The organism is Streptosporangiales bacterium, from assembly GCA_009379955.1.
GTDB lineage: Bacteria > Actinomycetota > Actinomycetes > Streptosporangiales > WHST01 > WHST01.
In genome coordinates this window covers 1-57671 of sequence record WHST01000022.1, presented here as the reverse complement: position 1 = coordinate 57671, position 57671 = coordinate 1, and the positions used below count along the sequence as shown (strand labels likewise).

The 57671-nt window shown below is 71.8% G+C and carries 50 protein-coding genes, 2 tRNA genes and 1 pseudogene (1 of these 53 running past the window's edge); 34 read left to right on the top strand and 19 right to left on the bottom strand.

The window, feature by feature from the left end; all coding sequences use genetic code 11:
- From GEV10_09365 to GEV10_09355, 3 genes are all read right to left on the bottom strand, one after another.
- Positions 1–205, bottom strand: partial view of a hypothetical protein gene (locus GEV10_09365; protein ID MQA78671.1) — the beginning only. Its footprint begins 1103 nt before the window's first position; only the first 205 of its 1308 coding nucleotides appear in the window; its start codon is at positions 203–205; the stop codon falls past the left edge of the window.
- Between the two features lie 14 nt (positions 206–219).
- Entirely contained in the window at positions 220–1428 is a 1209-nt protein-coding gene (locus GEV10_09360) for a hypothetical protein (protein ID MQA78670.1), read from the bottom strand.
- 100 nt (positions 1429–1528) lie between these two features.
- Positions 1529–3175 carry a DUF3459 domain-containing protein gene (locus GEV10_09355; protein MQA78669.1) on the bottom strand — a complete coding sequence of 549 codons (1647 nt, stop codon included), beginning with the start codon at positions 3173–3175 and terminating at the stop codon, positions 1529–1531.
- Positions 3176–3435: 260 nt separating this feature from the next.
- On the opposite strand from GEV10_09355, the gene GEV10_09350 reads away from it, so the two are divergent.
- Positions 3436–4452: a methionine synthase gene (locus GEV10_09350; protein ID MQA78668.1), complete on the top strand. Its 1017-nt coding sequence runs from the start codon at positions 3436–3438 to the stop codon at positions 4450–4452.
- 63 nt (positions 4453–4515) lie between these two features.
- Positions 4516–6654 (top strand): NAD-dependent DNA ligase LigA, encoded by a 2139-nt coding sequence (gene ligA / locus GEV10_09345; GenBank protein MQA78667.1) that lies wholly within the window; start codon positions 4516–4518, stop codon positions 6652–6654.
- A 127-nt stretch (positions 6655–6781) separates the two neighbouring features.
- Here ligA and GEV10_09340 read toward each other — a convergent pair whose 3' ends face one another.
- Complete coding sequence (locus GEV10_09340; GenBank protein ID MQA78666.1) at positions 6782–8005, bottom strand: hypothetical protein; 1224 nt, start codon at positions 8003–8005, stop codon at positions 6782–6784.
- 103 nt (positions 8006–8108) lie between these two features.
- On the opposite strand from GEV10_09340, the gene GEV10_09335 reads away from it, so the two are divergent.
- From GEV10_09335 to gatB, 5 genes are all read left to right on the top strand, one after another.
- Positions 8109–9314 carry a hypothetical protein gene (locus GEV10_09335; GenBank protein ID MQA78665.1) on the top strand — a complete coding sequence of 402 codons (1206 nt, stop codon included), beginning with the start codon at positions 8109–8111 and terminating at the stop codon, positions 9312–9314.
- 60 nt (positions 9315–9374) lie between these two features.
- Positions 9375–11048, top strand: a complete 1674-nt coding sequence (locus GEV10_09330) for an alkaline phosphatase family protein (GenBank protein ID MQA78664.1) — start codon at positions 9375–9377, stop codon at positions 11046–11048.
- Between the two features lie 97 nt (positions 11049–11145).
- Complete coding sequence (gene gatC, locus GEV10_09325; protein MQA78663.1) at positions 11146–11445, top strand: Asp-tRNA(Asn)/Glu-tRNA(Gln) amidotransferase subunit GatC; 300 nt, start codon at positions 11146–11148, stop codon at positions 11443–11445.
- Positions 11442–12935: an Asp-tRNA(Asn)/Glu-tRNA(Gln) amidotransferase subunit GatA gene (gene gatA, locus GEV10_09320; GenBank protein MQA78662.1), complete on the top strand. Its 1494-nt coding sequence runs from the start codon at positions 11442–11444 to the stop codon at positions 12933–12935. The genes gatC and gatA overlap by 4 nt, the downstream gene beginning before the upstream one ends.
- Positions 12932–14437 (top strand): Asp-tRNA(Asn)/Glu-tRNA(Gln) amidotransferase subunit GatB, encoded by a 1506-nt coding sequence (gene gatB, locus GEV10_09315; protein ID MQA78661.1) that lies wholly within the window; start codon positions 12932–12934, stop codon positions 14435–14437. The genes gatA and gatB overlap by 4 nt, the downstream gene beginning before the upstream one ends.
- Before the next feature lie 121 nt (positions 14438–14558).
- Here gatB and GEV10_09310 read toward each other — a convergent pair whose 3' ends face one another.
- Positions 14559–15674, bottom strand: a complete 1116-nt coding sequence (locus GEV10_09310; GenBank protein ID MQA78660.1) for a PQQ-dependent sugar dehydrogenase — start codon at positions 15672–15674, stop codon at positions 14559–14561.
- A 206-nt stretch (positions 15675–15880) separates the two neighbouring features.
- Between GEV10_09310 and GEV10_09305 the strand changes: the two genes are divergently transcribed.
- The 6 genes from GEV10_09305 to GEV10_09280 all read left to right on the top strand — a co-directional run bounded on the left by GEV10_09305 (position 15881) and on the right by GEV10_09280 (position 23973).
- Positions 15881–16786, top strand: a complete 906-nt coding sequence (locus tag GEV10_09305) for a dihydrofolate reductase (GenBank protein MQA78659.1) — start codon at positions 15881–15883, stop codon at positions 16784–16786.
- Between the two features lie 153 nt (positions 16787–16939).
- Complete coding sequence (locus GEV10_09300) at positions 16940–18583, top strand: hypothetical protein (protein ID MQA78658.1); 1644 nt, start codon at positions 16940–16942, stop codon at positions 18581–18583.
- 260 nt (positions 18584–18843) lie between these two features.
- Positions 18844–20589, top strand: coding sequence for an acetolactate synthase large subunit (locus GEV10_09295; protein MQA78657.1), 1746 nt, complete (start codon positions 18844–18846; stop codon positions 20587–20589).
- A complete protein-coding gene (gene ilvN, locus GEV10_09290; protein ID MQA78656.1) occupies positions 20586–21110 on the top strand; it encodes an acetolactate synthase small subunit in 525 nt (174 codons plus the stop codon). The genes GEV10_09295 and ilvN overlap by 4 nt, the downstream gene beginning before the upstream one ends.
- A 60-nt stretch (positions 21111–21170) precedes the next feature.
- Complete coding sequence (gene ilvC, locus GEV10_09285) at positions 21171–22172, top strand: ketol-acid reductoisomerase (GenBank protein ID MQA78655.1); 1002 nt, start codon at positions 21171–21173, stop codon at positions 22170–22172.
- 211 nt (positions 22173–22383) lie between these two features.
- Positions 22384–23973, top strand: a complete 1590-nt coding sequence (locus GEV10_09280; GenBank protein MQA78654.1) for a phosphoglycerate dehydrogenase — start codon at positions 22384–22386, stop codon at positions 23971–23973.
- Between the two features lie 21 nt (positions 23974–23994).
- Here GEV10_09280 and GEV10_09275 read toward each other — a convergent pair whose 3' ends face one another.
- Complete coding sequence (locus tag GEV10_09275) at positions 23995–25200, bottom strand: MFS transporter (GenBank protein MQA78653.1); 1206 nt, start codon at positions 25198–25200, stop codon at positions 23995–23997.
- A gap of 200 nt (positions 25201–25400) precedes the next feature.
- Between GEV10_09275 and GEV10_09270 the strand changes: the two genes are divergently transcribed.
- Positions 25401–26804 carry an MFS transporter gene (locus GEV10_09270; protein MQA78652.1) on the top strand — a complete coding sequence of 468 codons (1404 nt, stop codon included), beginning with the start codon at positions 25401–25403 and terminating at the stop codon, positions 26802–26804.
- Positions 26805–26928: 124 nt separating this feature from the next.
- On the opposite strand, the gene GEV10_09265 is transcribed toward GEV10_09270, so the two are convergent.
- Positions 26929–27759, bottom strand: a complete 831-nt coding sequence (locus GEV10_09265) for an HAD hydrolase family protein (GenBank protein ID MQA78651.1) — start codon at positions 27757–27759, stop codon at positions 26929–26931.
- Positions 27760–28070: 311 nt separating this feature from the next.
- Here GEV10_09265 and GEV10_09260 point away from each other — a divergent pair, with 311 nt between their 5' ends.
- Complete coding sequence (locus GEV10_09260; protein MQA78650.1) at positions 28071–28361, top strand: hypothetical protein; 291 nt, start codon at positions 28071–28073, stop codon at positions 28359–28361.
- 56 nt (positions 28362–28417) lie between these two features.
- On the opposite strand, the gene GEV10_09255 is transcribed toward GEV10_09260, so the two are convergent.
- Together GEV10_09255 and GEV10_09250 are read right to left on the bottom strand one after the other, a co-directional pair.
- Positions 28418–29647: a low temperature requirement protein A gene (locus GEV10_09255; GenBank protein ID MQA78649.1), complete on the bottom strand. Its 1230-nt coding sequence runs from the start codon at positions 29645–29647 to the stop codon at positions 28418–28420.
- Positions 29648–29678: 31 nt separating this feature from the next.
- Entirely contained in the window at positions 29679–30644 is a 966-nt protein-coding gene (locus tag GEV10_09250; GenBank protein MQA78648.1) for a zinc-binding dehydrogenase, read from the bottom strand.
- 85 nt (positions 30645–30729) lie between these two features.
- On the opposite strand from GEV10_09250, the gene GEV10_09245 reads away from it, so the two are divergent.
- The 5 genes from GEV10_09245 (at position 30730) to GEV10_09225 (ending at position 36466) form a co-directional block, all read left to right on the top strand.
- Positions 30730–31371 (top strand): TetR family transcriptional regulator, encoded by a 642-nt coding sequence (locus GEV10_09245; GenBank protein ID MQA78647.1) that lies wholly within the window; start codon positions 30730–30732, stop codon positions 31369–31371.
- Positions 31372–31414: 43 nt separating this feature from the next.
- On the top strand, positions 31415–32473 hold the full coding sequence (locus GEV10_09240) for a 3-isopropylmalate dehydrogenase (protein ID MQA78646.1): 1059 nt from the start codon (positions 31415–31417) through the stop codon (positions 32471–32473).
- Between the two features lie 219 nt (positions 32474–32692).
- Entirely contained in the window at positions 32693–33799 is a 1107-nt protein-coding gene (locus tag GEV10_09235) for a branched-chain amino acid aminotransferase (GenBank protein MQA78645.1), read from the top strand.
- 244 nt (positions 33800–34043) lie between these two features.
- Complete coding sequence (locus tag GEV10_09230; GenBank protein ID MQA78644.1) at positions 34044–35678, top strand: citramalate synthase; 1635 nt, start codon at positions 34044–34046, stop codon at positions 35676–35678.
- Between the two features lie 11 nt (positions 35679–35689).
- On the top strand, positions 35690–36466 hold the full coding sequence (locus GEV10_09225) for a DUF2437 domain-containing protein (GenBank protein ID MQA78643.1): 777 nt from the start codon (positions 35690–35692) through the stop codon (positions 36464–36466).
- 6 nt (positions 36467–36472) lie between these two features.
- On the opposite strand, the gene GEV10_09220 is transcribed toward GEV10_09225, so the two are convergent.
- On the bottom strand, positions 36473–38125 hold the full coding sequence (locus GEV10_09220; GenBank protein ID MQA78642.1) for a glutamate--tRNA ligase: 1653 nt from the start codon (positions 38123–38125) through the stop codon (positions 36473–36475).
- A 155-nt stretch (positions 38126–38280) separates the two neighbouring features.
- On the opposite strand from GEV10_09220, the gene GEV10_09215 reads away from it, so the two are divergent.
- Both GEV10_09215 and GEV10_09210 read left to right on the top strand, forming a co-directional pair.
- Positions 38281–38352: transfer RNA gene (locus tag GEV10_09215), tRNA-Gln, on the top strand.
- 32 nt (positions 38353–38384) lie between these two features.
- Positions 38385–38457, top strand: a tRNA-Glu gene (locus GEV10_09210).
- A gap of 155 nt (positions 38458–38612) precedes the next feature.
- On the opposite strand, the gene GEV10_09205 is transcribed toward GEV10_09210, so the two are convergent.
- The 3 genes from GEV10_09205 to rpmJ are packed head-to-tail and all read right to left on the bottom strand — an operon-like array spanning position 38613 to position 39991.
- On the bottom strand, positions 38613–39212 hold the full coding sequence (locus GEV10_09205; protein MQA78641.1) for a GNAT family N-acetyltransferase: 600 nt from the start codon (positions 39210–39212) through the stop codon (positions 38613–38615).
- Between the two features lie 49 nt (positions 39213–39261).
- The gene (locus tag GEV10_09200) at positions 39262–39846 is read right to left on the bottom strand and encodes a mismatch-specific DNA-glycosylase (protein MQA78640.1); all 585 of its coding nucleotides are present in this window, start codon (positions 39844–39846) and stop codon (positions 39262–39264) included.
- A 22-nt stretch (positions 39847–39868) separates the two neighbouring features.
- Positions 39869–39991: a 50S ribosomal protein L36 gene (gene rpmJ / locus GEV10_09195; GenBank protein MQA78639.1), complete on the bottom strand. Its 123-nt coding sequence runs from the start codon at positions 39989–39991 to the stop codon at positions 39869–39871.
- Between the two features lie 147 nt (positions 39992–40138).
- On the opposite strand from rpmJ, the gene GEV10_09190 reads away from it, so the two are divergent.
- The 3 genes from GEV10_09190 (at position 40139) to GEV10_09180 (ending at position 42888) form a co-directional block, all read left to right on the top strand.
- Complete coding sequence (locus tag GEV10_09190; protein ID MQA78638.1) at positions 40139–41050, top strand: TIGR03619 family F420-dependent LLM class oxidoreductase; 912 nt, start codon at positions 40139–40141, stop codon at positions 41048–41050.
- Positions 41047–41535, top strand: coding sequence for a pyridoxamine 5'-phosphate oxidase family protein (locus GEV10_09185; protein MQA78637.1), 489 nt, complete (start codon positions 41047–41049; stop codon positions 41533–41535). The genes GEV10_09190 and GEV10_09185 overlap by 4 nt, the downstream gene beginning before the upstream one ends.
- Before the next feature lie 120 nt (positions 41536–41655).
- Complete coding sequence (locus tag GEV10_09180; protein ID MQA78636.1) at positions 41656–42888, top strand: PDZ domain-containing protein; 1233 nt, start codon at positions 41656–41658, stop codon at positions 42886–42888.
- Between the two features lie 158 nt (positions 42889–43046).
- On the opposite strand, the gene GEV10_09175 is transcribed toward GEV10_09180, so the two are convergent.
- Positions 43047–43766 carry a helix-turn-helix domain-containing protein gene (locus tag GEV10_09175; protein ID MQA78635.1) on the bottom strand — a complete coding sequence of 240 codons (720 nt, stop codon included), beginning with the start codon at positions 43764–43766 and terminating at the stop codon, positions 43047–43049.
- A 77-nt stretch (positions 43767–43843) separates the two neighbouring features.
- Here GEV10_09175 and leuC point away from each other — a divergent pair, with 77 nt between their 5' ends.
- The 3 genes from leuC to GEV10_09160 all read left to right on the top strand — a co-directional run bounded on the left by leuC (position 43844) and on the right by GEV10_09160 (position 46527).
- Positions 43844–45247, top strand: a complete 1404-nt coding sequence (leuC, locus tag GEV10_09170; GenBank protein MQA78634.1) for a 3-isopropylmalate dehydratase large subunit — start codon at positions 43844–43846, stop codon at positions 45245–45247.
- Positions 45248–45249: 2 nt separating this feature from the next.
- Positions 45250–45837, top strand: coding sequence for a 3-isopropylmalate dehydratase small subunit (leuD, locus tag GEV10_09165; protein MQA78633.1), 588 nt, complete (start codon positions 45250–45252; stop codon positions 45835–45837).
- Positions 45838–46053: 216 nt separating this feature from the next.
- Positions 46054–46527 carry an HU family DNA-binding protein gene (locus GEV10_09160; GenBank protein MQA78632.1) on the top strand — a complete coding sequence of 158 codons (474 nt, stop codon included), beginning with the start codon at positions 46054–46056 and terminating at the stop codon, positions 46525–46527.
- Between the two features lie 90 nt (positions 46528–46617).
- Here GEV10_09160 and cofC read toward each other — a convergent pair.
- Positions 46618–47478, bottom strand: a pseudogene (gene cofC, locus GEV10_09155) (2-phospho-L-lactate guanylyltransferase).
- Positions 47479–47489: 11 nt separating this feature from the next.
- Between cofC and GEV10_09150 the strand changes: the two are divergent.
- Both GEV10_09150 and GEV10_09145 read left to right on the top strand, forming a co-directional pair.
- Entirely contained in the window at positions 47490–48329 is an 840-nt protein-coding gene (locus GEV10_09150) for a 1-acyl-sn-glycerol-3-phosphate acyltransferase (GenBank protein ID MQA78631.1), read from the top strand.
- Positions 48329–49330, top strand: a complete 1002-nt coding sequence (locus tag GEV10_09145) for an NAD(P)H-dependent glycerol-3-phosphate dehydrogenase (GenBank protein MQA78630.1) — start codon at positions 48329–48331, stop codon at positions 49328–49330. Before GEV10_09150 ends, GEV10_09145 begins: the two co-directional genes overlap by 1 nt.
- Before the next feature lie 10 nt (positions 49331–49340).
- Here GEV10_09145 and GEV10_09140 read toward each other — a convergent pair whose 3' ends face one another.
- The gene (locus GEV10_09140) at positions 49341–50468 is read right to left on the bottom strand and encodes a cystathionine gamma-synthase (GenBank protein ID MQA78629.1); all 1128 of its coding nucleotides are present in this window, start codon (positions 50466–50468) and stop codon (positions 49341–49343) included.
- A gap of 96 nt (positions 50469–50564) precedes the next feature.
- On the opposite strand from GEV10_09140, the gene GEV10_09135 reads away from it, so the two are divergent.
- Together GEV10_09135 and GEV10_09130 are read left to right on the top strand one after the other, a co-directional pair.
- The gene (locus tag GEV10_09135; protein MQA78628.1) at positions 50565–52490 is read left to right on the top strand and encodes an AarF/ABC1/UbiB kinase family protein; all 1926 of its coding nucleotides are present in this window, start codon (positions 50565–50567) and stop codon (positions 52488–52490) included.
- Between the two features lie 48 nt (positions 52491–52538).
- Complete coding sequence (locus GEV10_09130; protein ID MQA78627.1) at positions 52539–53660, top strand: D-alanine--D-alanine ligase; 1122 nt, start codon at positions 52539–52541, stop codon at positions 53658–53660.
- Between the two features lie 4 nt (positions 53661–53664).
- Here the strand turns inward: GEV10_09130 and GEV10_09125 are convergent, their stop codons facing one another.
- The gene (locus GEV10_09125; protein ID MQA78626.1) at positions 53665–54660 is read right to left on the bottom strand and encodes a hypothetical protein; all 996 of its coding nucleotides are present in this window, start codon (positions 54658–54660) and stop codon (positions 53665–53667) included.
- A 162-nt stretch (positions 54661–54822) separates the two neighbouring features.
- Between GEV10_09125 and GEV10_09120 the strand changes: the two genes are divergently transcribed.
- Positions 54823–55599 (top strand): enoyl-CoA hydratase, encoded by a 777-nt coding sequence (locus tag GEV10_09120; GenBank protein MQA78625.1) that lies wholly within the window; start codon positions 54823–54825, stop codon positions 55597–55599.
- A gap of 183 nt (positions 55600–55782) precedes the next feature.
- On the opposite strand, the gene GEV10_09115 is transcribed toward GEV10_09120, so the two are convergent.
- Positions 55783–56193 (bottom strand): DUF3515 family protein, encoded by a 411-nt coding sequence (locus GEV10_09115; GenBank protein MQA78624.1) that lies wholly within the window; start codon positions 56191–56193, stop codon positions 55783–55785.
- A gap of 50 nt (positions 56194–56243) precedes the next feature.
- Complete coding sequence (locus tag GEV10_09110; protein MQA78623.1) at positions 56244–56477, bottom strand: Lrp/AsnC family transcriptional regulator; 234 nt, start codon at positions 56475–56477, stop codon at positions 56244–56246.
- A 61-nt stretch (positions 56478–56538) separates the two neighbouring features.
- Between GEV10_09110 and GEV10_09105 the strand changes: the two genes are divergently transcribed.
- On the top strand, positions 56539–57480 hold the full coding sequence (locus GEV10_09105; protein MQA78622.1) for a thiamine-phosphate kinase: 942 nt from the start codon (positions 56539–56541) through the stop codon (positions 57478–57480).
- The last annotated feature ends 191 nt before the right edge of the window (positions 57481–57671 follow it).

The following is a 57671-nucleotide window of genomic DNA, read 5'->3' as shown; positions in this document are numbered from 1 at the left end:
TCATCGCGTCGCGTCTGCTGAAGTCACCGATCTCGGCCATGATGACGGTCCTTTCCGCCAGGCCGCCATCGAGACCCCCCAGGCTTCGTCGTTGTGGCCTGGAACGCTGGATTATGCATCGTCCACAGTACGCCGGAGGCGACCGCGAGTCGCCGTCCTTCACCCTCCGTAGAGGAGGAGGACGACGCCTCGCAGTCAGAGGCATCTAGGGCGTGTCGATCAGCAGGCCGCGACGTCACCGCCCGCGACCCACGCCTTCGACAGGTACATGCCGGCGTTCACGCGGTACCAGGTGGTCGTGGTGCCCTGTGAGCCGGTCACGGAGTCGCCCTGCACCTGGCACTGGAGCGGCACCCGGGCCGCGTCGCCCGCCATGCCGACGACGCCGCCACCCGTGCCCGCGGCGTTGCGGACATTCAGGTAGCCGCCGTCGAGCTCGACGGTGCCGTACGCGCCGTCGCCGGTCCACTGGTAGACGACGTCGACCCAGCCGTTGTCGGTCATCCCCAGGCCGTCCCAGAACGTGCCGTCGGCGAGGTCGATGCCGGCCGGGTTGGCGACGTCGCGGCCGAACTCGTCCCTGCCGCCGTTGTAGCCGTCCTCGTACGCCGCCTGCGCCTCCGGCCTGCCCTGCGGCAGGTCCTGCCACATCTCACGGGTGGCGGACGGGCTCCAGTAGTCGTCCTTGGTGTTCCACGGCCCGACGTCCCAGACGGGCTCCCAGACGCACCGGCCGTTGGCGCAGACCTGGACGGAGTAGTCGCCGTTGCCCGCGGCGGACAGGCCGCGGCGCGACGGGAGCGCGACGAAGTGGTCGCGCTCGACGATCACGTGACCGTTCGCCGTCGTGCCGCCGACGAGTCCCTCGCGCGTGGCGTACACCCGCGAGGCGACGGGCGCGGCGGCGCGTGCGACGGCCTGCTTCGTCGCCTGCGCCGCGGCGACGGCGACGTCGCCGACGCTCGGGCTGGCCTCGGCGTCCGCCGCCTGGAGCACGACCCGGAGCTGGACCGTACGGCTCGACACCGACAGGTTCGTCGCCCTGCCGGGCGCCGCGGCGGTCCACTGCGTCCATGCGCCGTCGCGCGCACGGGCGCGGACGTCGACCGCGGCGGACGACCCGGTCGGCTCCCTCGCCGCGTAGTCGACCGAGACGGCGGACGCGTCGTGGGGCAGGGTGACGGGCTCGAGCAGGGCGTAGCCGGTGCGGCGCGCGACGTCCGCGGCGCTCCTCGACGCGCCGGCATCGCCGAGCTCCAGCCGGTCGTCCGGCGTGCGGACGTTCGTCGAACCGTCCTGCGGGGTGAGCGCGGGGCTCACCGATCTCTTCGCGGTGTCCGCCGAGACCGGACCGGTCGCGGCGAACCCGCACAGCACGAGCGCGGCCAGGGCACCGGCGGCCGCTCGCTGATGGCGGGTGGTGTGCATGGGGCTCCTCGGTGATCTTGGGTATCCGAGGGGCCTGAGGTTATCGACTCGTTACCTGCCCGACGACCGTCTGCGTGAGGACGGGAACGGAGGGTGAGCGTCAGCGCAGGCGCACCACGGTGGCCGAGTGCTGCGGCAACCGTAGGTCACGCCCGGTGAGGCTGATCGCCTCGTCGGTGCCGAGCACGGAGTCGCCCGCAGAGGTGAGCTGGACGCGCGCGACCCGGTCGCCGAAGTTGGCGTAGACGGCGTATCGCTCGGTCGGCGCGGACCTCTCGTACGCCAGCACGTCGGCCGGCATGTCGGGTACGAGGCGCAGCTCGCCGTGGCGGAGCGCGCGGACCTCTCCGCGCAGGCGGAGCAGGCGGCGGTACAGGTTGAGCAGCGAGCCGGGCACCGCGCGCTGGCTCGCCACGTCACGGCCGGGCACGGCGCTTATCGGCAGCCAGGGAACGGTCTCCGGCGGGCAGAAGCCGTGACCGGGTGAGGCGTCCCAGGGCATCGGGGTGCGCATCTCGTCGCGGTTGATCCGGCGGCGCAGGCGACGCGCGATCACCTCGGGCACCCAGGAGAAGAACTCGCGGACGATGGGGTCCTGGGCGTCCCGCAGCGGGATGTAGGTGTTCGGCTGACCGAGCTCCTGGCCCTGGTAGACGCAGGCGACGCCGCGCAGCGTGAGCAGCAGCACCGCGAGGACCCTTGCCTTGCGCAGGTCGCCGCCGAGCCGGTCGATGCTGCGCGTCTGGTCGTGGTTCTCGACCACGTACGTCGGCTGCGTCGGCGCGGGGAACGCGGACTCGTACGCGCTGATGCGGTCGCGGACGAAGCGCGCGTCGTAGCGGAACGCGAGGAACTCGAACAGGAAGACGAGATGCAGGCCGTCGTGGTCGCCGAGATAGCGGCGGACGGTGGCCGACGACCCGAACACCTCGCCGAGCAGGACGCGATCGGGCGGTGCGACGTCGTCGGTCACGCTGCGCAGCTCGCGTGCGAGCGCGAAGTTGTCGTCGGTGTTCTCGTTGTGCACGCGACGCCACAGGTGGGGGATGTCGCCACCGCCGGTCACGAGGTGCAGGGGATTGTTCCTGAACTCGGCGTCCTTCATGACCGTGCCGAACAGGTCGAGCCGGAAGCCGTCGACCCCGCGGTCGAGCCAGAACCGCGCCATGTCGAACATCGCGCGGCGCACGTCGGGGCTGCGCCAGTTCAGGTCGGGCTGCCACGGCAGGAACGAGGCGAGGTACCACTGCCGGCGCTCGGGGCTCCACTGCCACGCGGACCGCACCTCGAGGCTGGAGCGCCAGTTGTTCGGCGGCCGGCGACCGTACCGCCCCTTGCCGTCGCGCCAGACGTACCAGTCGGCCTTGTCGTTGGTGCGGGACCGTCGCGACTCGCGGAACCACGGATGCTGCTCGGAGGTGTGGTTGAGCACGAGGTCGAACACGATGCGCAGCCCGCGCTCGTGGCACGCGGCGATGAGCTCGTCGGCGTCGTCGAGGGTGCCGTACTCGGGCGCCACGGCACGGTAGTCGCTGACGTCGTAGCCGAAGTCGTGCTGCGGGCTGGTGAAGAACGGTGACAGCCAGAGCGTGTCGAAGCCGAGGTCGGTGACGTGGTCGAGCCGGTCGATGAGTCCCCTGAGGTCGCCGATGCCGTCGCCGTTCCCGTCGGCGAAGGAGCGCGGGTAGACGTGGTAGATCGTCGTCCCGTGCCACCAGGGGAGTTCGGTCGCTGCAGGCTCGGTCATGAGCTGCCGTCCGAAGTGAGCATCGCAGCGGTTCGGAGTGCCCGCGGTGTCCGTGTGTCCGCCGAGCGAGGAGCGGAGCGGAGGAGGGTGGCGGGAGGCTCGGTCATGAGCTGCCGTCCGAAGTGAGCATCGCAGCGGTTCGGAGTGCCCGCGGTGTCCGTGTGTCCGCCGAGCGAGGAGCGGAGCGGAGGAGGGTGGCGGGAGGCACAGTCACGGGTGCGAGCGTACGACGAGATGCCCGGCGTACGCTCGCACCCGTGATCGACTCGACTGACCTCCCCTGGCCGCCCGGCACCGCGACCGGTGTGGGCTCGTGGCCGGGTGACGAGCCCCTGGAGGCGTGCCGGGTGGTGGTCGGCGAGCTGACCGACCTGCCGTACCTGCCGGAGCTGCCCGCGCGCGGACCTGGCGCGGACATCGTCGGTCGCGCGGCGGCGGGCGTGCTGTCGGGGATCGACGTCGACGTCTTCGCGGGCAGGTGGCGGCTCGCGACGCGTCCGGGGTTCGACCAGCGACGCGCGCGTGCGCTGCTCTCCCGTGACCTCGACGCGCTGGAGGAGGTCGCGGGCGACCGCGAGGGTCCCGTCAAGGTGCAGGTCTGCGGGCCGTGGACGCTCGCCGCCCGGCTCGAGCTGCCGCGCGGCGGCCCGGCGCTTGGCGACCCCGGCGCGAGCCGCGACGTCGCGGAGTCGCTCGCCGAGGGCGTGGCCGAGTACGTTGCCGGCGTTCGTCGCCGGCTCCCCGGTGCGAGGGTGCTCGTCCAGATCGACGAGCCGTCGCTGCCGGCCGTGCTGCGCGGTGACATCCCGACGATGAGCGGCTTCTCGCGCGTCGCGGCGGTCGAGCCGCGCACCGCACAGGAGGCGCTGGCCGGCGTCCTCGGTGCGATCGAGGGCGCGGACGGCTGGCCGCTCGTCCACGGCTGCGCTCCCGACCTGCCGCTCCGGTTGCTGCACGACGCGGGGGCGCGGGGCGTCTCGCTCGACGTCTCGCTGCTGACGTCGGCCGACGACGACGAGGTCGGTGAGCTCGTCGAGGCGGGCCTCGGTCTGCTGGTCGGCTGCGTCCCGACGTCCGAGCCCGCGACCCCGCTCTCCGCCGACGACGTGCTGACAACGGTCCGTGATTGGTGGAAGCGGATCGGCCTCACGACCGACCAGCTCGTGACGCGGACGGCGTTGACGCCCACGTGTGGCCTCGCCGGCGCGTCGCCGTCCTGGGCGCGGGACGCGACGGCCCTCGCCGTACGGGCCGCGCGTACGGTCGCCGACCGCTGACCCGGCTCCTCACCTGCGGCGAAGCGCGCGCGGGGTGTCGGTGGGTGTCGGTAACGTACGCGTGTGAGCGAGGATCTCGAGCGCGCCGCCCAGGAGCAGGCGCGGCAGACGACGAACGAGCCCGACGTGCCGTCAGACGTGCGCCGGCGCCATGTCGAGCTGGTGCGGGAGATCGACGACAACCGCTACCGCTACCACGTACTCGACCGGCCGGTGGTCTCCGACGCGGAGTACGACCGCCTCTACCGTGAGCTGCGGGAGCTCGAGGAGGCGCACCCGAGCCTGCGCACGCCCGACTCGCCGACGCAGAAGGTCGGCGACGTCATCTCGACCGAGTTCACCGAGGTCGAGCACATCGAACGGCTGCTCAGCCTCGACAATGCGTTCGACGACGACGAGCTCACCGCGTGGCTGGCGCGCGTCGAGAGGGAGACGGGCGAGGGCGTCCCGCTGCTCTGCGAGCTCAAGATCGACGGCCTCGCGGTCGACCTCGTCTACGAGGACGGCTACCTCGTCCGCGGGGCGACCAGGGGCAACGGCCGGGTCGGCGAGGACGTCACCGCCAACCTGCGCACCATCGACACGATCCCGGTCCGCCTGACGGGCGACGACGTGCCCGAGCTGCTCGAGGTGCGCGGCGAGGTCTTCTTCGAGACCGAGAGGTTCCGTGAGCTCAACGCCAGCCTCGTCGAGGCCGGCAAGGCGCCGTTCGCCAACCCGCGCAACTCCGCGGCGGGCACGGTGCGGCAGAAGGATCCCCGCATGACCGCCAAGCGGCCGCTCAGCATCCTGCTGCACGGTCTCGGTGCGCGCCGCGGCTGGAGTCCCACCCACCTGTCGTCGGCGTACGCCGACCTGAAGCGGTGGGGCCTGCCGGTCAGCGACAGGTTCACCGTGTGCGCCGGCCTCGACGAGACCTTTGCGTACATCAGGGAGTACGGCGAGAAGCGGCACGACCTCGAGCACGAGATCGACGGCGTCGTCGTGAAGGTCGATGAGATCGCGCTGCAGCGCCGGCTCGGCTCCACGTCGTCTGTGCCGCGATGGGCGATCGCGTTCAAGTACCCGCCCGAGGAGGTCAACACCAAGCTCCTCGACATCCAGGTCAACGTCGGTCGCACCGGCCGGGTCACCCCGTTCGCGGTGATGGAGCCGGTGCAGGTCGCCGGGTCCACGGTGTCGCTCGCGACCCTGCACAACGCCAGCGAGGTGCGCCGCAAGGGCGTGCTCATCGGCGACACGATCGTGCTGCGCAAGGCGGGCGACGTCATTCCCGAGGTGCTGGCGCCGGTCGTCGACCTGCGCACCGGCGACGAGCGCGAGTTCGTGATGCCGACGGAGTGTCCGGTGTGCGGCACCGAGCTGCGCCCGGAGAAGGAAGCCGACGTCGACATCCGCTGCCCCAACACCCGCAGCTGCCCGGCGCAGCTGCGGGAGCGGCTGTCCCACCTCGCCGGCCGCTCCGCGTTCGACATCGAGGTGCTCGGCTACCAGTCGGCCGCCGCGCTCCTCGACGACGGCCTCGTCACCGACGAGGGCGACCTCTTCTCGCTCACCGAGGACGACCTGACGCAGTCGGAGTTCTTCCGCACCAAGGACGGCGCGTTGTCGGCCAACGCCCGCAAGCTGCTCGACAATCTCGAGCAGGTCAAGCAGCGCCCCCTCGCCCGGGTGCTCGTCGCGCTCTCGATCCGCCACGTCGGGCCGACGGCGGCCACCGCGCTCGCCAGGACGTTCGGCGACGTCGCGAGGATCGACGAGGCGAGCGAGGAGGAGCTGGCCGACGCCGAGGGCGTCGGGCCCACGATCGCCCGTGCCGTCCGCGAGTGGTTCGCCGTCGACTGGCACCGCGAGATCGTCCGCAAGTGGCGCGAGTCCGGCGTCCGCATGGCCGAGGAGGTCACCGACGCCGGCCCCAAGCCGCTCGCCGGCATGAACGTCGTCGTCACGGGATCCCTGACCGACTTCAGCCGCGACGAGGCGCACGAGGCGATCGTCGTCCGCGGCGGCAAGGCGACCGGTTCGGTGTCGAAGAAGACCGACTTCGTCGTCATCGGCGACAACCCGGGTTCCAAGGCCGACAAGGCCGGGTCGCTCGGCGTCCCGATCCTCGACGAGGCCGCGTTCCACGTCCTCCTCGACGACGGCCCCGACACCGCGCGCGAGCTGGCCCAGCCGCCGGCGCCGGCGCCGGCGGAGTAGCCGGGCCGCGGGTCCGGCGACGGGACTTCACCTCACGAACCTGGACTTCACCTCGTCCCGGCACGAGGTGAAGTCCCTGTTGATCACGTTGACGTGATCAACAGGGACCACCCAGCTCGTCATGGCGTCAGGGGAGCTGGTCGGGGAAGAGCAGGGCCAGCTCTCGCGGATAGGCGGCGATCAGGCCGAGCTCGTCGTCGGTGAGCGGGTGGCCGGTCATGGCGTTGCAGAGCTGCACGAGCGCGAACGACAGGTCCTCGTCGACGACCTCGACGCCGAGGCCCTCCATCACGTGGCGGAAGCCAGCCTTGCCGCCGTACTCGCCGGTGAGCACGACGCGTCCCGGCCGGGTGTGCCAGTCGCGCGGGAACGGGCCGAGCGTCTCCTCGTCGTAGAGCTCGTAGTTGCCGTGGTCCTTAAGCGCCCCGTCGGCGTGGATGCCAGACTCGTGGGCGAAGGCGTTGCGGCCGACGCCCACCTGGTTGTACGGCAGCGGCTGGCCGAACGCGTAGCTCGCCCAGAACGCGAACCGGCGTGCCCAGGACAGGTCGAGCGGGTCGCCGATCTCGGTCTTCTCCGGCAGGCCGAAGCCGTGCCGGAACGCGAGGATGGTCGACAGCAGGTCGGCGTTGCCCGAGCGTTCGCCGATGCCGTTGACGCAGGTGTTGACCCAGGCGTCCTGGCCGGCCTCGAGAGCGCCGAGCGCGCCGGAGACGGAGTTCGCGACGGCCATCCCGAGGTCGTTGTGGCAGTGCGTCTCCACCGGCATGTCGACGGCGGCGGCGAGGGTGGCGAAGCGCGCCCTGATCCGGTCGGGGGTGTCGCCGCCGATGGTGTCGCAGTAGCGCACCCGCGCCGCGCCCGCCTCCTTGGCGGCGAGTGCGAACTCGGCGAGGAACCCGTCGTCGGTGCGCGAGCCGTCCTCGGCGTTGACGCCGATCGTCTCCGCCCCGGCGTCACCGGCGGCGCGGACGGCGGCGGTCATCTCGCGGATGATCCCGTCACGGTCGAGCCGGCCGCGGAACTTGTTGGCGATCATGTAGTTCGACGTCGAGATCGACAGGTTGTAGTGCCGCAGCCCGAGCGGCGCCGCCATCTCCACGTCGTCCGCCACGCCTCGGCACCAGCCGGACAGCCGCAGGTCGCCGAACGCGCCGGCCTCGGCCAGGGCGACCTGCGCCCGCACGTACGGCACCTCGTGGAAGAGGAACGGAAAACCGATCTCGGACTGCGCGACGCCGAGCCGGCCCAGGTACACGTTGACCATCGTCTTGCCGAACTTCGACAGCCCGGTGCGGGCGGTCTGCACCCCGTCCCTGTTGGTGACGTCGAGGAAGTGGATCGTCGGCACGGGTGCCTCCCTGGTCTCCGCGGGTGGGGCCTCAGGTTGACACGTGATCGAGTTGTGTTCAATATTGACGAAAATCAATGTCGACGAGGGAACGGAGGCGCAGATGGCGAGCTGGATCGACGCCGCGGCGGCGGCCGAGCGGCTCGGTGTGAGACCCGCCACGTTGTACGCCTACGTCAGCCGGGGCGTGCTGCGCAGGCGCCGTGCGGACGACGGCCGGCGGAGTCTCTACAACGCGGCCGAGGTCGAGGAGCTCGCCCGCCGCGGACGCCCGCGGCGGCAGCCCGGGTCGGGCGAGCTGGTCATCGGCTCGCAGCTCACCAGGCTCGGCGACGACCGGCCGTACTACCGCGGGCGCGACGCCCTCGACCTGGCCGGCGTGCACGACTTCGAGACGGTCGCGGAGTGGCTGTGGACCGGCGCGTTCCCCGCCGAGAGGCCAGCCTGGGTGTCCGACCCGGCCCGGGTGGCCGCGGCGTGGGCGGCGCAGTCGGGACTGCCGGTGCACGTCCTGCCGCTCGACCGGCTGCAGATCGTCGTGGCCACCCTGGCGGCCACCGACCCCGTGCGGTTTCACCTCGATCCCGCCGCGGTCGCGGCCACCGGGCGGTCGCTGATCGCCGGCATGGTCGACGCCCTTCCCCTGGTAGCCGATGTCGAGGACGCGCCCGGCGCGCCGCTCGCGGCGCGGCTGTGGCGCCGGCTGTGCCCGGAGCCCCCGCCGGCAGGGCTGTTGCGCGTGCTCGGGGCCGCGCTCGTCGTGCTCGCCGACCACGAGCTGGCCCCGTCGACCCTCGCCGCGCGGGTGGCGGCGTCCGTCCGCGCGGACCCGTACGCCGTCGTCTCCACCGGCCTCGGCGCGCTCGGCGGACCGCTGCACGGCGGTGCGTCGTTCGGTGCCGAGCGGATGCTCGCCGCGATGCGCGAGCCGGGCGACGCGGCGCGGGTGATCGGCGAGCGGTTGCGGCACGGCGAGCGGATCTCGGGCCTCGGCCATGTCGTGTACAAGGAGGGCGACGGGCGCGGGCGGCTGCTGCTCGACCTGCTCAGGGAGGCGGCGCCAGGGCACGACCGGCTCGCCGCGGCCGACGCGGTGCTGGCGGAGGCCCGCGCCCGGCGACTCCCCGAGCCGAACATCGACCTCGCGCTCGCCGCCGTCACCTCTGTCGCCGGCATGGTGCCGGGGGCGGGGGAGGCCGTGTTCGCCGTCGCGCGTACCGCCGGTTGGCTGGCGCACGCGATGGAGGAGTACGCGCGTGATACCCCGCTGCGTCCACGCGCGCTCTACACCGGGGAGCCGGCCGGCTGACCCTCGGCGACCAGTCGTCCCACGGTGCTAACGTCGGCGCATGCCGACCCCCGCAGCCACCTGAGCACCGTGACACCACGCCTGCTCGTCGGGCCGCTGCTGCGGTACGTCGACGAGAGCCGCGCGACGATCTGGGTCGAGACCGACCGGCCGTGCACCGTCGAGGTGCTCGGCGTACGCGAGCCCACCTGGACCGTCCACCGCCACCACTACGCGCTGCTGGTGCTCGAAGGGCTGGCGCCGGGCGGCGAGACGCCGTACGAGGTGCGCCTCGACGGCGAGCGGGCCTGGCCGCTGCCGCGTTCGCCGTTCCCGCCGAGCGTCATCCGCACGTTCCGCACCGACGAGACGTTCCGGCTCGCGTTCGGCTCCTGCCGGCGGGTGGCCCCGTTCGACCGGCGCGGACTGCGCAGGTACGGCGCGGACGCCCTCGTCGCGCTGGCCAGGCGGATGCGCGACCTGCCGTACGAGCAGTGGCCCGACGCGCTGTTCCTCGCCGGCGACCAGGTCTACGCGGACATGCCGTCGGCGAAGCTGCACCGCCGGTTGAAGGTCCTGCACAAGGGCATCGACGACGGGCTCGGCACCGAGATCCGCGACTTCGAGGAGTACACCTGGCTGTACCACGAGAGCTGGAACACCCCGGCCGTCCGGTGGCTGCTCTCGACGGTGCCGAGCTGCATGCTCCTCGACGACCACGACCTGCGCGACGACTGGAACACCTCCGCGGCCTGGCGTCAGTACGTCACGGCCCAACCGTGGTGGCGTGACCGGGTCGTCGGCGGCTTCGGGTCGTACTGGGTGTACCAGCACCTCGGCAACCTCTCGCCGGAGCAGCTCGCCGACGACGAGACGTACCGGATGGTCCGCACGGTGACCGACGACGACGAGCGCACCCGCCTGCTCGACGACTTCGCGTGGCGGGCCGACGCGGAGCCCGAGTCGACCCGGTGGAGCTTCTACCGCGACTTCGGCAACGGCCGGCTCGGCATCAGGATGGTCGCGGTCGACAGCAGGTGCTCGCGCCGGTTCGACAGCCACCGGGTGATGGTCGACGACGACGAGTGGAAGTGGGTCACCGAGCACGCACTCGTCCCGCGCGAGGGCGAGCGGATCGACCATCTGCTGATCGGGTCGACGCTGCCGTACCTGCTGCCACCCGGCATCCACCACGTCGAGTCGTGGAACGAAGCGGTCGCCGAGGGCGCCTGGGGACCGCGGGTCGGGCACGTCGCCGAGCTGGTCAGGCAGAAGGTCGACCTCGAGCACTGGGCGGCGTTCCGGCAGTCGTTCGACCAGATGGCCGACCTGCTCGTCCGCGTCGCCGCCGTGCCCGACCCGCCGGCGAGCGCGCTGCTGCTGTCCGGTGACGTGCACTGCTCCTACACGGCGGAGGCGCGGGTGCCGGGCGTCGATCCCGAGCGGATCGCGGTCCACCAGCTGACGATGTCGCCGTTCCGCAACCCGCTGAACGTGCCGCTGAAGCTCGCGAACAGGATCGCGGGCACCGAGCGGATGGCCAGGCTCACCGCGCGCCTCGCCGGCACCGCACGGGTGCCGCCCGCGGGCGTCGACTGGAGGATGCGCTACGGTCCGTGGTTCGACAACGGCGTGATGACCGTCGTCCTCAACGGACGCGACGCGTCGTTCGAGGTCGCCCACGCCCACGTCGTCGGCGGCCGCCAGGTGCTCCGCCCGACCTACCGCCGTCGCCTCACCCGCCGCCGGTCGTAGTCGCCCTTGCCGTTGCGTCCGAGGAACTGGTCGCCATGGCCACCACTTCCTCGGACGCAACGGTGAGCCCGCGCCTGGCGGTCCTACACTTGCCGGCATGCCCGCACTCACCCGCGACGACGTCGCGCGTCTCGCGCACATGGCGCGGATCGCGCTCACCGACGACGAGCTCGATCACCTGGCGCCACAGCTCGACGCGATCCTGACCTCTGTCGCCAAGGTCGGCGAGGTCGCCGCCGACGACATCCCGCCGACCTCCCACTCGGTGCCGCTCACCAACGTGTTCCGCGCCGACGAGCCGCGTCCCTGCCTGCGTCCCGACGACGTCCTGTCCGTCGCGCCCGCCGTCGAGGACGGACGCTTCCGTGTCCCGCGCATCCTGGGGGAGGAAGCATGACGTCCCTCACCAGGCTCACCGCCGCCGACACCGCCGCGGCCATCGCCTCCGGCGAGACGTCCGCCGTCGAGGTGGCGCAGGCGCACCTGGAGCGCATCGCCGCGGTCGACGAGAAGCTGCACGCGTTCCTGCACCTCGACTCCGAGCGCGCGCTCGCCGACGCCGCGCGGGTCGACGAGAAGCGCGCGTCCGGCGAGACGCTCGGGCCGCTGGCCGGCGTGCCGCTCGCGCTCAAGGACGTCCTCACCATGCGGGGCGCCCCCACCACCTGCGGCTCGCGCATCCTCGAGGGCTGGAAGCCGCCGTACGACGCCACGGTCACGGCCCGGCTGCGAGAGGCCGACGTCGTCGTGCTCGGCAAGACCAACATGGACGAGTTCGCCATGGGGTCGTCGACGGAGAACTCCGCCTACGGGCCCACGCGCAACCCGTGGGACCTCGAGCGCATCCCCGGCGGCTCGTCCGGTGGATCGAGCGCCGCGGTCGCCGCGTACGAGGCACCGCTCGCCATCGGCACCGACACCGGCGGGTCGATCAGGCAGCCGGCGGCGGTCTGCGGCATCGTCGGCGTCAAGCCCACGTACGGCGGGGTGTCGAGGTATGGCCTCGTCGCGTTCTCGTCGAGCCTCGACCAGGCCGGGCCGCTGGCGCGCACCGTGCTCGACGCCGCACTGCTGCACGCGGCGATCGCCGGGCACGACCCGCTCGACTCCACGTCGATCGACGCGCCCGTCCCACCCGTCGTCGAGGCGGCGCGGCGGGCCGACGTCGCTGGCCTGCGCGTAGGGGTCGTCCGCGAGCTGTCCGGTGACGGCTACCAGGACGGCGTCGAGCAGCGGTTCCGCGAGGGTGTCGACCTGCTCGCCGATCTCGGCGCCGAGATCGTGGAGGTGTCCTGCCCCCACTTCGAGCACGCGCTCGACGCCTACTACCTGATCAACCCGAGCGAGGTGTCGAGCAACCTGGCCCGCTACGACGCGATGCGCTATGGCCTGCGTGTCGGCGACGACGGAACCCGAAGCGCTGAGGAGGTCATGGCGCTGACCCGCCAGGCGGGCTTCGGCGCCGAGGTCAAGCGGCGCGTGATGATCGGCACCTACGCCCTGTCGTCCGGCTACTACGACGCCTACTACGGGCAGGCACAGAAGGTACGCACCCTTGTCACCCGCGACTTCGCGTCGGCGTACGAGCAGGTCGACGTGCTCGTGTCGCCGACGACTCCGACGACGGCGTTCCGGATCGGTGAACGGGTCGACGACCCGATGGCGATGTACCTCGCCGACGTCGCGGCCGTTCCGTCCAACCTCGCCGGCACGCCGGCGCTCAGCCTGCCCTGCGGCCTGGCACCGGAGGACGGCCTGCCGGTCGGGCTGCAGGTGATGGCACCGGCGCTCGCCGACGACCGCGTGTACCGCGTCGGCGCGGCACTCGAGGCCGCACTGCTCGACCGATGGGGACACCCGCTGCTCGACGAAGGGGCGACCCTATGACCGCACAAACCGACACGCTGGTCTCGTACGACGAGGCCATTGCGGCGTACGCGCCGGTGCTCGGGCTGGAGACCCACGTCGAGCTCGGCACGCGTACGAAGATGTTCTGCGGCTGCCCGACGACGTTCGGCGGCGAGCCCAACAGCCAGGTCTGCCCGGTGTGCCTCGGCCTGCCGGGCTCGCTGCCCGTGGTCAACGAGGCCGCGATCCGCTACGCGGTGATGATCGGGCTGGCGCTGAACTGCGACATCGCGTCGTGGTGCAGGTTCGCGCGCAAGAACTACTTCTACCCGGACATGCCGAAGGACTACCAGATCTCGCAGTACGACGAGCCGCTGTGCACCGACGGCTACCTCGACGTCGAGGTCGACGGCGAGACGGTGCGGGTCGAGATCGAGCGCGTGCACCTCGAGGAGGACACCGGCAAGTCGCAGCACGTCGGCACGTCCGGACGCATCCACGGCGCCGACTACTCCCTCGTCGACTACAACCGCGCCGGCATCCCGCTCGTCGAGATCGTCACGAAGCCGATCCCGGGCACCGGCGCGGCGGCCCCGACCGTGGCGCGTGCGTACGTCACCGAGCTGCGCGCCGTGATCCGTTCGCTCGGCGTCTCCGACGTGCGGATGGAGGAGGGCTCGCTGCGCTGCGACGTCAACGTCTCGCTCGCCCCGCACGACGCGGCCGAGTGGGGGAGGCGCACCGAGACCAAGAACGTCAACTCGCTGCGCAGCGTCGAGCGCGCCGTCCGGCACGAGATCCAGCGGCAGGCGGGCGTCCTCTCCGCCGGTGGTCGCGTCGTGCAGGAGACCAGGCACTTCCAGGAGACCACCGCCACGACGACGTCGGGCCGCAGCAAGGAGGAGGCGGAGGACTACCGCTACTTCCCCGAGCCCGACCTCGTGCCGATCGCGCCGGAGAGCGAGTGGGTCGAGGCGATCCGCGCCGAGCTCGCCGAGCTGCCGGCCGCGAAGCGCACGAGGATCATGCGCGAGTGGTCGCTCACCGACCTCGAGCTGCGCGACCTCGTCAACGCCGACGCCGTCGACGTCGTGGAGCGTACGGTCGCCGCGGGCGCCACGCCTGCCGACGCCCGCAAGTGGTGGCTCAACGAGCTGTCCAGGCGCGCGACCGAGCAGGGCATCGAGCTCACCGCGCTGCCGGTGACGCCGGAGCAGGTCGCCCGGGTCAGCGCGTTGGTCACCGAGGGCAGCCTGACCGACAAGCTCGCGCGCGAGGTCTTCGACGGCGTGCTCGCCGGCGAGGGTGACCCCGACCAGGTGGTCGCGGCGCGCGGCCTCACGGTCGTGACCGACGAGGGCGCGCTCGTCGGCGCCGCCGACGAGGCGATCGCCGCCAACCCCGACGTCGCCGCCAAGGTGCGCGAGGGCAAGGTCGCCGCGGTCGGCCCGCTCGTCGGCGCGGTCATGAAGGCGATGCGCGGCCAGGCCGACGCCAAGCGGGTCCGCGAGCTGCTGCTGGAACGCCTCGCCGCGTCGTAGTTCTGGCCCTGGCCGTGGTGTTGACACCGTGAGTCGGGGGGTTCCCACATGCTGCAGCTGATGGGAACCCCTGAATCGCGATGTGCGGCGCCTCGCAACGGGTCCCCGGTCGGGCGGCATGTCAGGACAGGGGGATGCGGACGATGCGGTCGCTGCGGTCGAAGAGGCCGCCGCGGCCGTCCTTGTTGGACGTCGTGACCCACAACGAGCCGTCGGGCGCCGAGATGACCGTACGCAGGCGGCCCCACCGGTCGTCGTACAACGGCTGCGGCTTCCCCACCGTGCCGTCGGCGTCGACGGTCATGCGGTAGACGTTCTCGCCCTGCAGCGTCGCCAGCCACAGGTAGCCGCCCGCGTACGCCAGGCCCGACGGCGAGGCGTCGCCGGTCGGCCAGGTGGTGAGGGGACGTTCGAACCGCGGGCTGCGTGGACCGTTGGTGCCCTCGACGTCGGGCCAGCCGTAGTTGCGTCCGGGGCGCAGCAGGTTGACCTCGTCGAGCGCGTTCTGCCCGAACTCCGCCTGGTAGAGCCGGTCGCCCGGTCCCCACGCCAGGCCCTGCGGGTTGCGGTGACCGAGCGTGTAGACCACCGAGTCGCCGAACGGGTTGCCCGGGGCCGGCTCGCCCTCGGGTGTCATCCGCAGGATCTTGCCGCCGAGGAACCCCCGGTCCTGCGCGCGGTCTGCCTGGCCGGCGTCGCCGGTGGTGACGTACAGCATGTCGTCGGGGCCGAACGCGATGCGCCCACCGTCGTGGTTGCTCGCCTTTGGGATGCCGGTGAAGATCGTGCGGCGCTCCCGCACCCTGCCGTCCTCGTAGCGGAAGCTGATGACGCGGTTGTCGTCCGCGGCGGTGAGGTAGGCGAAGACCTGCTTGTCCTCCTCGTACGCCGGCGACGCCGCGAGACCCATCAGGCCGCCCTCGGACGTGTCCTCCGCGACGCCGTCGATCGTGCCGACGTGCGTGGCCCTGCCGGACGCCGTCACGTGCATGATGCGGTGCCGGTCGCGCTCGCTCACCAGCGCGGAGCCGTCCGGCAGGAACGTGATGCCCCACGGCACCTCGAGCCCGTCGACGAGCACCCGCGGCTCTCCGGCGCGTGCCCGCCCGGTGGACGTGGCGCTCGGCGTCGCAGACCCGGACGAGGACCGGCTCGCCGGCTCCTCGGTGGACGGCGCCGCCGACGGGGTCTCGCCGGATCCGCCGGGACCGCCGCATGCGGTGACGAACGCCGTCATGGCCACGAGGACAGGGAGGAGTCTCACGAGTACGACCGTACGGGCACGAAGGTCGCGGGAAGATGACGATCGCCTGGCAAAGGTAGGGTTTCGTCTATGACTGTGTCTCCCGCCGACCTCCTCCGCTCCGCTCCTCGCTCACCTGCGCGTGGCGGGATTGTCGCGGCTCACGTCCTCGCTGCGATGCTCACTTCGGTGGTCGGCTCATGACTCGAAAGGTACTCGTCCCCTTCACCGACCTCGAGATCCCCGACGACGTCGAGGCCGCCCACTACACGGGACCGCCCCAGGAGCCGACCGACCTCGACGACGTCGAGTTCTACGTGCTCCCGTACGACTTCGACCCGGTCAACCTCGCGCTGGCCGGGCGCATGCCGAAGCTCAGGACGATCCAGACCCTCACGGCCGGGTACGAGCATGTGCTGTCCGGACTGCCCGACAGCGTCACCCTGTGCAACGCGCGCGGCGTGCACGACACGAGCACCGCCGAGCTGGCGATGACCCTGATCCTCGCCTCGCTGCGCGGTATCCCCGAGTTCACGAGGGCGCAGGACTCCGGCCGCTGGGCGCCGACGACGCGGCCGGCGCTGGCCGACCGCACCGTGCTCATCCTCGGCCACGGGTCGATCGGCAAGGCCGTCGAGGCCCGGCTCGCCGGGTTCGAGGCGGACGTCATCCGCGTCGCGCGGCGCGCTCGCGAGGGCGTGCACACCATGGACGAGCTGCCCGAGCTGCTGCCGCGCGCCGACGTCGTGGTCGTGCTGCTCCCGCTCACCGACGAGACCCGCGGTCTCGTCGACGCGGGGTTCCTCGCCCGGATGAAGGACGGCGCGCTCCTGGTCAACGTCGCCCGCGGCAGGATCGTGCAGACCGACGCGCTGCTCGCCGAGCTCGAGTCCGAACGCCTCCGCGCCGCTCTCGACGTGACGGAGCCCGAGCCGTTGCCGTCCCACCATCCGCTGTGGCGCGCGCCCGGCTGCCTGATCAGCCCGCACGTCGGCGGGCCGAGCACCGCGTTCCTGCCGCGCGCCCGCCGGCTGGTCAACGAGCAGCTCGCCCGGCTCGCCGCGGGCGAGCCGCTGGCCAACGTCGTGGTTCGCGGCGCACCCTAGGAGGCTGACCGCCGACCGCGCACGGGCGTAGGCTCGTGACGAGAGTCGGAGGGCCGAGCGACGGACGTCCGCGAGTTCGTCATCACGCGCTGGCACGCACTCCTGCGTACCGGCTACCTGCTGAGCGCCGATCTCGACTCCGCGCGCCGGCTGGTGGCCGAGGCCCTCGCCCGCGCTGCCCCCGACATCCGCCACGACGCCGACTCCGTCGAGGAGTCGGTGCTGGCCGACGTCGCACGCAACGCCGCGACCCTCCTCGCGACCACTGCGGACACCCCGGCGGCCTCGGAGACGGAGGCGGCGTACCGCGCCCTGTCACCGCCCGGGCGCGTGCTCGTGGTCCTCGAGACGTACGCCGGGATGGACGCCGGCACGGCGCTGCGCTCGTTGCGCGGACGCCGCGACGAGCTCGCGGCCGCGCGCGACGACGCGTACGCGCGGCTGGCCGGAGGCGCCGCGGCGGACGATCTCCCCGACCCGCGGGCCGCGTTCGGCGAGGTCCTGCGCAGGCGTGTCGACGACGTGCCCCTCGATCCGGCGCCGTACGAACGTGTCGCGCCGCTCCTGCGCCGCCACCGGAGACGGCGCGCGTACGCCGGCCTCGTCGCGGCGGTCACGGTCGTGCTCGTCGTGCTCGGGTCCGTGGTGCTGGCGCCCCAGCACCGGCCGGACCGGACGCCCGTCGTCCGCGGGGACGTCACGACCTGGCCGGTCCGCGGGTCGCTGGTCGGTGACCGCGCTCTCCTCGATTCCCTCGCCCGGTGGGCGCCCGGCGGCAGGGCGTTGTTCGCCGGTGAGGCGCACGGCAGGCGGGTCGTCCTCGTGGTGCGGCCGGGCGTCCCCCGGGGGCCGCTCGAGCTGGTCGCCTTCGTCGGCCGCACGGGTGACGGCCTCGACCGGATGGAACGCCTCGCCGCCGGATCGCTCTCGCCCTGGTCGAGGACCGTCGCCTGGGCCGACCCCGAGCCTGCGGGCACCGGCCTACTCGTGGTGCTCGCACCGTCGGACGCGCGCTCGATCGCGGTGTCGACCCGCCCGGTCCCGCGGTTCGGCCACGTCGAGCGCACGTACGTCACCCACGTGCCGCGTGGCGGGGTGGTGTTCGAGCGGGTGCGGGCGCCCTCCGTCCGCATGATGCGGGTGTCCGTGACGGGGACGGCGGGCTCGCCCTACGACGGTCCGGTGCAGGGCGTCGAGCGCACGTCGTTCTACCCGGGCGGGCAGGCACCGGCACCGCGGCGGTCGTACGGGGACGTCCCCGACGACGAGGCCTGGGGCTTCGCGGCGGCCGACCTCGCGGGCACGTACCGGCTCACGTTCGCCCAGCTCGACGTCCTGTGGCGGTGGACCAGGCAGGACGGCGGCCGCACGTACTGGATGGCCGCGGCGTACCGGCTGCGCACCGGCGCGGTCGTGCTGCAGGCCCTGTGGTGGAGCCGCGACGTCGACAACAGGCTCTCGATCAACAGGTACATCAGGGGCAGGCCACTGCTCGACGCCGGCGACCCGGTGGCGTGGCGCATGGGCGACCAGGTCGCCGTGCTCTTCCCCGACCACCCGAACCGCCGGGTCGTCCTGCACGGAGGGGTCGGCTCTGCACCGGAGCAGGTGCATGCGCGCACTGCCGACGACGGCTTCACGCTCGTGACCGTTCCGCGGAACATGCGCGGCGCCTGGCTCGAGGTGCCGCTGGGACACGGTGAGCGCGGCTACGTCAACGGGCTGATCCTGACGATGGCGTCGGGCTTCGACCACGACCCGCTCGACGTCGGCGCGAGCTTCGGTGACGATCCCTGAGCCTGTGGCACGCCTCACGTCTCGGATGATGGACCGAACCGTCCCACCAGCTTGACACGCACGGTCGCTTCGGGTGAAGGTACGTATCGTGAACAACGAGCGGTCGATCCTCGTACTCGGGCAGCGCACAGGCTGACCGAGATCCGCTTGTGCGCAACCCCTCGCCGGCTTCGGCCCGAGGGGTTTTTTGATGGCCAACTACATGTCGGGGAACGGTGAGGACGCATGACGACTGTGGCAGTGCGAGGAGGCGTGGGCGCATGACAGAGCAGATGACGGGGGCACAGGCCCTCATCAGATCGCTCGAGCACGAGGGTGTCGAGGTCGTCTTCGGCATTCCCGGCGGCGCGGTCCTCCCCGCGTACGACCCGCTGTTCGACTCGAAGCAGATCCGCCACGTCCTCGTCCGGCACGAGCAGGGCGCCGGGCACGCGGCCGAGGGCTACGCGCAGGTGACGGGACGAGTCGGCGTGTGCATGGCGACGAGCGGCCCCGGTGCGACGAACCTCGTCACCGCGATCGCCGACGCGCACATGGACTCGGTGCCGATCGTCGCGATCACCGGCCAGGTGCCCAGCAGTCTGATCGGTACTGACGGCTTCCAAGAGGCCGACATCTGCGGCATCACGATGCCGATCACCAAGCACAGCTTCCTCGTGACGAAGCCCGAGGACATCCCGCAGGCGGTGACCGAGGCGTTCCACATCGCGAGCACGGGCCGCCCGGGCCCGGTGCTCGTCGACGTCGCGAAGGACGCCATGCAGGCGACCGGCTCGTTCAGCTGGCCGGTGCGCCCGCACCTGCCCGGGTACCGGCCGGTGACCAAACCCAACGCCAAGCGCGTGCGCGAGGCGGCGCGGATGATCACCGAGGCCGACCGCCCGGTGCTCTACGTCGGCGGCGGCGTCATCAAGGCCGGCGCGACCAAGGAGCTGCTCGAGCTGGCCGAGCTGACCGGCATCCCCGTTGTCACCACGCTGATGGCACGGGGCGCGTTCCCGGACAGCCATCGGCAGCACGTCGGCATGCCGGGCATGCACGGCTCGGTGACGGCGGTGGGCGCGCTGCAACGCGCCGACCTGCTGATCGCGCTCGGCACGCGCTTCGACGACCGCGTCACCGGCCAGCTCTCGTCGTTCGCGCCCGAGGCCAAGGTCGTCCACGTCGACATCGACCCCGCAGAGATCTCGAAGAACCGCGCCGCGGACGTGCCGATCGTCGGCGACTGCCGCGAGACCCTCGCGGTGCTGCTCGAGGCCGTCCGCGCCGAGCGCGAGAGCGGCCGGGTCGCCGACCTCGCCGCGTGGTGGCGGCAGCTCGACGGCTGGCGGCGGATGTACCCGCTGGGGTACGACGCACCCGACGACGGCACGCTGTCGCCGCAGTACGTCATCGAGCGGATCGGCGCGACGGTCGGCCCCGACGCGATCTACGTCGCGGGCGTCGGTCAGCACCAGATGTGGGCGGCGCAGTTCGTGAAGTACGAGAAGCCGTCCACCTGGCTCAACTCCGGCGGGCTCGGCACGATGGGCTACGCCGTCCCCGCGGCGATGGGCGCGAAGGTTGGCCGTCCCGACGCGACGGTCTGGGCGATCGACGGCGACGGCTGCTTCCAGATGACCAACCAGGAGCTGGTCACCTGCGCGCTCGAGGGCATCCCGGTGAAGATCGCCATCATCAACAACCAGAGCCTGGGCATGGTGCGGCAGTGGCAGACCCTCTTCTACGAGGGCCGCTACTCCAACACCGACCTGCACTCCACGCGCATCCCCGACTTCGCCAAGCTCGCCGAGGCGATGGGCTGCGTCGGCCTGCGCTGCGAGGAGGCCGACCAGGTCGACGCCACCATCGAGAAGGCGATGAGCATCCACGACACCCCCGTGGTCATCGACTTCGTCGTCAACAAGGACGCGATGGTGTGGCCGATGGTCGCGGCGGGCACGAGCAACGACGCGATCAAGGTGGCCAGGGACATGGCGCCCGACTGGGAGAAGGACGACCTGTGAAGACCCACACACTTTCGGTCCTCGTCGAGAACAAGCCCGGCGTGCTCGCACGCATCTCCGGCCTCTTCTCCCGCCGCAGCTTCAACATCGAGTCCCTCGCCGTGGGCACCACGGAGCACCCCGAGGTCTCGCGCATCACGCTCGTCGTCGGCGTCGAGGACTCGCCGCTCGAGCAGGTCACGAAGCAGCTCAACAAGCTCGTCAACGTGATCAAGATCGTCGAGCTCGAGGAGAGCTCGAGCGTGCAGCGCAAGCTGCTGCTGGTGAAGGTCGCCGCCGACGCGCGGCACCGTGGCCAGGTGCTCGAGACGGTGCAGCTGTTCCGCGCGCGTACCGTGGACGTCTCGCCGGAGTCGGTGACCATCGAGGCCACCGGGTCACCGGACAAGCTGTCCGCGATGCTGCGCGTGCTCGAGCCGTTCGGCATCAAGGAGCTCGTCCAGTCCGGCGTGGTCGCGCTGGGCCGCGGGGAGCGCTCCATCACCGACCGCACGCTCCGCTCGCTCGAGCGAAGCGCCTAGGGTGCGTCTGGAGATACACCCCTAGATCGAACGAGGAAGGAAGGATCCGCTGTGGCGGAGATCTACTACGACGACGACGCCGACCTGTCGGTGATCCAGGGCAAGAACGTGGCCGTCCTCGGCTACGGCAGCCAGGGCCACGCGCACGCGCTCTCGTTGCGCGACTCCGGCGTCGACGTGCGGATCGGCCTGCCCGAGGCGTCGAAGAGCCGGGCCAATGCCGAGGCCGAGGGCCTGCGCGTCCTCACGCCGTACGAGGCGTGCGAGGAAGCCGACGTCGTCATGGTGCTCGCGCCCGACACCGTCCAGCGGCACGTCTTCGCCGAGGCCATCGAGCCGAACCTCGTCGAGGGCGACGCGCTGTTCTTCAGCCACGGCTTCAACATCAGGTACGACTTCATCAAGCCGCCGACCGGCGTCGACGTGTGCATGGTCGCGCCGAAGGGCCCTGGTCACCTGGTGCGCCGGCAGTTCGCCGAGGGCAAGGGCGTGCCCGTCCTCGTGGCGGTGGAGCAGGACGCGAGCGGCAACGCGTGGCCGGTCACCAAGGCGTACGCGAAGGCGATCGGCGGCACCCGCGCCGGCGCGATCAAGACGACCTTCACCGAGGAGACCGAGACCGACCTGTTCGGCGAGCAGGCCGTGCTCTGCGGTGGCATCTCGCACCTGTCGCAGGCCGCGTTCGAGACCCTGACGAGGGCCGGCTACCAGCCGGAGATCGCGTACTTCGAGGTGCTGCACGAGATCAAACTGATCGTCGACCTCATGTACGAGGGCGGCATCGCGCGCATGCGCTACTCGGTCTCCGACACGGCCGAGTACGGCGACTACAGCCGCGGGCCGCGTGTCATCGACGACCACGTCAAGCAGGAGATGCAGCGCATCCTCGACGAGATCAAGGACGGCACCTTCGCGCGGGAGTGGATCGCCGAGGACGACGCCGGTCGGCCCATGTTCCGCAAGGCGCGTGAGGACCAGGCGCAGCATCCGATCGAGAAGACCGGCGAGCACCTGCGGTCGATGATGCCGTGGGTGGACCGTCCGATCACCGAGACGGCCTGAGCAGCACGTTCCGTACACGCGAAGGGCACCGTCACCACACCATGGTGTGGTGACGGTGCCCTTCGCGTCGTTCCGGGGGATGCGACCCCACTATCACGGCCGCCGGGTCGATCGATCCGTCGGTGGGTAAACTCTGCGTTACGTGGGCACAGAGCTGTGTCCGAGCCCCGAGGACACCGGTCACAGCAATAGCCGCGAGAGGTCCCTACACGTGAGTCGTCCCGTAGTGCTCGTCGCTGACGAGCTCTCGCCCGCAGGAACCGCCCTCCTCGCCGAGGATTTCGACGTACGCGAGGTCGACGGCACCGATCGTGCCGCGTTGTTGCCCGCGCTCGCCGACGCCGAGGCGCTGATCGTCCGCAGTGCCACCCAGGTCGACGTCGAGGCGCTCGGCGCCGCACCGAAGCTGCGCGTCGTCGCGCGTGCCGGCGTCGGCCTCGACAACGTCGACGTCAGTGCGGCCACCAAGCGCGGTGTCATGGTCGTCAACGCGCCGCAGTCCAACATCGTGAGCGCCGCCGAGCACGCCATCGCGCTGCTGCTCGCCACCGCCCGCAACGTTCCCCAGGCCGACGCCGCGCTCAAGGCGGGAGAGTGGAAGCGGTCGAAGTACACCGGCGTCGAGCTGCACGGCAAGGTCGTCGGCATCCTCGGCCTCGGCCGGATCGGCGTGCTCGTCGCGCAGCGGCTGTCCGCGTTCGGCGTCAAGCTGATCGCGTACGACCCTTACGTCCCGGCCGCGCGCGCGTCGCAGATCGGCGTGCGTCTGGTGAGCCTCGACGAGCTGCTCGGCGAGAGCGACTTCATCACCGTGCACCTGCCGAAGACGCCGGAGACCAAGGGCCTGGTCGGCGAGCACGAGCTCGACCTCGTCCGTCCCGACGTGCGCATCGTCAACGCCGCACGCGGCGGCATCATCGACGACGACGCACTCGCCGCGGCACTGAAGGACGGCCGCGTCGCGGGCGCCGGGGTCGACGTCTTCCCGACGGAGCCGTGTACCGACAGCCCGCTGTTCTCGCTGGCCAACGTCGTCGTCACACCGCACCTCGGCGCGAGCACCCACGAGGCGCAGGAGAAGGCCGGCGTCGCCGTGGCGAAGTCCGTGCGCCGCGCGCTCGCCGGGGAGCTCGTCCCCGACGCCGTCAACGTCCAGGGCGGCGCGATCGCCGAGGACGTCCGCCCGGCGCTGCCGCTCGTCGAGAAGCTCGGCCGGCTGTGGACCGCGCTCGCCGGCGGCATGGCGAGCGGCCTCGAGGTCGAGGTGCGCGGCGAGATCGCGACCGAGGACGTCCAGGTGCTGCAGCTCGCCGCGCTCAAGGGCGTCTTCACCGACGTCGTCGAGGACGCCGTCAGCTACGTCAACGCGCCGCTCTTCGCCCAGGAGCGCGACGTCGAGGTCAGCCTGCTCACCAGCGAGGAGAGCCCCGACTACCGCAACGTCGTGACGATCCGCGGCACGCTCGCCAGCGGCGAGGTGCACTCGGTGTCCGGCACGCTGTCGGGCGTCAGGCACGTCGAGAAGCTCGTCGAGGTCGACGGCTACGACGTCGACATCGTGCTGACCGAGCACATGGCGTTCTTCCGCTATACCGACCGTCCGGGCGTCGTCGGCACCGTCGGCAGGCTGCTCGGCGAGGCCGACGTCAACATCGCGAGCATGCAGGTCGGCCGCGACGAGAAGGCCACCCACGCGCTCGTCGTGATGACCGTCGACTCGCCGATCCCGGCCGGCCTGGTCGACGCGATCGTCTCGGGGATCGGCGCCGAGAACGGCCGCGTCGTCGACCTCAGCGAGTGACGACCGGGGCGCCTCCGCCCTTTACTCGGGGGCGAGGGCGGGACGGCCGGCGAGGGCGGCCGGCGTCCCGGTGCGGCCCGCCGGCAGCAGGGCGGCCACGGCCACCACGCACAGCACGACGCCGAGCGCGAACCCTCCGCTCGGGCCGTACCAGGTGACGACCTGGCCGCCGAGCGTCGCACCGACTCCTGAACCCGCCATGGCCGCGACCGAGAGCCAGGCGAACGCCTCGGCGCTCGCGCCCGGTGGGGCGAGCTCGCCCATGCACTCGTACGCCGCCGCCATCGTCGGTGCGATCATCGCCCCGGCCGCGATCAACGCGACGCCGAGCCACCACGGTCCTGGCGCGACCACGCAGCCGGCGACGCCCACCGACATGATCGCCACCCGCCGCCACGGCGACACGCCCCTGCGCGCGCCGACCGCCCCGGCGACGAGGCCGCCCGCCAGGCTGGCCAGGCTCCACACCAGCTCGAGCACGCCGCTCAGCAGCCGGTCGCCACTCGCCTCGGCGAACGCGACGATGCCGAGCTGGACGGCGGAGAACGCCGCGACCAGCAGCGCCATACCGGCGATGAGGCTGAACCGTCCGGGGTGGCGCAGGATGCCCTCGCGGCGCTGTGACGGCTCGGCTCCGGTGCCACCGGCTCGCAGTGCCGGGCGGCTGGCGCACCACACCACGCCGGCGAGGCCGACGACACCGCAACCCGCCATGCCGAACCGCGAGCCGGCGAACGTCACCAGGACCGCCGCGAGCATCGGGCCTACCGCGAACATCAGCTCCTGGGCCGTGGCCTCGAGCGTGTAGGCCGTCCGCAGCTGGTCACCGCGGACGAGCCGCGGCCATACCGCCCGGACCGCCGCGCTGACCGGCGGGAGCGCCGCGCCGGTGACGAGCGAGACGCCGAGCCCGACCCACCAGACGCTCGCCGGCAGCACCGCGAGCACGACGAACCCCGCGCTCCACACGACGCCGCATGGGAGGAGCACCCGCGGCGGCCCGTACCTGTCGACGAGCCGGCCGAGGCGCGGGCCGGCCACGACCACGCCGGCGGTGTAGGTGCCGATCAGCACCCCGGACCAGGCGAACGTGCCGGTCAGGTCGCGCGCCCAGAACGACATCGCGATCATGATCATGGTGTTCGGCGTCCGCGCGGCGAGGGACGAGGCGAGCAGCACGGCGACCCCGGGAGTCCGGAGCAGCGCGGGATAGGTCCGAACGGTCATGCTCCGAAGCGTCGCAGGCGAAGGCCGCTGTCGCTAAGCCTTTTGCCTCAGCCGAAGCATCGCGAGTCGGGGCGGGGGAGCCACCGGCCGCGGGGGAGGGACCGTTCGTCTCACGGTGAGCGGTCGGGACGTCGACAGTCGGCGAACGAATGTGCAGGATGGTGCGCGGCCGGGGCGACGATGACGTCGGGAGGTAGATCGTGCTGAGCTTCCTCGATCGGGAGCGGTCCGTCGCCGGACCGGGGTACAACCGATGGCTGTTCCCACCGGCCGCCCTCGCCGTGCACCTGTGCATCGGCCAGGCGTACGCCACGAGCGTGTACAAGACGGCGCTGGTCGAGCACTTCGACACCTCGCAGACGGCGATCGGCGTGATCTTCTCGATCGCGATCGTGATGCTCGGGCTCTCGGCCGCGATCGCCGGCACCTGGGTCGACAGGAACGGTCCGCGCAAGGCGATGTTCACGGCGGCGTGCTGCTGGAGCGTCGGCTTCCTCGTCGGCTCGCTCGGCATCGCGACGCAGCAGCTGTGGCTGGTCTACCTCGGGTACGGCTTCATCGGCGGGATCGGGCTCGGCATCGGCTACATCTCCCCGGTGTCGACCCTGATCAAGTGGTTCCCCGACCGCCCCGGCCTCGCCACTGGTCTCGCGATCATGGGCTTCGGCGGCGGCGCGCTCATCGCGAGCCCGCTGTCCGGGCAGCTGATGGCCCTGTACGACAGCGGCTACGACCCCACCGACCCGGCGTCGGTCGCGAGCGGCTCTGCGGTCGCGGCCCTGTTCCTCTCGCTCGGCCTCATCTACCTGGTCTTCATGATGTTCGGTGCGTTCACGGCACGAGTGCCCGCGGACGGCTGGGCTCCCGAGGGCTTCGATCCCGCGAAGCTGCGGTCGAAGCCGATGGTCACCACGGCGAACGTCTCCGCGGCCAACGCGATCAAGACACGGTCGTTCTGGTGCGTGTGGATCGTCTTGTTCTGCAACGTCACCGCCGGCATCGGGATCCTCGAGCAGGCGGCACCGATGATCCAGGACTTCTTCCGTGAGAACGGCACGTCGGCGGTCGCCGCGGGAGCCGCCGGCGGGCTCGTGGGCATGCTCTCGATGGCCAACATGGCCGGTCGGTTCGTCTGGTCGTCGACGTCCGACCTGATCGGCCGCAAGCCGATCTACATGGGCTACCTCGGCGTCGGCATCCTGCTCTACTTCGGCCTCGCCCTGCTGGGGAGCACCACCACGATCCTGTTCGTGGTCTTCGCGATGCTCATCATCTCGTTCTACGGCGGAGGGTTCGCTACCGTTCCCGCCTATCTGCGCGACCTTTTCGGCACGTACCAGGTCGGCGCGATCCACGGTCGGCTGCTCACCGCGTGGTCGGCGGCGGGCGTCGCGGGACCGCTCATCATCAACTCGTTCCTCGACGCGCAGGGCGAGCCGGGGAGCCTGACCGCGGCCGCGTACCGGCCGGCCCTGTTCACGATGATCGCCGTCCTGGCGGTCGGTTTCGTCGCCAACCTGCTGGTGCGTCCCGTGTCCGAGCGGTTCCACGAACCGGCGGACGGCGCGGCCGCGCGCGTCGAGGCGAGAGGAGAAGCGGCATGAAGGTACGGCTCGCTATCGCCTGGCTGATCGTCGGCATCCCGCTGGCGTACGGCGTCTACCAGACGCTGCTCAAGGCGGCCAAGCTCTTCACCGGCTGAGCCGGGGATGGGAGCGCGACCGAGCGTCAGCGGAAGCGGTGCGCGAGCACGGTGGCGACCGCGTCGTCGCCGACCGAGCCGATGACCTCGTCGGCCGCGGCGCGCACGTCGGGCGGAGCCTCGGCCATGGCCAGGCCCCGGTGCGCCCAGCGCAGCATCTCGATGTCGTTGCGGCCGTCGCCGATGGCCAGCGTCCCCTCCGGCGGTACTCCGAGGCGGACGCGCACCTCCTCCAGGGCCGCCGCCTTCGTGACGCCCTGCGGCGCCAGGTCGAGCCACGCGGTGGAGCCGACGGTGTAGGTCACCCCGCGCAGGCCCGCGCTGTCGACGACCTGCAGGAGCGACTGCGCCGACCAGCCCGGACGGTTGACGACGACACGCGGCACCGGGTGCTCGACGAGCGCGTCGAGCGGCTCGACCCGCTGCAGGCCGGACAGGTCGCCCGGTGGGAACGGCGCGCTCACCCGGTAGCCGACGCCGAGCTCCTCCACTGCGACGAGCGCGTCGGGCATGTGCTGCAGCAGCAGGTGGACGGCCGGTGCGGGGTCGAACGTCCGCACCGCCACCGGCGCGAACGTGCCGAGGCGCGCGACGACCGCGCCGTTGCTGCAGACCGCGTAGCCGCGGGCCAGACCGAGCCGGTCGGCGACGAGCCTGGTCGAGACGATGCAGCGTCCGGTCGCGAGGACGACGTGCGCGCGGGCGACGACGTCGCGGACGGCGGACCGTACCGCGGGTGCGAGGCGCAGCTCCTGGTCGAGCAGGGTGCCGTCGATGTCGAGCGCGACGAGCCGGCTGCCGTCACCGGCGTCGGTGTCGCGGGGGAGTCGGTGGGTCGCCTGCGGCGTTGAGCTCACGACTCACAAGCTAGAGGCGAAGGTCATCGACGCGGCGCACGACACGCGGGGTCCCGGTCGGGGTGGGGACCTGACGTCGGCGGACAGCGGGCGACAAAGTAGTCGGGTGTCCAACAACTTGTCTCGCAGATCGAGACCGGCGCCCGGGAGACGAGACAAGCCGAGCGGGACGGTCGTACCGTGAAAGGCGTCATGATGCGCCAGGTACTCCTCATTACCTGCCGCGGCGGGGCCTGAGACAAATACAGGCCAGCACCCGTCGCGGGGTCTCGCGCTGGCCGACCGTCTCGACCCGTGGCAGGAGGAGTCTCGTGGATTCGCTGGCAATGCGCGCCGTGTACTCCTCGCCCGCGGACGCACCCGGCCGGCGCTCACGAGGTACCGGTCGCGGTGTCGACGCCACCCACGTCACCGAGGTGATCCCGTCGGGTCATGGCGCGGCGAACGGCAGGCACGCGCGTACGGGGGAGAGGAACGACACCGTGGTGGACGACAGGTACACGCAGTCAGCCGGTGACGCGAAGAAGGACGCCGACGAGGTGCGTCGAGCCGTCCAGATCGCGATGGACCGCAGGGACAACGGCGGCCGCGGCCGCCCGTGACTGTGACCTGAGACGCCGGCCGGGGCCGGTCGATCGGCGCTGCCGACCGGCCGGCCTCAGGTGTGTCCGAGGCCGTCGGGAGTGGCGTCGCCGTGCCTGATCCGCCCACGCTGCTCGGCGTGGATAGCGGTCTCGACGACGTTCAGCGCGATCATCGCCGCGGCCAGGATGCCGAGCGAGGCGAGTGCCGGCAGCTGCGCGACGAGCGGGAGTGCGGCGACCAGTACCACGGCCAGACCGATGCGCGTCCCGACGACGAGGCGCATCGTCCGCCATTTGAACGCCACGTGACCGAGCAGGTAGAGGGCGACCCCGCCGTACAGGGCGTAGAGCCCGATGCCGGTGAGCGGGTCGCCGAGCGAGTGGTGTGCGGTGTCCCCCACGTACTCCAGGACCTTCTTCAGGCCAAGGGCGAGCACCACCACGCCGGCGACCATCGGCAGGTGCAGGTAGCTGTACGCATCGCGCGCGACGCGGGGCCGGTCGCTTTCTGGAACCGCGGCCAGGGCGTGCTCCGCGGCCAATGACGTCACGTCGAAGTAGACCCACCATAGGGCGGCCGACACCACGAGGCCGAGCGTCGCGGCCACGATGATCGGCCAGGAGATGGGCAGTGCGGCGATGCCGACGCCGATCGCGACGATCGACTCCCCGAGCGCGATGATGACGACGAGGCCGTGCCGTTCTGCGAAGTGGGGGACCGAGCGCAGGCGCCAGTTGGACCCGGCGAGCAGGTTGCCGCCGTAGTCCGCCAGCAGTGCCGCGAGCCACAGCACGGTCTGCGCCCAGCCGTCGAGCATGGCCGCGACGAGCAGCAGGATCGTGGAGCACACGACCGAAGGGACGAAGCGCAGCGTCTGCCGGCGCAGGGCGTGGTCGCCGCGCGAGATGACCCAGAACAGGACCAGGTGAGTCGCGCGGAACACCAGGTAGCACAGCGCGATGACGACGGGACCGGGCAGGCCGCCCGGCAGGTCGTCGAAGGCCTCGGGGATCGTCAGGGCGAGCACGAGCATCGCTGCCATCGCGGTGAACAGCCCGAACCGTGAGGCACCCTCGTCGGCGCGCACGACGTTGCCCACCCACGCGTAGCAGACCCAGCTCCACCACAGCAGGCCGAAGATCGCCAGACCCTGGACCACGCCGTGCCAGTTGAGGTGGTCGGCGAGGTACGCCGTCACCTGCGTCAGGGCGAACACGAACACGAGGTCGAAGAACAGCTCGAGGGGCGTGACCGTGGCCTTGGCGTCGTTGTCCTCGAACCGCCAGATTCCGCGCAGGTTCATGACGCACATCCTGGCACGCGCCTATCCCGCGTCAGGGGACCAGGACGAGGCGCGTGCCGCGGCCGTCGCGGCCCCAGGCCTCGGCGACGCCGCTGAGCGGGACGGCCTCGGTGTCGATGGACAGCTCGCCCGCGGTGGCCGCGGCGAGCACCCGCTCGAATGCGGCGCTCATCACCTGCGGTTCCGGCATGCTGCCCGTGCCGATACCGACGATCTCCAGCCCGGAGGAACGGAGTGCGGCGGCGGGCAGACGGATCTCCGTGCCGGCCATCTCGCCCACCTGCACGAGCCGGATGCGCCCGCGTGTGGCCGAGAGGTCCCCGCGGATCACCGAGCGGACGAACGCCTCGGTGGGAGCGCCCCACAGGTAGTCGATCACGACGTCGAAGCCGTCCTCGCCGGCCGCCTCGACCAGCGCGTCGGCGAGGTCGGTCGCCGGGTCGCCGATCCGCACGGTGGTGTCGGCGCCGAGTCCGGCGAGCCGCGCGAGCGACGCCTCGTCGCGCCCCGCGGCCACGACCCGTCGCGCGCCCTGCAGCTTCGCCGACTGCACCGCGAGCCGGCCGGTGACGCCCGTCGCGCCCAGGACGAGCACGCTCTCGCCCTCGCGCAGCCGCGCGCGGTGCGACAGCGAGAGCCAGGCGGAGACGCCGGGGTTCGGCAACGCGGCAGCGGTGACGTCGTCGAGTACATCCGGCACGGGCGCGAGCCAGGCCCGCGGTGCCGGGGCGTACTCCGCCATGGTGCCGAACGGCTCGCGGGGACCTCCGAAGTAGACGCGGGTGCCGTCCTCGGTGCGTCCGACGCCGTCGATGCCGGGCACCGCGGGCAGCACCTCGTGCCGCGAGTAGTGCGTGCCGGCCGCGCGCGCCCGGGCGATGTTCGTGATCGCGGCCGCGCTCACCCGGACCAGCGCCTCTCCCTCTCCGGCGACCGGATCGTCGAACTCCCCGTACCGAGGCGGCTCTCCCGTGGTGTGGATGACGGCAGCCCTCATGGCGTACTCCTTAACAACGTTAAAGTAGCGTCGTTGCCAGGGTGCTTTAACATCGTTAAGTTGTCAACCGGAGGGGAGGGCCCGCATGGCGCTCGACCGCGAGACCGTGGTCCGTACGGCGTTGCGGCTGCTCGACGAGGTGGGGCTGGAGAAGCTGACCCTGCGGATGATCGCCGGTGAGCTCGGCGTCAAGGCGCCCGCGCTGTACTGGCACTTCGCCGGCAAGAAGGAGCTACTCGACGCGATGGCGACGACCGTCCTCGCCGACGCCGTCCAGGTGGACGACGGGTGGGCTCACCGGGCCTGGCCGGAGTTCCTGCGGGCGTACGCCGGCGGCCTGCGCGGCGCGCTGCTCAGGTACCGCGACGGCGCCAAGATGGTGCCGGGCACGTACCTCACCGACGAACGGATGTACTCCGTCATGGAGCGCGCGCTCGGGGTGCTGACGGCAGCGGGATTCGACGCGGCCACCGCCGGCCTCGCGCTCGGCACCGTCTACAGCTACACCGTGGGCCACGCGATCGAGGAGCAGGCCGTACGGCCGCGGCCGGGCGAGCGGGACCCCGCCTACGACCCCGAGGTGCGGCGCCGCCGCCTCGACCCGGCGACGCAACCGACCGTCGTCGCGCTCAACGACATGCCGGGCGCGGGCGACCCCGCTGCCGACTTCGCGCGGGGACTCGACCTGATCGTCGCCGGGCTGCGCACGCACCTGCCCACGTCCTGAGACTGGCGGGCGGCCGTTCGTGGACGGCCGGTAACCTCGCTCCATGGCACGCACGATCACACTCGCACTCGTACCAGGGGACGGCATCGGACCCGAGGTCGTGCCCGAGGCGCAGCGCGTCATCGAGGCCGTCCTGCCCTCGGCCGACGCCAAGCTCGAGACCGTCGAGTACGACCTCGGCGCCCGCCGCTACCTCGCGTCCGGGGAGACCCTGCCCGAGTCCGTCATGGCGGAGCTGAGGCAGGCCGACGCGATCCTGCTCGGCGCGATCGGTGACCCGCGAGTCCCGCCGGGTGTGCTGGAGCGCGGCCTGCTGCTCCGCCTGCGGTTCGAGCTCGACCACTACGTCAACCTCCGGCCCGTGCGCCTGTATCCCGGCGTGCCGTGCCCCCTCGTCGGCGTCGACCACGAGGACATCGACATGGTCGTGGTGCGTGAGGGCACCGAGGGGCCGTACGTCGGCGGTGGCGGTGTACTGAGGCACGGCACTCCGCAGGAGGTCGCGACCCAGGACAGCTACAACACGGCGTTCGGCGTCGAGCGGGTGGTGCGTTACGCGTTCACGCGTGCGGCGGAGCGCCCGCGCCGCCACCTCACGCTGGTGCACAAGACCAACGTGCTGACCTACGCCGGCGACCTGTGGAAGCGCACGGTCGACCGGGTGGCGGCCGACTTCCCCGACGTCACCGTGGATTACCAGCACGTCGACGCGGCGGCGATGTTCTTCGTCAGCGACCCGCGCAGGTTCGACGTCGTCGTGACCGACAACCTGTTCGGCGACATCCTCACCGACCTCGGCGCGGCGATCGCGGGCGGCATCGGGCTCGCGGCGAGCGGCAACATCAACCCCGACCGCGTCGCGCCCAGCATGTTCGAGCCCGTGCACGGCTCCGCACCCGACATCGCCGGGCAGGGCAAGGCCGACCCGACGGCCACGATCCTCTCGGCCGCGCTGCTGCTCGACCACCTGGGGTACGCTGAAGCGGCGCAGCGGGTCGAGCGTGCCGTCGGGCGTGACATCGCCGAACGCGGTACCGAATGGCAGGCCAGGTCCACCCAAGAGGTGGGCATGGACATCGCGGAGTTCGCCGCTGCGGGTTGATCTACCCGGCCGTTCGAACGACAACTCCTTGCCGAGCTGACCCAGTGGCGTTCGATGGCTGCGGATAGTTGGGCGTCCTAACAACCACGCGACGCCCCTTGCTACCGTTTCTGCACTGCACTGATGCTTACCAACCCGACTCGGAGCAGGGATCCCGGCAGTCACGCGGGCCTGGCGTCGCACTGCTTCGAGTCGATTGGTAAGAGACGAGGAGTTGCAATGACCACCACAGCGCACGGCCCCATACCCATCGAGCTGAAGCCCACCAGCCGGCCGATGCCCTCGGCCGAGCGTGAGGCGGTACTCGCGGCACCCGGGTTCGGGCAGCACTTCACCGATCACATGGTCGTCATCGACTGGGAGCCCGACCGTGGCTGGTTCGACGGCGAGCTCAGGCCGTACGGCCCGTTGCAGACCGACCCGGCGACGTCGGTGCTCCACTACGCCCAGTCGATCTTCGAGGGCTACAAGGCGTACCGGCAGCCCGACGGCTCCATCGCCACCTTCCGGCCCGACGCGAACGGCCGCCGCATGCAGCGGTCGGCGCAGCGCATGGCGCTGCCCGAGCTGCCGGTCGAGACGTTCGTCGCCGCGGGCGACGCACTCGTCCGCACCGACAGCGACTGGGTGCCGCGAGAGCAGGGCAAGAGCCTGTACCTGCGGCCGTTCATGTACGCGTCCGAGGTGTTCCTCGGGGTGCGGCCCGCCAGGCACGTGACGTTCTGCGTCATCGCCTCGCCCGCCGCGTCGTACTTCAGCGGCGGCGTCAAGCCGGTGTCCATCTGGGTGTCGGAGGAGTACAGCCGCGCGGCGCCCGGCGGCACGGGCGGCGCGAAGTGCGCGGGCAACTACGCGGCCAGCCTGATCGCGCAGCAGGAGGCGATCGAGAACGGCTGCGAGCAGGTGGTGTTCCTCGACGCGGTCGAGCGGCGCTGGGTCGAGGAGCTCGGCGGCATGAACATCTTCTTCGTCCGTGCCGACGGCTCCCTCGTGACGCCGCCGACGTCCGGCTCGATCCTCGCGGGCATCACCCGCGACTCGGTGATCGAGCTCGCGAAGGCCGCGGGCCGCCGTGTCGAGGAGCGTCCCGTCTCCCTCGACGAGTGGCGCGACAGCGTGGCGTCCGGCGCGTTCACCGAGGTGTTCGCGTGCGGCACCGCCGCCGTGCTCACCCCGATCGGCCGGCTGTCCTGGCGGGGCGGCGAGATCGACTGCGCCGCGTCGGGCGAGGAGGGTCCCGTCACCCACGAGCTGCGCGAGACCCTCGTCGGTATCCAGACCGGCACGGTGAGCGACGACCACGGCTGGCTCCACCGGGTCTCCTGAGCCGCGGAGCCGTCAGCTGTGCGGGCGCCGCCTCCGGCCGCGCCCGCACAGCGCGCGACGTCTCAGCGCGTGGGCAGCGCTTCCCACTCCGCGAGCGGTGTGGCATCATGGCCACGTGCGTTCCCTGACCATTATTGGCCCTTAGCGCGTTGCGACGAACCCGTCCGACGCGCAGACCTCCCGCATCGCGGGGGGTCTTTTTGTTGGGCCACCTATGACCACCGACTTCTGGACCGAATCCTGGATGGAGCCAGAGACGATGTCTCCACTCGACGACAGCTTCCACGTGTACGACACCACGCTGCGCGACGGGGCCCAGCAACAGGGCCTCAACCTCACCGTCGCCGACAAGCTGGTGATCGCGCGGCTGCTCGACGGGCTCGGCGTGGGCTTCATCGAGGGCGGCTGGCCGGGGGCGATCCCGAAGGACACCGAGTTCTTCCGCCGTGCCCGCACCGAGCTCGACCTGCGGCACGCGCAGCTCGCCGCGTTCGGCGCGACCAGGCGGGCCGACGCGGTGGCGGCCGACGACCCGCAGGTCGCCGCGCTGCGTGACGCGGAGACGCCCGTCGTCTGCCTCGTCGCCAAGTCCGACTCGCGGCACGTCGAGCGCGCCCTGCGCACCACCAAGGACGAGAACCTCGCGATGGTGCGCGACACGGTCGCCCACCTGGTGGCGGAGGGCCGGCGGGTCTTCCTCGACTGCGAGCACTTCTTCGACGGCTACCGCTTCGACCCGGCGTACGCGCTCAGCGTGGTCGAGACCGCGGCGGGGGCCGGCGCCGAGGTCGTCGTGCTGTGCGACACCAACGGCGGCATGCTGCCGCACCAGGTGACCGAGGTCGTGTCCACCGTCGCCGGCTCGTCGAGCGCCCGCCTCGGCATCCACGCCCACGACGACACCGGCTGCGCGGTCGCCAACACGCTGTCCGCGGTGGCCGCCGGCGCGACGCACGTCCAGGGCACGGCCAACGGCACAGGGGAGAGGTGCGGCAACGCCAACCTGTTCACCGTGATCGGCGACCTCGAGCTCAAGCTCGACCGGCGGGTCCTGCCGGCCGGCAAGCTCGCCGACCTCTCGCACATCGCGCACGCGGTCGCCGAGGTCACCAACGTCGCTCCGCAGGCGAGCCAGCCGTACGTCGGGCACTCGGCGTTCGCGCACAAGGCCGGCCTGCACGCCAGCGCGATCAAGGTCGACCCCAACCTCTACCAGCACACCGAGCCGGCGCACGTCGGCAACGACATGCGCATGCTCGTGTCCGACATGGCCGGCCGCGCGAGCGTCGAGCTCAAGGGGCGCGAGCTCGGATACGACCTGTCCGGCGACAAGGCGACGCTGGCCGCGGTCACCGAGACCGTCAAGAGCCGCGAGGCCGAGGGGTACACCTACGACGCCGCCGACGCGTCGTTCGAGCTGATCCTCCGCGACACCCTCGACGGCGAGCGGCGCCGGGCGTTCACCGTCGAGTCGTGGCGCGTGATCGTCGACCACCGGGCCGGCGGCACGTCGTCGAGCGAGGCGACCGTACGCCTCAACGCGCTCGGTCAGCGGCACGTCGTGACCGGCGAGGCGCACGGGCCGTTCGACGCGCTCAACCGCGCGTTGCGCAAGGCGCTCGTGCGGCTGTTCCCCGAGCTCGACGACATCGAGCTCCTCGACTACAAGGTGCGCATCCTGGAGGGCGCGCACGGCACCGACGCCGTCACCCGCGTGCTCATGCAGACCGGCGACGGCAAGGACGAGTGGGGCACGGTCGGCGTCGGGGACAACGTGATCGCGGCGTCGTGGCAGGCGCTCGAGGACGCGATCGGCTACTACCTCGTGCGCAAGGGGCACGCCGAGACCGCCGAGCTGGCGGTGCGCGCGGCCGTATAGCCTCGACTCCCGTGCGTATAGCGAGATTCGTCAAGGACGAGGACCTGGCGTTCGGCGTCGTCGAAGGCGACGAGGGCGCCGAGGTCATCACCGAGATCAACGGCCATCCGTTCCAGCCGTCGTTCGAGCTCACCGGCGTCAGGCTGCCGCTCGCGGAGGCGCGGCTCGTCGCACCCGTGCTGCCGACCAAGGTCGTCGCCATCGGCAGGAACTACGCCGAGCACGCGGCCGAGCTCGGCAACGAGGTGCCCGAGGAGCCGATCGTGTTCCTCAAGCCGTCGACGTCGGTGATCGGGCCGGGGGAGCCCATCGCCTACCCGAAGGTCTCGGACGACGTGCATTTCGAGGCGGAGCTCGCGGTGGTCATCGGCCGGGTCTGCCGCGAGGTGCCGAGGGAGCGCGTCGACGAGGTGATCTTCGGCTACACCTGCGCCAACGACGTCACCGCGCGCGACCTGCAGCGGCGCGAGAAGCAGTGGGGCAGGGCCAAGGGCTTCGACACGTTCTGCCCGCTCGGGCCGTGGATCCAGACCGACGTCGACGCGTCCGACCTCGCCCTCACCTGCACCGTCGACGACGAGCTGCGCCAGTCCGGCCGCACCTCACAGATGATCTACGACGTCGCGTCGCTCGTGACGTACGTGACCGAGGCCATGACGCTCCTGCCCGGCGACGTCATCCTCACCGGCACGCCCGCGGGCGTCGGTCCCCTCCACGTCGGCGAGAGCGTCTCGGTGACGGTAGAAGGCATCGGCACGCTGACCAACCCGGTCGTCGCCCGCGACTGACACGTGTCAGCGGCCGGCCAGGCTCCGCAGGCGGCGCAGCACCTCGCCGGCGCCGAGCGCCTGGCAGATCGCATACATGTCGGGGCTACGCGTCGATCCCGTGAGCGCGACCCGGACGAGCTGTGACGCCTCGCGGATCGAGCCGGGGTAGGCGTCGGGGTCCTTCTTGTACTCCTTGGCGTTGCGCGCGAACCCGTGCCTGCCGGCGAGCGCCCGGATCTGCTCGAACCACGCCTGCGGATCGTCGAGGTGCTGATAGGTGTCGACGAGGTCACCGGCGAACGCGGTCACGACACCGACCCCGACCCCCAGCGCCGCCACCCGCTCGTCGCCCGGACCCGAGACGGGCCCGAACAGCTGCGGGAAGAAGAAGCCGTACGCCGACCGGAAGTCGGCCCACTTACGGAGGTCCTTGCGCGGGTTCTCCACGCCGTCGCGCTCGACCGCGAGCGCGCGGATCGCGAGCCCGGACTCGGCCGCGAGGACCTCGGCGAGCCCGGGGTCGTACGTGGCGGCCCAGGTGCGCACCGCCTCGAGGACGACCGGCCCCGGCAGCGTGGCCACGTGGTCGGCGCTGATGTCCTCGAGCTTCACGAGGTCGACGAGCGGGCCGGCGACACCGCACTGGTCGAGGCTGATCGGGGTGGCCAGCGCCTCGGGAAGGGGCATCTCGGCGAGCCGGCCGTTGATGAGCCCGCGCAGGTAGTGGAGGACGGCGTCGACCGGATAGCCGGACTCGACATAGAAGTCGACGCTCGCCTCCGGGTCCTTCCGCTTGGACAGCTTGCGCTTGCCGCCGGGGATCTGCTTCATCAGCGGCGCGATGTGCGCGTACGGGATCGGCTCGAAACCGAGCGCCTCGAACAGCTGCAGGTGCAGTGGGACCGAGGAGATCCACTCCTCGCCGCGGATCACCACGGTGATGCGCATCAGGTGGTCGTCGACGGCGTGAGCGAAGTGGTACGTCGGCAGCCGCGGGGACTGGTCGGACGACTTCAGGATCACCGCGTCGTTGCGGTTGGCCTCGTGCTCGAGCTCGCCCCGGATGACGTCGGCGAACCGGACCCGCGGCTCCTGCTCGTCAGGCGTGCGGAACCTGACGACGTACGGAATGCCCGCGTCGAGCTTCGCCCGCACCGCGGCGGGGTCGGCGTCGCGCCAGACCGCCCACTGGTCGTAGTAGCCGGTGGGGATCTTCGCGGCCTGCTGGCGGGCAGTGACCTCGGCGAGCTCCTCCCTGGTGGCGAAGCACGGGTACGCCCGGCCCTGCCGCATCAGCTCGCGCACGTACGTCAGGTAGACCTGCTCGCGCTCGGACTGCCGGTACGGGCCGTACGCGCCGTGCTCGTCGTCCTCGTCCGACGCGATGCCGAAGTGCCCGAGGGCGCGGTCGAACTGCACCAGCGCGCCTTCGACCTCGCGCGACCTGTCGGTGTCCTCCACCCGCACGAGGTAGACGCCGCCGGAGTGCGCGGCGAGGTCGCGGTCGACCGTGGCGACGTACACCCCGCCGATGTGCATGGACCCGGTGGGCGACGGGCCGAACCGCGTGACCTGCGCACCCTCGGGGAGGTCGCGGGGCGGGTAGCGCCGCTCCCAGTGGTCGGGATCGGGCAGCTCGGCGGGGAACAGAGCGTCGACGGCGGTGCGGTCGAGCATCGGTGTGTCAGTCTCGTTTCCGTGGGAGGCCGCGCCCGGAGCGCGGGGCGTCTCAGGCTAGCAACAGGACCCGACCCGGCCCTCATCCACTTTGGCCGTCGACGACAGCGTCGGCTAGACTCTTCCACCGGAGCGGCCGACGAGGACGCTCCGATTGGGGTATGGGGTAATTGGCAGCCCGGCTGATTCTGGTTCAGCTAGTCTAGGTTCGAGTCCTGGTACCCCAGCGCAGTACTCGATAGCGCAGTACCACCACCACGGCCCCGTTGTGTAGCGGCCTAGCACGCCGCCCTCTCAAGGCGGTAGCGCGGGTTCGAATCCCGTCGGGGCTACGTGGATGGGGAGCTGTGTGCGGCATTCGCCGCACCGGCTCCCCTTCGCTTTTTCTTCTCTGGGGCTCGAGCCCCAGACCCCGCGGTTCTTACTCGGCCGTGCGCTTCCCGCTCGCGCTCCGCTTTCGGTTCGGGGAGGCAGGCTCCGTGACCGGTCAGCTCGGCGTGTCAGATCTCGTGGGGCCGGAATGGTCTAGGTCGGCTTTGCGGAGGCGGTAGACCTGCAGCTTGAGGCCGTAGTACTTGTCGGTCTCCCCGACCCAGTCCATACCGACCCGGCGGGCGGTGGCGGCGCCTCTGGCGTTGCGGGGGCGGACCACGGCGAACAGCTCCTCGACCGCGGCGTCGGACTCGAAGGCCTGGTGCGCCACGGCGTGGCCCGCCTCGGCCGCGAGGCCCTCGCCCCAGGCGCCCGGCGCCAGCTGCCAGCCGATCTCGAGGTCACCGCGGTACGGCGGGAGCGGCAGCAGCACGACGCCACCGACCAGGTCGCCGGTGTCGCGACGTTCGATCGCCCATCGTCCCTGCGGCGGCTCGAGGGTCTCGCACTCCGCGATCCACCGGTCGAGGAGCGTGCGCATCTCGCGCTCGTCGGAGACCCGCTCCATGGCCGGTGCCAGCCAGCGCGACACCTCGTCGGTGCCGTAGACCGCGAGTGCCGCCCCGGTGTCGTCAGGCGTCCACGGGCGCAGCAACAGCCTCGGGGTGTGGATCCTGGAGCCCTCGACGACGATGCGATGCACGCGGTCGACCATGCTCACGACATTAGCACCGGGAAACGGTCCCTGGACCGGCGTCGACGCGCTACGCCGACGGTGGTTCGAGCACGTCGATTCCCGCCGCTGCCGCCACCTCGCGATACGCGTCGGCCAGCCCGGCGAGAGTGGCGTGCGCGTTGAGACCGCTCGGATTCGGCGCCACCCAGAGCTGTGCGCCACCGAGATCCTCCGGCCGGCGGCCGGCCGTGGCGCGTGGACGTGCGAACGCGGTGCGGTAGGCGGTGATGCCGAGGACCGCCACCACGGCGGGGCCGATCCGAGGGACCCGTGCCGCCAGCGACTCGCCACCGGCGACCAGCGCGTCCGTGTCGAGCTCGTCGGCGCGCGCCGTCGCCTCGTGGACCAGGTTGGTGATGCCGATGCCGCGAGCCTTCAGGTGGGCCAGGTCGTCGGGGTCGTATCCCGACGACGCGTCGATCAGCCGGTCGACGATGCCCGCCCGGTACAGCGCCGGGTAGAACCGGTTGCCCCGCCGGCCGAAGTGGGCCTGGACGGCGGCCGTCCACAGTCCGGGGTTGATGCCGACGAAGAGCAGCCGCACGTCCGGGCCCAGGAGGTCTGGAAGCGTGTCACCTCGACACGCCTCCAGCTCGGCGCGGGTGAACCTCACCCCTCGACCTCCGTGGTTCCGGTCAGCCCTGGCGTGCCTTGAGGCGGGGGGTCCTCCTGTTGAGGACGTAGACCCTCCTCCCGCGGCGCACCACCTGGGCGCCCGGCCTGGACTTCAACGAACGAAGCGACCTGCGGACCTTCATGTGAGGTCCTCCTCTCGAACGGCGTGCACGTAACAACGGCACGGGCGCCGCTCTTCCCCGGCGCCGTGGATGGCGAATCGATAGCGCGGCGGAAGCTCGGCCGCGCATGATGAGGCCCTGTCGATCGCCGAACGGACGGAGAAGACCATGACGGAGCTGGGTGTCCACCTCCCGATCTCGGGAGCCCACGCCTCGCCCGAGGCGATCCTGCGCGCCGCCGAGACCGCGGAGCGCATCGGGCTCGGTGCCGTCTGGGTGTACGAGCGCCTGCTGCGGCCGGTCGAGCCGATCCCGATGGGTGGCTTCGGCCCGCCCGTGGACTCGCCGGCCGACTGGGCCACGGTGTACGAGGCCCTCGAGGTGCTGAGCTACCTGGCGGGCAGGACGGAACGCATCGCGCTCGGCACCAGCGTCATCCCCGGGCTCCTGCAGGACCCGGTGCACCTCGCGCGCCGGCTCGCCACGATCGACCGGCTCAGCAACGGGCGCCTGATCGCCGGCATCGGGCAGGGGTGGATGTCGCACGAGTTCGTCGCGAGCGGTGTCCCGATGACACGGCGCGGTGCCGGGTTCGAGGAACACCTCCAGGCGATGCACGCCGTCTGGGGTCCCGACCCCGTCCGTTTCGACGGCCGGTTCTACCAGATCCCCGAGTGCGAGATCGGTCCCAAGCCGGTCCGAGCGGGCAGCCCGACCCTCGTGCTCGGCGCGGGCGCGCCGGCCGCCCTCGAACGCGCTGCCCGGCTCGGCGCGGGCCTCGCCACCGTCGTGTTCGACTGGGACATGCTCAAGCAGTCCGTCGGCGTCTTCCGGACCGCGGCCGCGGCGGCCGGGCACGACCCCGACACGCTGCCGCTGGTCGTCCAGGTCAACGGCACGGTCGGCGACACACCGGTCGACGACCGGATGCCGCTCACCGGCTCGATCGAGCAGGTGGCGACCGACCTCGAGGAGCTCGATGCTCTCCGGGTCGACCACGTCCTGTGGTTCATGGAGACCCCGCCGGACGAGCAGATGGACGTCCTCGAGCGGCTGCTCGCGGTCAGGGGGACGGCATGATCGACGACACCGCCGCGTTCGTCAGGGGCGTCGTCGACGACAACCTCTTCATGATCCTCGGCACCGCCGACGGGGACGGACGCCCCTGGACGTCGCCGGTGTACTTCACGCATGCGGACTACCGCGAGTTCTACTGGATGTCGTCGCCCGACGTCACCCACTCGCGCAACCTCGCGCGGCGGCCCGAGGTGAGCATCGTGATCTTCGACTCCCGCGTGCGACCCGGCGACGGGGCACCGGTCTACCTGGCCGCCGTCGCCGAGGAACTGGCGGGCGACGACGTCGAACGGGCGCTGACGGTCTATCCGGGTCCGCTCCAGCCCGGCGTCCGGTCCGTGACGTTGGCCGACGTCACCGCGCCGTCCCCGTACCGGCTCTACCGCGCCACGGCGTCGGAGCACTCGATCCTGTGCCCTCGCCCGACCGGAGTGCCGTGCGCCCTGCACGGGCGCGCGTACGACCACCGGACGACCGTCACGCCCTAGGAACGGCTCAGGCCGGCGGAACGGGTCACCCGGCTATGGCCGCCGTTGACCCCGCATCTCTGCGGAAGCGTTCAACCTGCGCCCAGGATGCTCCCAGCATGCGGTTCGATCCTCGACGGTATGAACAGCACACCGCCGATGTCACCGCCACAAGGGCCCGCGCAGGGACCGCCGTTCCACGAGGCTCCGCCACCGCCGTTCGGCACGCCGCCGCAGGGCGCGCCTCCGACGGGTCCGCCGCCGTACGGTCCCGCGCGCCGGCCGAGGCGACGGACCGCCGCGTTCGTCGCGGTGGTCCTCGCGGCGGGGCTGATCGGCGGCGGCGCCGGCGCGGGCACGGTCGCCGGGCTGGGGGCACTGCGCTCGCCCGCGACCGTGAGCGGTCTGCCCGCGGCCAACGACAAGGCCGACGCGCCCAGCGGCGACGTCAGCGGGGTCGCGGACCGGGTGCTGCCGAGCGTCGTGTCGATCACGGCGGAGGGCAGGACGGGCGCAGCCGGAGGGAGCGGGATCATCGTCAGCTCCGACGGCAGGATCCTCACCAACAACCACGTCGTCGCGGACGCGGGGCAGGGCGGGACGCTCACCGTCACCTTCCAGGACGGCAGGACCGCGCAGGCGCGCGTGATCGGCACCGACGCGTCCAGCGACCTCGCGGTCATCCAGGCCGAGAACGTCTCCGGTCTCACCGCCGCGACGCTCGGCGACTCGACGTCGCTGGACGTCGGCGACCCGGTCGTCGCGATCGGCTCGCCGCTCGGTCTCTCCGGGACGGTGACGTCGGGCATCGTGAGCGCGCTCGACCGTCCCGTCCGCACCACCGGTGCGGAGGGCAACGGACCCGGCGGGGCGGAGCAGGACAGCGCCGTGCTCGACGCGATCCAGACCGACGCCGCGGTGAACCCGGGCAACTCCGGTGGTCCGCTCGTCGACATGAACGGCCGGGTGGTCGGCATCAACTCCGCCATCGCCGGCACGGGTGGCTCGTCGTCGGGGCAGTCGGGCAACATCGGCCTCGGCTTCGCGATCCCGATCAGCGAGGCCTGGCCGATCGCGAAGCAGCTGATCGACGACGGCACCGCGCAGCACGCCCTCCTCGGCGTGCAGGTCTCGGACGTGAGCCAGGGCACGGCGGGCGCTCGGCTGGCGGGTGTGACGAGTGGTGGTCCCGCGGCGAAGGCGGGACTGCGCGAGGGAGACGTCGTCACGAAGCTCGGCGACCGGCGGATCGACTCGGCGGACGCACTCGTCGCCGCCACCCGGTCGCACGACCCGGGGGAGAAGGTGGGGGTCACCTACGAGCGCGGCGGGTCGTCGCACACGGCGACGGTCACGCTCGGCAGCGACGGCTGAGGTGACACCACAAACGCTGGGGACCCCGGCCGGGGCGCGCACACCGGCTGGGGTCCCCGACAGGTGCCCACGCCCCCGCTGGGGACCCCGGTGGGTGTGCGGGTGACCGTTGGGGACCCCAGGTGGGGTGCGGGCGACCGTGGGGACCCCGGTGCGGGTCAGGCGCCGCGGCGGAGAACCTCGCTGACGCGCTCCGACGCCCGCACCACGGCCTCGGCGTAGAGCCGGCCAGGTGCGCGGCCGACCCTGTCGATCGGGCCGGAGACGGAGATCGCGGCGATCACCCGGTTGCCGGGCCCGCGCACCGGCGCGGACACCGACGCGACGCCGCGCTCGCGCTCGCTGACACTCTGCGCCCAGCCGCGGCGGCGTACCTGGGCGAGCGTGGTGGCGGAGAACTTCGCGTGCCGAAGACCCCGGTGCAGGCGCTCGGGCTCCTCCCACGCGAGCAGGATCTGCGCGCCGGACCCGGCGATCATCGGCAGCGCGCTGCCGACCGGGACGACGTCGCGCAGCCCGCCGCTCAACCGTTCCGCCGAGGCGACGCAGACACGACTGTCGCCCTGTCGCCGGAACAGCTGCGTGCTCTCGCCGGTCTGGTCGCGCAACTGCGCGAGCACGGGTCCCGCGGTCGCGAGGAGGCGATCCTCCCCGGCCGCCGTCGCGAGCTCGCCGAGCCGCGGGCCGAGCACGAAACGGCCCTGCGCGTCGCGCGTGACCATGCGATGGTGCTCCAACGCGACGGCGAGCCGGTGGGCCGTCGGGCGGGCCAGGCCGGTCGACGCGACGAGCGACGCGAGGGACGATGGGCCGCTCTCGAGCGCGGCGAGGATGCGTACGGCTTTGTCGAGGACGCCGACCCCGCTAGAGTTGTCCATGTCTCGATACTTTCATCTCACGATCCGAGACACAAGAGCCGAGACACAAGAGACTGTCGAACCAAGGAGTTCCTCTCATGGGCCGCACTCTGGCGGAGAAGGTGTGGGACGACCATGTCGTGCGACGCGCCGACGGCGAACCCGATCTGCTCTACATCGATCTCCACCTCATCCACGAAGTGACGAGCCCGCAGGCCTTCGACGGGCTCCGGCTCGCGAACCGGACCGTGCGCCGTCCCGACCTCACGATCGCCACCGAGGACCACAACGTCCCCACCACCGGGCTCGGCCTGCCGATCGCCGACCCCGTCTCGCGCACCCAGGTCGAGACGCTGCGCAAGAACTGTGCCGAGTTCGGTGTCCGCCTGCACCCGATGGGTGACGCGAGCCAGGGCATCGTGCACGTCATCGGTCCGCAGCTCGGGCTCACCCAGCCGGGCACGACGATCGTCTGCGGCGACAGCCACACCTCCACCCACGGGGCCTTCGGTGCCCTGGCGTTCGGCATCGGCACCAGCGAGGTCGAGCACGTCCTCGCGACGCAGACCCTGTCCCAGGCGCGGCCGAAGCTGATGGCCGTCAACGCCCACGGCGACCTGCCGTACGGCGTCACAGCGAAGGACCTCGTCCTCGCGCTCATCGCCCAGGTGGGCACCGGCGGCGGACAGGGTCACATCGTCGAGTACCGCGGCGAGGCGTTCCGGCAGCTCTCGATGGAGGGCCGGATGACCGTGTGCAACATGTCGATCGAGTGGGGCGCGAAGGCGGGCATGATCGCGCCCGACGACACGACGTTCAGCTACGTCGAGGGACGTGAGAGCGCGCCCACCGGCAAGGCGTGGGAGGCCGCGCTCGACCACTGGCGCTCCCTGCCGACCGACGCGGGAGCGGCGTTCGACACGGAGGTCGACCTCGACGCGTCGTCGGTCGAGCCCTTCGTCACCTGGGGCACGAACCCAGGCCAGGGTGCCCCCCTGTCGGCGTCTATCCCGGACCCTGGGGCGTACGACGACCCCGGCAAGCGGGCGTCCGCCGAGCGGGCGCTGACGTACATGGACCTGCGCGCGGGCACGCCGTTGCGCGACGTCTCCGTCGACACGGTGTTCCTCGGCTCGTGCACGAACGGCCGGATCGAGGACCTCCGCGCCGCCGCCGACGTCCTGCGCGGGCGCCGGGTGGCGTCGGACGTGCGCATGCTCGTCGTCCCCGGTTCGGTCCAGGTGCGCAGCCAGGCCGAGCGCGAAGGGCTCGACAGGGTCTTCGCCGACGCCGGCGCGGAGTGGCGTGGCGCGGGCTGCTCGATGTGCCTGGGCATGAACCCCGACCAGCTGGCTCCCGGGGAGCGCAGCGCGTCGACGTCCAACCGCAACTTCGAGGGCCGGCAGGGACGCGGCGGACGCACGCACCTGGTGTCGCCTCTGGTCGCCGCCGCCACGGCGGTCACCGGCCACCTCAGCTCACCTGCCGACCTGGAGGCCTGACGATGGAACCGTTCACGACACATGTCGGCCGCGCGGTGCCGTTGCGGCGCGCGAACGTCGACACCGACCAGATCATCCCGGCCTCGTACCTCAAGCGCGTCACCCGCAGCGGGTTCGAGGACGGCCTGTTCGCCGCGTGGCGGCAGGACCCCTCGTTCGTCCTCAACGACGAGCGCTACGACGGCGCGACGATCCTCGTCGCCGGTCCCGACTTCGGCACCGGGTCGTCGCGGGAGCACGCGGTCTGGGCCCTGCAGAACTACGGGTTCCGCGCCGTCATCGCGCCGCGCTTCGCTGACATCTTCCGGAGCAACGCGGGCAAGAACGGCCTGCTGGTCGCCACCGTGCCCGACGACGTCGTCGACCGTCTGCAGACCCTCTCCGAGAACGACCCGCAGGCGCCGGTCACGGTCGACCTGGCCGCCCGCGTCGTCACCGCCGAGGGCGTCGAGGCGCCGCTGGAGATCGACGAGTACACGCGCTGGCGGCTGTTGGAGGGACTCGACGACGTCGCCCTGACCCTGCGCCACGTCGACGACGTCACGGCGTTCGAGAAGGGGCGCCACGACTGGCTTCCCGTGACCGGCTGAGCCTTCGCGCGAACGGCTCCGACGGCCTCCGTTGGCCCGCCGTGGCGTGAGAACACCGTGACATAGGGCGATCTGGCGGTCATCCGGACCGAAAACCGTTGCGACACAAGAAAAAAGTGGCGCCGGTCGTTGTGTCGGAGCCGATTGCGCTCTAGTCTCGCGGCGAGTCGGGTCGAGAGGGCTCGACAAGCACAGTGTCTTCACGGAGGGGAATTAGTGAACAAGGCACAACTAGTCGAGACGCTTTCCACCCACTTCGAGGGGAACAAGAGGCAAGCGGGACAGGCACTCGAGTCCGTTCTCGACACGATCACCGCGGCCGTCGCCAAGGGCGAGAAGGTCGCGATCACCGGCTTCGGTGTCTTCGAGAAGGTCGTACGGGGACCGCGCGTCGCGCGTAACCCGCGCACGGGCGAGAAGGTCCGTGTGAAGAAGACGGCGGCGCCGAAGTTCCGGCCGGGCGCGGAGTTCAAGGCCTACGTCTCCGGGGCCAAGAAGGTCGCCAAGGCCGCACCGGCCAAGAAGACCGCCGCCAAGAAGACGACGACGGCCAAGAAGGCGGCACCCGCCAAGAAGGCGGCTGCCAAGAAGACGGCGGCGAAGAAGGCCACGCCGGCGAAGAAGACGGCCGCCAAGAAGACCACGGCCAAGAAGACGACCGCGAAGAAGGCGGTCAAGCGCGCACGCTGATCCGCGGTCGCGTAGTACCAGCAGAAAGGCGGCCGGTCCCTCAGGGGACCGGCCGCCTTTCGCACGTCCGTGTCATGCGCGCCCGCACTTCTATCGTCCTTCGCGCTCCCACGGAGGAACGGGTGGGGGAGGCAGGTCGAACGTCGCCAGCGTGATGACGGTCACGCGGCCGCGCACGGTGTCGTCGGTCGTCCGCAGCCTGACCCGCTGACCCAGGCGCAGATGGCGCAGCCCGCCCGCGTCGAACGCGGTGGCGTCGAAGACCAGCTCGGTGCCGTCGTCGAGGAACACCGCACCGCTGCGGCTCTCCGGATCGAACGTCCTGACCGTCCCCTGCATGCCGCGACCCTAACGGGTCAGACCCAGCTCGCGCGCCAGCGCGGACGTGCGCGGCCCGACGCCCAGGCCGATCGCGGCGAGCAGGTCGTCCCTGGTGTCGACGTCGCGGCGGGCGACCGTCGCGTCGTCGGCGCGCAGCTCGACCGCGCCCGCGTTCCGGTGTCGCCGCGCGGAGTCGTCGCCGAAGCGCGGCTCGAAGTCCGCGTCGGCCGTCGTCGTGTAGAGGGTCGTGCCCGTGCCAGCGAGGTCGGGGAGGAACGCGACGCGGTGCTGTGCCGCGTGGCCGAGGACGGTGGACATGATCTCAGGGCGAAGGGCGGGGAGGTCGGCGGAGAGCGCGCCGACGGCCGTGGCGTACGCGTGCGCGACGGCCGCGCCGTGCCGGAGCGCGGGGTTGAGCCCGGCGTCGGGCTCGTCGCCCACCACCACCGCGCCGAGGTCGGCGAGCTGCTCCTTGGCGCGGTCGTCGTCGGTGACGGCGACGACCGCGGCCACGTCAGGTGCCCGCAGCGCGGCGTCGACGGTGTCGGCGGCCATGGCGAGCGCGAGGTCCGCGCGGCGGGCGCCCGCCACGTCGGAGAGACGCGACTTCGCGAGGTGGAGGCGCTTCACGGGTACGACGAGTGCCCAGGAGCCCAAGGGTCGTCCTCTCGTCCGTTGTCGCAGACCGCCGGAGGCAGCTGGCGCTGTCCTGCCCTTCCGGTGGTGAGGGGCCGGTTCTCGACACTACGTCAGGACACCGCCAGACTGTGTCGGTGTCCATCCCCGAGAAGCGTGGCGCACTCCGGCAGTTCGCGGCCGGCGTCATCCGGTCGAGCGCGACGCTGCTCACCCGCAGGATCTGGCTCGGGCAGGAGCATCTGCCACCGACGGGCGTCGTCGTGGCGTGCAACCACCTGTCGGAGTACGACCCGGTCGCCATCGCGCACTACATCTACGATGCGGGACGGTTCCCGCGCTTCCTCGGCAAGGACGGCGTCTTCGCGATCCCCGTGGTCGGACGCCTGTTGCACGACCTCGGGCAGATCCCCGTCCACCGGGAGTCGACCAGGGCAGGCGAGGCGTTGCGCGCAGCGATCGACGCGGCGCGCGAGGGCGCGTGCGTCGTCGTGTATCCCGAGGCGACGATCACGCGCGACCCGGATCTGTGGCCGATGACCGCCAAGACGGGCGCGGTCCGGATCGCCCTGCATGCCGGCGTCCCGCTGGTGCCGCTGGCGACCTGGGGCGCGCAGGACCTCCTGCCGTACCGCGGCGCGCCACGTCCGGTGCCACGAAAGACGGTGCGGATCAAGGCGGGGCCGCCGGTGGACCTGGCGGCGTACGCGGGCCGGGGGGACGACCCCGTCGCCATGGCGGAGGCGACGGACGTCGTCATGCGACACATCGCGGAACAGCTCGCCGCGCTGCGTGGTGAGCGCGCCCCCGAGGTGCTGTACGAGAGGGATCGAGGAGAGTCCTAGTGCGTGTTGCGGTGTTCGGCAGTGGCTCGTGGGGCACGACGTTCGCGCAGGTGATCTGCGACGCGGGCGGTGACGTGCGCCTGTGGGGACGCCGCGCCGAGGTCGTCGACGCGATCAACGACAAGCGGGAGAACCCCGTCCACCTGCCTGGTCTCGTGCTTCCCGACACGCTCGCGGCGACCACCGATCCCGAGCACGCGGCCGACGGTGCGGAGATCGCGGTGTTCGCGGTGCCGTCGCAGAGCCTGCGGGACAACCTCGGTCGCTGGGTGCCGCTGCTCGGCCGTGACACCGTGCTCGTCAGCCTGATGAAGGGCGTCGAGCTCGGCTCGTGCAAGCGGATGAGCGAGGTGATGCACGAGGTCACCGGCGCCGGCGACGAGAGGATCGCCGTCGTCAGCGGACCCAACCTCGCGAAGGAGATCGCGGCGCGACAGCCCGCCGCGACGGTCGTGGCGAGCACCGAGCTCGACACGGCGACGCTCGTCCAGGACGCCTGCCACACGTCGTACTTCCGCGCGTACACCGGCACCGACGTCGTCGGCTCCGAGCTGTGCGGCGCGACCAAGAACGTGATCGCACTCGCCGTCGGCCTCTCCATCGGCATGGGATTCGGCGACAACACCCGGTCGATGCTCATCACCAGGGGACTTGCCGAGTGCGTACGCCTCGGCGTGGCGCTCGGAGCCGACATGCAGACGTTCGCCGGGCTCGCCGGTCTCGGCGACCTCGTGGCGACCTGCGGGTCGCCGCTCTCGCGCAACCGCACGTTCGGCGAGCGTCTCGGCCGCGGCGAGTCGCTCGCCGACGTGATCGCCGACACGCGTGAGGTCGCCGAGGGCGTCAAGTCGTGCCAGTCGATCCTCGAGCTGGCCGTGCGCAACGACGTCGAGATGCCGATCACCGAGGCGGTCGTCGAGGTCGTCCACGGCGACGTGTCGCCGATGGACGCCGTCCGCAACCTGATGGGCCGCAGCGCGAAGCCCGAGTGGTACGGCTGACGACGTCCCGTCAGCCGATCGCGTCGAGTGCCTGGGCGAGATCGGCCCACAGGTCGTCGACGTGCTCGACGCCGACGCTGAGGCGTACCAGGCCCGCGGGGATGGTGTCGGGCTCGCCGGACCAGCGACGGCGGCGTTCGAGGGTCGACTCCACGCCGCCGAGGCTGGTGGCGTGCGCCCACAGCCTCACCCCCGCGCACAGCGAGTCGGCCGCGGCGGCGTCGGCGAGCTCCGGGCAGACGATGGCGCCGTAGCCGTCCATCTGCGCCGTGGCGCGCGCGTGCCCGGGGTCGTCGGGGAGCCCGGGGTAGCGCACGCGTACGACGGTGGGGTGGGCGGCGAGGCGTTCCGCGAGCGCGGCGGCGTTCGCCTGGGCGCGTTCCATCCGGAGGTGGAGCGTGCGCATGCCGCGCAGCGCGAGCCACGTCTCGAACGGTCCGGCGATCGCGCCGGCGGACCTGCGGACGGAGTCGACGTGGTCGTGCAGCGCGTCGTCGCGGGTGACGACCGCGCCGAGCACCAGGTCGCTGTGCCCCGCGAGGTACTTGCTCGCGGAGTGCACGACGACGTCGGCCCCGAGGTCGAGCGGGCGCTGCAGGAGCGGCGTGGCGAAGGTGTTGTCGACGACGACGGTGCAGCCGTGGTCGCGCGCGGCGGCGCAGGCCGCGGGGATGTCGGCGACCTCGAGCGCGGGGTTGGTCGGGGACTCCAGCCACAGCATCGACGCCCCGGCGCACGCCTCGCGGACGGCAGCGCCGTCGGCGACGTCGACGGTGACGACCTTGACGCGGCCGCGCGTGGCCGCCCGGTCGAGGAGGGTGAGCACGCCGTTGTACGCGTGCCGCGGTGCGACGACCGTGCCGCCGTCCGGCACCGTGTCGAGCACCGCGTTCGCCGCGGCCATGCCGGAGGCGAACGCCAGGGCCTGGCCACCCTCGAGCGCGCCGAGCACCTCCTCGAAGGCCTCCCAGACCGGGCTCCCGAGCCTGCCGTACTCGTGCTCGCCGCCCGCCGCGTACGGGGAGGCGAGCACGAGCGGCGGGTTGAGGGGGGCGTCGGGCGTCCGGGGCGGCCGGCCGGCGGCGACGAGGATAGTGTCTGCGGCGCGGCCGGGCGGTGCGGCGTGGTTGGAGTTCATCACCCCATGCTGCCCGGCGGGACGGCCGCGTGTCGCCCCGCATCCGGTCAAGGTCGCCGCAACCGAGACGCAACCGGGACCGTGTGGGGTGATCTCATGGTGCGTGCCGTAGACCTCCTGCTCACCGCCGGTTTCATCGCCGTGTGGGTCGTCATCCTCAGTGTCGCCGCCAGGCGCCTGCTCGAGCTTCGGGCGGGCCCGGTGCGTCTCGTCGTCGCCGGGCTCGTGGGCGTGGCGACGTCGGCGGTCGCGCTGGGTCAGCGCGTCCAGGGCGAGGGATGGCCGTTCGTCATCTTGTGGGTCGGGATCGGGATGTTGGCCGCGATGGTCCTGCTGATGGTCGGCGAGGTCGTCGCCCCGGTCGGATCGATGCCGAGGCCGCTGCGCTGGTACCGCGCGTTCCGCGACTGGCGGCGCAGGACCAGGAGGTACGCCCAGGTCAGCCGGATCGCCGTCCGGCACGGCCTGAGCGGCTACACGACCGGGCGGCGCAAGCCGACCATCCAGCAGCGGGCGGAGCTGGCCAGGCAGCTCAGGCTCGCGCTCGAGGAGGCCGGGGTCGCGTTCGTCAAGTTCGGTCAGATCCTGTCGACCAGGCACGACCTGCTGCCGCCGGAGTTCACCCATGAGCTGAGCCGGCTGCACAGCCACGTGGCACCGGTCGAGTGGGCGGAGCTGGAGGAGCTGCTCGTCGAGGAGCTCGGCCCCGTCGAGGACGCGTTCGCCGAGTTCGACCACGAACCGCTCGCCGCGGCGTCCATCGGCCAGGTCCACCGCGCCCGCCTGCGCTCCGGCGCCGAGGTCGTCGTCAAGACGCAGCGCCCCGGCATCGGGCGAATCGTCATCGGCGACCTCGACATCACCCTGCGCATCGCGCGGATGCTGGACCAGCGTGCCTCCTGGGCGCGTGCCATCGGCATCAGGGTGCTCGCCGACGGGTACGCGGAGGCGCTCCTCGAGGAGCTCGACTTCACGGTCGAGGCGCGCAACATGAAGCGGGTCGCTGCGGCGCGCAGCTACGACGACGTCGTCATGGCCGGCGTCCACACCGAGCTGTGCACCAGCCGCGTCCTGGTCATGGACTACCTCGACGGCCTGCCCCTCGACCGCGCCGAGCCGATCATCGAGGAACGCGGCCTCGACCGCACCGCACTCGCGCGCACGCTGCTGCACACCCTGCTGACGCAGATCATGCTCGACGGTGTGTTCCTCGCCGACCCGCACCCGGGCAACCTCATGCTGCTGCGCGACGGACGCCTGGGCCTGCTCGACTTCGGCTCCGTGGGACGGCTCGACGCCGGGCTGCGCGGCGTCCTGCAGCGCATGCTCCTCGCGGTGGACAACGGCGACGCCCTCGCGCTCAGCGACGCCCTGGTCGACGTCGCGGACCGTCCGGAGGACATCGACGAGACGGCGCTCGAGCGGGGGATCGGGCGGTTCATGGCCCGGCACCTGGGTCCCGGCGTCGCGGTCGACGTCGACATGTTCACCGACCTCTTCCGGCTCGTGACCCGCTACGGCGTGTCCGTTCCGCCCGAGCTGGCCGCGGTGTTCCGTGCGCTCGCCACCGTGGAGGGCACGCTCGCCCGGCTCGCTCCCGGGTTCGACATCGTCGACGAGTCGCGGGCGTTCGCCGCCGCGCACCTGCACCAGACGCTGCGCCCTGACTCCCTGCGTGCCACGGCGATGGCCGAGGTCGTCAACCTGCTCCCGCTGATCCGGCGGCTGCCGCGGCGGCTGGACCGGCTCACCAGTGCGCTCGAGCACGGACGCCTGTCGAGCGGCACGCGGGTGCTCGCCGACGACCGTGACCGCCGCTTCGTGACCCGACTGGTCCACCAGACCCTGCTGACCCTGCTCGCCACCGCCGCCGGCATCGTCGGCGTGATCCTGCTCGGCTCTGCGGAGGGACCGCCGGTGACCCCGACGCTCGGCCTCTACCACCTGATCGCGTACGTCCTCCTCCTCGGCGGCGGCGCTCTCACCCTCCGCGTCCTCACGTCGATCCTGAGAGCCAGGTGACGAACAGGGCTGCCGAGGGTGGACATCGCTCGGGGTAGGGTCGCCGGCATGGGTAGTGACCGACCGCGGAAGATCCGGGTGGCCGTCGTGTTCGGCGGCCGCAGCAGCGAGCACGCCATCTCGTGCGCCACCGCCGGCAGCGTCATGCAGGCGATGGACCCGGACCGGTACGAGATCCTCCCGGTGGGCATCGCGCACGACGGTAGGTGGGTGCTGGCGTCCGCGGAGCCGGAGCGGCTGGCGATCGCCGACGGCAAGCTCCCCGAGGTCGACCCGACCGGGGCGGAGATCGTGCTCCCGTCCGACGGCGGCGACCGCGGCCTCGTCGTGCTCGACCGCGACGAGGTGCCGCGCGAGCTCGGCACCGTCGACGTCGTCCTGCCGTTGCTGCACGGTCCGTACGGCGAGGACGGCACGATCCAGGGCATGTTCGAGATGGCGGGCATCAGGTACGTCGGTGCCGGGGTCTTCGCGTCCGCCGCGTCGATGGACAAGCACTACACCAAGGTCGTGCTGCAGGGTCACGGCATCGAGGTCGGGCCGTACGTCGTCATCCGTGACCGCGACTGGCGCGTCGACCGCGAAGGCGTGCTCGCGAAGGTCGCCGAGCTCGGTTTCCCCGTGTTCGTGAAGCCCGCGCGGGCAGGGTCGAGCATGGGTGTCAGCAAGGCCGGCGACGTCGCCGCGGCGGTCGACGCGATCGAGCTCGCGCGCACACACGACCCCAAGGTGCTCGTCGAGGCGATGGTCGCGGGGCGCGAGATCGAGTGCGGCGTGCTGCAGGGACTCGGCGACGACCCCCCGGAGGCGACCGCGCCGGGCGAGGTGCTGTACGGCAGCGAGCACGAGTTCTACGACTTCGAGGCCAAGTACCTCGACGAGGAGCACCTCGACCTGCGCATCCCCGCCGACGTGCCCGCCGACATCGCCGCGCGTGCGAGCGCGATGTCCGTCGACGTCTTCGAGGCGCTGTCGTGCGAGGGCCTGGCGCGGGTCGACTTCTTCTACGCCGACGACGGCCGGCTGCTGGTCAACGAGATCAACACCATGCCCGGCTTCACGCCGATGTCGATGTTCCCGCAGCTCTGGGCCGCGCAGGGTCTCGACTACCCGGCGCTGGTCGACCGCCTCGTGACGCTGGCGTCGAGCCGCGCACTCGGCCTCCGCTGACCGGTCAGGTCGGACGGCGCAAGGCGCCACGCTTCGCCAGCACCAGCGCGGCGGCCACCAGGAGCACGCCGATCGCCAGCAGCACCACGGCGGCGATCGAGGCGTCGCCCCAGATCTGGGCGACCGCCGTCGGCGGGACGATCAGCGCGGTGAGCACGCCGAGTGCGGCGTACCACCAGCGCCGCGCCGTCCAGAAGAGCGCGAACATCCCGGCCACCGCGACGATGCCGAGCAGCAGCCCCACGACCGGACGCTCGTCGACCGTCGCCACCTCGGACGCGACGAGGGCGACGATGCCGGCGAGGACGCCGGTCACGTGCGGGTGGGGGAGCAGCCGGCCAAGCGCGAGCGTCAGCACCGCGTAGGCGTAGAACGCGAGCCCGTACCCGAGGCTCGAGTCCCACCAGTCGGGAGCCCGGTCGAGCAGGTCGCCGACGATGAGCAGGCCACCGGCGAAGACCGCGCAGATCGTCGGGGCGCCGCGCCACACCGCGTACGCTCCCGTACCGACGAGCACGAGGGCGAGGCCGGGCAGCAGCAGGTCGTCGCCGCGGGGGATGTCGACCGCGACGCCGGCCGTGAGCGCGGCGCCGACGGCGGCGAGAGCGCCGAGGGCCGACGCCACGACGTACGTGCGGCTCCGGAACAGCGACGACGACCACCGCGCCACCGCGAACGCCACCGCGATGAGCAGGACGGTGGCGGACGTGCAGATGGTGACCTTCCCCGCGCGTCCCAGCTGGTCCCAGGAGAGGCCGACGATCAGGACGAGTGCGCCGATCGTGAGCGCGGCGCCGAGGTACGACAGCACCTCGGCGGCCGTGACGGATCGTTCCGAGCGTTCGTCCTGCCGCGGCACCGCGCCGGCAGGGGCACCGACGCCGGCGGCGCGCAGCGTGTCGTCGACCCGCTGCGCCTGCCGGTCGGAGAGCGTGCCGTCGCGGACGAGTCCGCCGAGAGCGTCGGTCAGCGGGTCGCGCTGCGGAGGTTCGAAGTTCATGAGCCGTCATCCAAAGCGAGCATCGCAGCGAGGATGTGCACCGTGAGTGACGTGACTCGCGTAGGTGAGCGAGGAGCGGAGCGGCGGAGGACGGCGGGGTACGCGGGGTGATCAGCCATGACCTCTCCCGGTCGCACGGTCGGTTGGGCGAGACTACTGCGTATGGACTACGAGATGGTGAAGGTCGAACGGTCGGGGGAGTTCGTCACGATCACGATGAACCGCCCGGAACGAAGGAACGCGTTGTCGACCGCGCACATGCGCGAACTGCTCGCGGCGTTCGAGGAGACCGGTGACGGCGATGCGCTCGGTGTCGTCCTCGCGGGCGAGGGGCCGGTCTTCAGCTCCGGTCACGACTTCCGTGACGTCGCGGCGGGCGACGGCGACGAGGTGCGCAGGATGCTCGAGGTCTGCACGCGGCTGATGAACACGATCCAGTCCGTGCCGCAGCCGGTCGTCGCGCGTGTCCACGGTCTCGCGACCGCGGCGGGCTGCCAGCTCGTCGCGACGTGCGACCTCGCGGTCGCCGCGCAGTCGGCGGCCTTCGCCGCACCGGGCGGCAAGGGCGGCTGGTTCTGCCACACACCCATGGTCGCCATCGGCAGGAACGTCGGACGCAAGCGCGCGATGGAGCTGGCGCTGACCGGTGACACGATCGACGCGGCGACCGCCGTCGAGTGGGGACTCGTCAACAGCGTCGTGCCCGACGCCGAGCTCGACGACGCCGTCCACGAGCTGCTTGGCCGCGCGACGCGGGGCAGCGCGTGGAGCAAGGCCGCCGGCAAACGCACCCTGTACGCGCAGCTCGGCCTCGACCAGCGGCTGGCGTACGACCACGCCGTCGAGGTGATGGCGGCGACGAGCCAGTCACCCGACGCGAAGGAGGGCATGCGGGCCTTCCTGGACAAGCGGGCGCCACGGTGGCAGCACGCCAGGTGATCGTCAACGAGCTCGCCGCCCGCACCGGTTGATCACGTTCACGTGATCAACGTGGACTTCACCTCGTGCCGGGACGAGGTGAAGTCCAGGTCGGTGAGGTGAAGCTCCGCCGACGACCTGCGCTGCGAGGCGACCGACACCACGACGAGGTCGCCGTACCAGCGGCGATGGATGGCTGACAGATCAGCCGGGGTCCTTCGGGATGGTGGCGGCGATGGCCTTGCCGAGGTCGACGAGGGCGTCGGAGGCGGGGGCATGCTCGGCGGGGACCACGACCTCCACGTACGCGCGCCGCTCGACGGCGTAGAACCTGGTGGGCGCGTCGGAGTCCTGCGGCAGGGGCAGCCAGTCGACGTCGTCGACCGTGAACAGCATCGCGGTCGGGGTGAGCTGGGCGGGCTTGCGCACCCCGCAGCGCACGGTGATCGGCGGGTCACCCCAGGCCGCGGTGAACGGGCTGGACGGGTCGGTCTCGCGGCGCTCCTCGTCGCTCACCCGCGCCGGTAGCCGGTCGGCCAGCGCCCGGCACGCCGACGCCGCCTGGCCCGTGGGACGGGGTGGAGACACCTCGGGCGTCCGGGCGCAGCCGCACAGCAGCACCGTCACGGCCAGGGCGGCAAGGAGGCGAGAGCCGATGCCTGCCCTCAGATGTGCACCACGGGGCAGGTGAGCGTGCGGGCGATGCCGTCGATCTGCTGGATGCGCGCCACGACGAGCTTGCCGAGCTCGTCGTCGTTGCGCGCCTCCGCACGGACGATCACGTCGTATGGTCCGATGACGTCCTCGGCGAGCGTGACACCGCTGAGCGCGGCGATCTCGTGCGCGACGTCGGCTGCCTTGCCGACGTCGGTCTGGATGAGGATGTACGCCTGAACCATGGAGCGCGCTCCTTCTCCGTTCGGATGAGCAGGGGCCACGTTAGCGGCACAGGAGGCCATCATCACCATCGGGGAGTTGGGCGAGTTCGGTCTGATCGCCCGCGTCACGGGCCGTATCGGCCCCGCCGGTCATGTCGAGCTCGGCCCCGGCGACGACTCGGCCGTCGTCACCGCGCCGGACGGGCGGGTGGTCGCGAGCACCGACATGTACCTGGAGGGGAGCCACTTCCGCCGGGATTGGTCGACCGCCACCGACATCGGGCACCGGGTCGCGGCGGCGTGTCTCGCCGACATCGCCGCGATGGGGGCGCGCGCGACCGCCCTCCTCGTCGGGTTCGGCGCACCGCCGGACCTCGAGGCGTCGTGGTCGGACGAGCTGATGCAGGGCCTGCTGGAGGAATGCACGGTCGCCGGCGCCGCGATCGTCGGCGGCGACGTGGTGCGCAGCGACAAGGTCATCCTGGCGCTGACCGCCCTGGGCGACCTCGGCGGTCGGGCGCCGGTCACCCGCGGCGGGGCGCGGGACGGTGACGTGGTCGCCGTACGCGGACGCCTCGGGTGGTCGGCCGCGGGACTCGCGGTGCTCAGCCACGGCTTCCGGTCACCCCGCGTGCTGGTCGACGCCCACCGCAGGCCGGTGCCCCCGTACGCCGCCGGCCCCGAGGCCGCCGACGCCGGGGCAACCGCGATGTGCGACGTGAGCGACGGCCTCGTCCAGGACCTCGGTCACCTCGCGGCGGCCGGTGGGGTCGCCATCGACGTCACGTCGGCGGCGTTCGAGGTTCCCGAGCCGTTCGAGCAGGTCGCGGCCGCGCTCGGCGGCGCGGACCCGCTGTCGTGGATCCTGGCGGGCGGTGAGGACCACGCCCTCGCCGCGACGTTCCCCGGCGAGGTGGGCGTGCCCGAGGGCTGGCTGGTCGTCGGGCGGGTGTCGGCCGGCGAGGGCGTCACCGTCGACGGAGCGACGTACGAGGGCACCGGCTGGGACAGCTTCGCCGACTGACGGGGGTGCGACCTCACGGACGCCGCCCCCGTGAGGGGCACCCCCACCGCGTCAGGGAGGCTGTTGCGTTTTCGGGCGACTCGGCTTGATGATCTTGGTGGTGTCGGGACTGTGTTGCCAGGATGTTGTGATGGCGAGGGATTTCCGACCTGTTGATCGTGACCAGCAGTTCTTGTTGCCGCCGGATATGC

Coding starts and splice junctions, on each gene's coding strand:
- GEV10_09360 (MQA78670.1), bottom strand. CDS start 1,428: ATGCACACCACCCGCCATCAGCGAGCGGCCGCCGGTGCCCTGGCCGCG.
- GEV10_09355 (MQA78669.1), bottom strand. CDS start 3,175: ATGACCGAGCCTGCAGCGACCGAACTCCCCTGGTGGCACGGGACGACG.
- GEV10_09335 (MQA78665.1), top strand. CDS start 8,109: ATGGCGAGCTGGATCGACGCCGCGGCGGCGGCCGAGCGGCTCGGTGTG.
- gatC (MQA78663.1), top strand. CDS start 11,146: ATGCCCGCACTCACCCGCGACGACGTCGCGCGTCTCGCGCACATGGCG.
- gatA (MQA78662.1), top strand. CDS start 11,442: ATGACGTCCCTCACCAGGCTCACCGCCGCCGACACCGCCGCGGCCATC.
- gatB (MQA78661.1), top strand. CDS start 12,932: ATGACCGCACAAACCGACACGCTGGTCTCGTACGACGAGGCCATTGCG.
- GEV10_09310 (MQA78660.1), bottom strand. CDS start 15,674: ATGACGGCGTTCGTCACCGCATGCGGCGGTCCCGGCGGATCCGGCGAG.
- GEV10_09305 (MQA78659.1), top strand. CDS start 15,881: ATGACTCGAAAGGTACTCGTCCCCTTCACCGACCTCGAGATCCCCGAC.
- GEV10_09295 (MQA78657.1), top strand. CDS start 18,844: ATGACAGAGCAGATGACGGGGGCACAGGCCCTCATCAGATCGCTCGAG.
- GEV10_09275 (MQA78653.1), bottom strand. CDS start 25,200: ATGACCGTTCGGACCTATCCCGCGCTGCTCCGGACTCCCGGGGTCGCC.
- GEV10_09255 (MQA78649.1), bottom strand. CDS start 29,647: ATGAACCTGCGCGGAATCTGGCGGTTCGAGGACAACGACGCCAAGGCC.
- GEV10_09250 (MQA78648.1), bottom strand. CDS start 30,644: ATGAGGGCTGCCGTCATCCACACCACGGGAGAGCCGCCTCGGTACGGG.
- GEV10_09245 (MQA78647.1), top strand. CDS start 30,730: ATGGCGCTCGACCGCGAGACCGTGGTCCGTACGGCGTTGCGGCTGCTC.
- GEV10_09240 (MQA78646.1), top strand. CDS start 31,415: ATGGCACGCACGATCACACTCGCACTCGTACCAGGGGACGGCATCGGA.
- GEV10_09235 (MQA78645.1), top strand. CDS start 32,693: ATGACCACCACAGCGCACGGCCCCATACCCATCGAGCTGAAGCCCACC.
- GEV10_09230 (MQA78644.1), top strand. CDS start 34,044: ATGGAGCCAGAGACGATGTCTCCACTCGACGACAGCTTCCACGTGTAC.
- GEV10_09220 (MQA78642.1), bottom strand. CDS start 38,125: ATGCTCGACCGCACCGCCGTCGACGCTCTGTTCCCCGCCGAGCTGCCC.
- GEV10_09205 (MQA78641.1), bottom strand. CDS start 39,212: ATGGTCGACCGCGTGCATCGCATCGTCGTCGAGGGCTCCAGGATCCAC.
- rpmJ (MQA78639.1), bottom strand. CDS start 39,991: ATGAAGGTCCGCAGGTCGCTTCGTTCGTTGAAGTCCAGGCCGGGCGCC.
- GEV10_09190 (MQA78638.1), top strand. CDS start 40,139: ATGACGGAGCTGGGTGTCCACCTCCCGATCTCGGGAGCCCACGCCTCG.
- GEV10_09185 (MQA78637.1), top strand. CDS start 41,047: ATGATCGACGACACCGCCGCGTTCGTCAGGGGCGTCGTCGACGACAAC.
- GEV10_09180 (MQA78636.1), top strand. CDS start 41,656: ATGAACAGCACACCGCCGATGTCACCGCCACAAGGGCCCGCGCAGGGA.
- GEV10_09175 (MQA78635.1), bottom strand. CDS start 43,766: ATGGACAACTCTAGCGGGGTCGGCGTCCTCGACAAAGCCGTACGCATC.
- leuC (MQA78634.1), top strand. CDS start 43,844: ATGGGCCGCACTCTGGCGGAGAAGGTGTGGGACGACCATGTCGTGCGA.
- leuD (MQA78633.1), top strand. CDS start 45,250: ATGGAACCGTTCACGACACATGTCGGCCGCGCGGTGCCGTTGCGGCGC.
- GEV10_09140 (MQA78629.1), bottom strand. CDS start 50,468: ATGAACTCCAACCACGCCGCACCGCCCGGCCGCGCCGCAGACACTATC.
- GEV10_09135 (MQA78628.1), top strand. CDS start 50,565: ATGGTGCGTGCCGTAGACCTCCTGCTCACCGCCGGTTTCATCGCCGTG.
- GEV10_09130 (MQA78627.1), top strand. CDS start 52,539: ATGGGTAGTGACCGACCGCGGAAGATCCGGGTGGCCGTCGTGTTCGGC.
- GEV10_09125 (MQA78626.1), bottom strand. CDS start 54,660: ATGAACTTCGAACCTCCGCAGCGCGACCCGCTGACCGACGCTCTCGGC.
- GEV10_09120 (MQA78625.1), top strand. CDS start 54,823: ATGGACTACGAGATGGTGAAGGTCGAACGGTCGGGGGAGTTCGTCACG.
- GEV10_09110 (MQA78623.1), bottom strand. CDS start 56,477: ATGGTTCAGGCGTACATCCTCATCCAGACCGACGTCGGCAAGGCAGCC.